General features: G+C 61.1%; 41 protein-coding genes. 16 read left to right on the top strand and 25 right to left on the bottom strand.

Features of this window, described 5'->3' with window-relative positions; translation table 11 throughout:
- Nucleotides 1–276: 276 nt before the first annotated feature.
- The 4 genes from Q7T64_RS13640 to Q7T64_RS13625 form a co-directional block, all read right to left on the bottom strand.
- Nucleotides 277–423 (bottom strand): entericidin A/B family lipoprotein, encoded by a 147-nt coding sequence (locus Q7T64_RS13640; RefSeq protein ID WP_304796720.1) that lies wholly within the window; start codon nt 421–423, stop codon nt 277–279.
- 83 nt (nt 424–506) lie between these two features.
- Nucleotides 507–1,112 carry a hypothetical protein gene (locus tag Q7T64_RS13635; RefSeq protein WP_304796717.1) on the bottom strand — a complete coding sequence of 202 codons (606 nt, stop codon included), beginning with the start codon at nt 1,110–1,112 and terminating at the stop codon, nt 507–509.
- Nucleotides 1,109–1,477, bottom strand: coding sequence for a phage holin family protein (locus Q7T64_RS13630; protein ID WP_304796714.1), 369 nt, complete (start codon nt 1,475–1,477; stop codon nt 1,109–1,111). Before Q7T64_RS13630 ends, Q7T64_RS13635 begins: the two co-directional genes overlap by 4 nt.
- Before the next feature lie 41 nt (nt 1,478–1,518).
- The gene (locus tag Q7T64_RS13625) at nt 1,519–1,983 is read right to left on the bottom strand and encodes a YqjD family protein (protein WP_304796711.1); all 465 of its coding nucleotides are present in this window, start codon (nt 1,981–1,983) and stop codon (nt 1,519–1,521) included.
- A 418-nt stretch (nt 1,984–2,401) separates the two neighbouring features.
- Between Q7T64_RS13625 and Q7T64_RS13620 the strand changes: the two genes are divergently transcribed.
- The 4 genes from Q7T64_RS13620 to Q7T64_RS13605 all read left to right on the top strand — a co-directional run bounded on the left by Q7T64_RS13620 (nt 2,402) and on the right by Q7T64_RS13605 (nt 6,733).
- Nucleotides 2,402–3,127, top strand: coding sequence for a cytochrome c4 (locus tag Q7T64_RS13620; RefSeq protein ID WP_304796708.1), 726 nt, complete (start codon nt 2,402–2,404; stop codon nt 3,125–3,127).
- Nucleotides 3,128–3,132: 5 nt separating this feature from the next.
- The gene (locus Q7T64_RS13615; RefSeq protein ID WP_304796723.1) at nt 3,133–4,428 is read left to right on the top strand and encodes a cytochrome c; all 1,296 of its coding nucleotides are present in this window, start codon (nt 3,133–3,135) and stop codon (nt 4,426–4,428) included.
- Between the two features lie 223 nt (nt 4,429–4,651).
- On the top strand, nt 4,652–6,064 hold the full coding sequence (locus tag Q7T64_RS13610; RefSeq protein WP_304796705.1) for a 3'-5' exonuclease family protein: 1,413 nt from the start codon (nt 4,652–4,654) through the stop codon (nt 6,062–6,064).
- A 159-nt stretch (nt 6,065–6,223) separates the two neighbouring features.
- On the top strand, nt 6,224–6,733 hold the full coding sequence (locus Q7T64_RS13605; protein ID WP_304796702.1) for a GNAT family N-acetyltransferase: 510 nt from the start codon (nt 6,224–6,226) through the stop codon (nt 6,731–6,733).
- Between the two features lie 87 nt (nt 6,734–6,820).
- Here the strand turns inward: Q7T64_RS13605 and Q7T64_RS13600 are convergent, their stop codons facing one another.
- Together Q7T64_RS13600 and Q7T64_RS13595 are read right to left on the bottom strand one after the other, a co-directional pair.
- Entirely contained in the window at nt 6,821–7,111 is a 291-nt protein-coding gene (locus Q7T64_RS13600) for a hypothetical protein (RefSeq protein ID WP_304796699.1), read from the bottom strand.
- Nucleotides 7,112–7,189: 78 nt separating this feature from the next.
- On the bottom strand, nt 7,190–7,765 hold the full coding sequence (locus Q7T64_RS13595) for a toxin-activating lysine-acyltransferase (RefSeq protein WP_304796696.1): 576 nt from the start codon (nt 7,763–7,765) through the stop codon (nt 7,190–7,192).
- 335 nt (nt 7,766–8,100) lie between these two features.
- Here Q7T64_RS13595 and Q7T64_RS13590 point away from each other — a divergent pair, with 335 nt between their 5' ends.
- A complete protein-coding gene (locus Q7T64_RS13590) occupies nt 8,101–9,204 on the top strand; it encodes an AI-2E family transporter (RefSeq protein WP_304796694.1) in 1,104 nt (367 codons plus the stop codon).
- Nucleotides 9,205–9,432: 228 nt separating this feature from the next.
- A complete protein-coding gene (locus tag Q7T64_RS13585) occupies nt 9,433–11,907 on the top strand; it encodes an ATP-binding protein (protein WP_304796692.1) in 2,475 nt (824 codons plus the stop codon).
- A 51-nt stretch (nt 11,908–11,958) separates the two neighbouring features.
- On the opposite strand, the gene Q7T64_RS13580 is transcribed toward Q7T64_RS13585, so the two are convergent.
- Nucleotides 11,959–12,645 (bottom strand): DUF4197 domain-containing protein, encoded by a 687-nt coding sequence (locus Q7T64_RS13580; RefSeq protein WP_304796689.1) that lies wholly within the window; start codon nt 12,643–12,645, stop codon nt 11,959–11,961.
- Nucleotides 12,646–12,913: 268 nt separating this feature from the next.
- Here Q7T64_RS13580 and Q7T64_RS13575 point away from each other — a divergent pair, with 268 nt between their 5' ends.
- Together Q7T64_RS13575 and Q7T64_RS13570 are read left to right on the top strand one after the other, a co-directional pair.
- Nucleotides 12,914–13,090: a hypothetical protein gene (locus tag Q7T64_RS13575; RefSeq protein ID WP_304796687.1), complete on the top strand. Its 177-nt coding sequence runs from the start codon at nt 12,914–12,916 to the stop codon at nt 13,088–13,090.
- Between the two features lie 157 nt (nt 13,091–13,247).
- A complete protein-coding gene (locus Q7T64_RS13570) occupies nt 13,248–13,964 on the top strand; it encodes a S4 domain-containing protein (protein WP_304796684.1) in 717 nt (238 codons plus the stop codon).
- Nucleotides 13,965–14,031: 67 nt separating this feature from the next.
- Here Q7T64_RS13570 and Q7T64_RS13565 read toward each other — a convergent pair whose 3' ends face one another.
- On the bottom strand, nt 14,032–14,370 hold the full coding sequence (locus tag Q7T64_RS13565) for a zinc ribbon domain-containing protein YjdM (RefSeq protein ID WP_304796681.1): 339 nt from the start codon (nt 14,368–14,370) through the stop codon (nt 14,032–14,034).
- A gap of 148 nt (nt 14,371–14,518) precedes the next feature.
- Between Q7T64_RS13565 and Q7T64_RS13560 the strand changes: the two genes are divergently transcribed.
- The gene (locus Q7T64_RS13560; protein ID WP_304796677.1) at nt 14,519–14,731 is read left to right on the top strand and encodes a CsbD family protein; all 213 of its coding nucleotides are present in this window, start codon (nt 14,519–14,521) and stop codon (nt 14,729–14,731) included.
- A gap of 100 nt (nt 14,732–14,831) precedes the next feature.
- Here the strand turns inward: Q7T64_RS13560 and Q7T64_RS13555 are convergent, their stop codons facing one another.
- The gene (locus tag Q7T64_RS13555; protein ID WP_304796674.1) at nt 14,832–15,032 is read right to left on the bottom strand and encodes a hypothetical protein; all 201 of its coding nucleotides are present in this window, start codon (nt 15,030–15,032) and stop codon (nt 14,832–14,834) included.
- On the opposite strand from Q7T64_RS13555, the gene Q7T64_RS13550 reads away from it, so the two are divergent.
- Nucleotides 15,031–15,438 (top strand): DMT family transporter, encoded by a 408-nt coding sequence (locus tag Q7T64_RS13550; protein WP_304796671.1) that lies wholly within the window; start codon nt 15,031–15,033, stop codon nt 15,436–15,438. The genes Q7T64_RS13555 and Q7T64_RS13550 overlap by 2 nt on opposite strands.
- A gap of 367 nt (nt 15,439–15,805) precedes the next feature.
- On the opposite strand, the gene Q7T64_RS13545 is transcribed toward Q7T64_RS13550, so the two are convergent.
- The 6 genes from Q7T64_RS13545 to Q7T64_RS13520 form a co-directional block, all read right to left on the bottom strand.
- The gene (locus tag Q7T64_RS13545) at nt 15,806–16,831 is read right to left on the bottom strand and encodes a hypothetical protein (protein WP_304796668.1); all 1,026 of its coding nucleotides are present in this window, start codon (nt 16,829–16,831) and stop codon (nt 15,806–15,808) included.
- A 103-nt stretch (nt 16,832–16,934) separates the two neighbouring features.
- Complete coding sequence (locus tag Q7T64_RS13540; protein WP_304796665.1) at nt 16,935–17,669, bottom strand: hypothetical protein; 735 nt, start codon at nt 17,667–17,669, stop codon at nt 16,935–16,937.
- Nucleotides 17,666–18,694, bottom strand: a complete 1,029-nt coding sequence (locus Q7T64_RS13535) for an ABC transporter substrate-binding protein (protein WP_304796662.1) — start codon at nt 18,692–18,694, stop codon at nt 17,666–17,668. Before Q7T64_RS13535 ends, Q7T64_RS13540 begins: the two co-directional genes overlap by 4 nt.
- Entirely contained in the window at nt 18,691–20,820 is a 2,130-nt protein-coding gene (locus Q7T64_RS13530; protein ID WP_304796660.1) for an MFS transporter, read from the bottom strand. Before Q7T64_RS13530 ends, Q7T64_RS13535 begins: the two co-directional genes overlap by 4 nt.
- Entirely contained in the window at nt 20,820–21,584 is a 765-nt protein-coding gene (locus Q7T64_RS13525) for a hypothetical protein (protein WP_304796656.1), read from the bottom strand. The genes Q7T64_RS13530 and Q7T64_RS13525 overlap by 1 nt, the downstream gene beginning before the upstream one ends.
- Nucleotides 21,585–21,608: 24 nt before the next feature.
- On the bottom strand, nt 21,609–24,698 hold the full coding sequence (locus Q7T64_RS13520) for a type II secretion system protein GspD (protein WP_304796652.1): 3,090 nt from the start codon (nt 24,696–24,698) through the stop codon (nt 21,609–21,611).
- Between the two features lie 464 nt (nt 24,699–25,162).
- Between Q7T64_RS13520 and Q7T64_RS13515 the strand changes: the two genes are divergently transcribed.
- The 3 genes from Q7T64_RS13515 to Q7T64_RS13505 all read left to right on the top strand — a co-directional run bounded on the left by Q7T64_RS13515 (nt 25,163) and on the right by Q7T64_RS13505 (nt 28,826).
- Entirely contained in the window at nt 25,163–27,019 is a 1,857-nt protein-coding gene (locus Q7T64_RS13515; protein WP_304796649.1) for a 7TM-DISM domain-containing protein, read from the top strand.
- Nucleotides 27,016–27,753, top strand: coding sequence for a response regulator transcription factor (locus Q7T64_RS13510; RefSeq protein WP_304796646.1), 738 nt, complete (start codon nt 27,016–27,018; stop codon nt 27,751–27,753). Before Q7T64_RS13515 ends, Q7T64_RS13510 begins: the two co-directional genes overlap by 4 nt.
- Before the next feature lie 131 nt (nt 27,754–27,884).
- Entirely contained in the window at nt 27,885–28,826 is a 942-nt protein-coding gene (locus tag Q7T64_RS13505) for a cation diffusion facilitator family transporter (protein ID WP_304796642.1), read from the top strand.
- Nucleotides 28,827–28,954: 128 nt separating this feature from the next.
- On the opposite strand, the gene katG is transcribed toward Q7T64_RS13505, so the two are convergent.
- The gene (gene katG, locus Q7T64_RS13500; RefSeq protein ID WP_304796638.1) at nt 28,955–31,153 is read right to left on the bottom strand and encodes a catalase/peroxidase HPI; all 2,199 of its coding nucleotides are present in this window, start codon (nt 31,151–31,153) and stop codon (nt 28,955–28,957) included.
- Between the two features lie 76 nt (nt 31,154–31,229).
- Nucleotides 31,230–32,726, bottom strand: a complete 1,497-nt coding sequence (locus Q7T64_RS13495; RefSeq protein WP_304796634.1) for a sensor domain-containing diguanylate cyclase — start codon at nt 32,724–32,726, stop codon at nt 31,230–31,232.
- Between the two features lie 622 nt (nt 32,727–33,348).
- On the opposite strand from Q7T64_RS13495, the gene Q7T64_RS13490 reads away from it, so the two are divergent.
- Nucleotides 33,349–34,650: a diguanylate cyclase domain-containing protein gene (locus Q7T64_RS13490; protein ID WP_304796630.1), complete on the top strand. Its 1,302-nt coding sequence runs from the start codon at nt 33,349–33,351 to the stop codon at nt 34,648–34,650.
- A 108-nt stretch (nt 34,651–34,758) separates the two neighbouring features.
- Here the strand turns inward: Q7T64_RS13490 and Q7T64_RS13485 are convergent, their stop codons facing one another.
- The 4 genes from Q7T64_RS13485 to Q7T64_RS13470 all read right to left on the bottom strand — a co-directional run bounded on the left by Q7T64_RS13485 (nt 34,759) and on the right by Q7T64_RS13470 (nt 37,573).
- On the bottom strand, nt 34,759–35,751 hold the full coding sequence (locus Q7T64_RS13485) for a tripartite tricarboxylate transporter substrate binding protein (RefSeq protein ID WP_304796627.1): 993 nt from the start codon (nt 35,749–35,751) through the stop codon (nt 34,759–34,761).
- Nucleotides 35,752–35,886: 135 nt separating this feature from the next.
- Nucleotides 35,887–36,732, bottom strand: coding sequence for a PA4780 family RIO1-like protein kinase (locus Q7T64_RS13480; protein WP_304796625.1), 846 nt, complete (start codon nt 36,730–36,732; stop codon nt 35,887–35,889).
- A gap of 77 nt (nt 36,733–36,809) precedes the next feature.
- The gene (locus Q7T64_RS13475; RefSeq protein ID WP_304796622.1) at nt 36,810–37,223 is read right to left on the bottom strand and encodes a hypothetical protein; all 414 of its coding nucleotides are present in this window, start codon (nt 37,221–37,223) and stop codon (nt 36,810–36,812) included.
- Between the two features lie 5 nt (nt 37,224–37,228).
- Nucleotides 37,229–37,573, bottom strand: a complete 345-nt coding sequence (locus tag Q7T64_RS13470) for a hypothetical protein (protein WP_304796619.1) — start codon at nt 37,571–37,573, stop codon at nt 37,229–37,231.
- Nucleotides 37,574–37,795: 222 nt separating this feature from the next.
- Between Q7T64_RS13470 and Q7T64_RS13465 the strand changes: the two genes are divergently transcribed.
- Entirely contained in the window at nt 37,796–39,013 is a 1,218-nt protein-coding gene (locus Q7T64_RS13465; RefSeq protein ID WP_304796616.1) for a cytochrome P450, read from the top strand.
- Between the two features lie 46 nt (nt 39,014–39,059).
- Nucleotides 39,060–39,977: an alpha/beta fold hydrolase gene (locus Q7T64_RS13460; RefSeq protein ID WP_304796612.1), complete on the top strand. Its 918-nt coding sequence runs from the start codon at nt 39,060–39,062 to the stop codon at nt 39,975–39,977.
- 80 nt (nt 39,978–40,057) lie between these two features.
- Here Q7T64_RS13460 and Q7T64_RS13455 read toward each other — a convergent pair whose 3' ends face one another.
- The 4 genes from Q7T64_RS13455 to Q7T64_RS18145 all read right to left on the bottom strand — a co-directional run bounded on the left by Q7T64_RS13455 (nt 40,058) and on the right by Q7T64_RS18145 (nt 43,814).
- A complete protein-coding gene (locus Q7T64_RS13455) occupies nt 40,058–41,710 on the bottom strand; it encodes a benzoate-CoA ligase family protein (RefSeq protein ID WP_304796608.1) in 1,653 nt (550 codons plus the stop codon).
- A gap of 293 nt (nt 41,711–42,003) precedes the next feature.
- Nucleotides 42,004–43,305 (bottom strand): type II toxin-antitoxin system HipA family toxin, encoded by a 1,302-nt coding sequence (locus Q7T64_RS13450; protein WP_304796605.1) that lies wholly within the window; start codon nt 43,303–43,305, stop codon nt 42,004–42,006.
- Entirely contained in the window at nt 43,302–43,562 is a 261-nt protein-coding gene (locus Q7T64_RS13445) for a transcriptional regulator (RefSeq protein ID WP_304796602.1), read from the bottom strand. The genes Q7T64_RS13450 and Q7T64_RS13445 overlap by 4 nt, the downstream gene beginning before the upstream one ends.
- A gap of 117 nt (nt 43,563–43,679) precedes the next feature.
- Nucleotides 43,680–43,814, bottom strand: a complete 135-nt coding sequence (locus tag Q7T64_RS18145; protein ID WP_370653327.1) for a DUF2798 domain-containing protein — start codon at nt 43,812–43,814, stop codon at nt 43,680–43,682.
- Nucleotides 43,815–43,828 lie beyond the last annotated feature (14 nt).

Genomic DNA, 43,828 nt, shown 5'->3' with positions numbered 1-43,828 from the left:
TCGGGAATTTCTGCAACAAAACCCTGGGCCGGCCTTGGCGTGGGACGATTCATCTGCTTGTCGGGCGATGCAGCACAAGCATCCGGCCAGGCACGTTCTGTGCGGCAAGCCGTGCTTATCGATCAGACCCGGCGCAGCAGGAAAAATTCGGGGACTTGCACTTGAATTTGCGATTGGCGCAAAGCGACTTCGGCCAGCACAAAGGATGTGCGCCAGCGGGCCGCGGCGAGCCGCTGCCCACTGGCGCACGGATATTGCCGTTACGCCTTCAGGGGCTTACATTTTCTTTTGCGTGCTGGTCGCGGCATCCTGCACTTTCTCGCCGCCGCGCTCCACATCCTGCCCCATGCCGCGGAAGGTATTGCAGCCGGCCAGACCAGCCGTCAATGCAAGCAAGCCAATCAACGTAATCAGTTTTTTCATGATGGATCCCCAATGTAATTGAAAAGAGAAAAACGTTCTTCTTCGATGCCTGCTGCTGCTACAACCACGTCCCCTGTCGATTGTCATCGCTCGGCATGGCGCGGCGGGTGCGGGATGCGCTGGGCCTGTTGCCGCCGCTTCCACCAGGCGCTGGCAGCGCCTGCGGCACGCGCCAGCATGCGCATGCGTGCCGGGTCGCGCAGCAGCATCGACACCACGCCGGTGATGCCGGCCAGTGCCGCGCCGCCAAGCGCCTGCTGCCTGCCGGATGTCGCTTCATCGCGTCCCTGTGCCTGCGTGCGCATGGCAGGTGCGGCGCCGGCATCAGTTTGCCTGCGCTGCGGCTTGCGCTGGATGGTTTTCCTGATCGCGCCAATCCCGGGCGCAGAGCCGGCAGCATCGGCTATGCGGCGCGGGCCGATCACGGCCACGGCGACCAGGCTCGCCGTCACCCCGGCCACGGCATAAGGATGGCTGACGATCCAGCGCATGGTCCTGCTGCGCGGGAACGGGGCCGGCATGCCACGCAGATGGGACATGCGCTGCGCGTCGTCGCCGGCATGGCCGCTTCCAGCTTCATGGCGCGGCTGGTCGTATTGCGCCAGCATGCGCCGGTAGTCCGCCCGGCTGGAATGGATTTGTTCCAGCAGCGCCTGCCGCTCTTCTTCCAGCGAAATGGCGCGCTTCATAGGTTCTCTTTCACCAGGTCCACATCCTGTTTGAGTTCGGTGCGCAAGGTACTGAATGCCGATTCGCCCTTGGCGTGCTTGCGCGCCAGCCAGACTCCGGCCCCGGCAGCAGCCAGGTAGATTGCCACCACCGCCCACGCCGCAACCGGCATGTAGTCGGTGTTCCAGAAGCTCAGGATGATGGCAATGCCAAGGAACACCGCGGCCAGCAGGCCAAACACACCGGCTGCCGCAAAGCCAATCAATTGCAGGACCAGTTCGCGCCCCTGCAGCTTGAGTTCGATGCGCAGCAAGGCCATATAGTCGCCAATGCGGTCAAGCGCGATGGCCGAGATCTGCTTTGACTTTTTAATGGTTTCGAACATGGGCTGGCTCCTGGCAGGTTGCTGCTTGGCGGCTTGCTGTCTCAGTGGCGGCCGCCACGTATCAGCGCACCCACCAACAGGCCGAAACCGGCGGCGATTGCGACCGATTGCAGCGGCTTGTCCCTGACATAGTCGCTGGTGACATCCATGCCCTGGTTGAGTTGTGTGCGCGCCTGCTCGGCCACGCCGCGCGCGGCGCTGCGCATCGAACTGAACTTGACCATCATCTTGTCGCGCGCCTCGCCCAGTTCGCGGTCCGAGAGCACGGCGGCGCGCGATACCAGGTCATCGAGGTCCCGCTTCAGGTTCGACAGTTCGTCACGCAGCGATCCGCTTGGCACCGCGCTGCGCTGGTAGCCGGTGTCGGCCGACCATGCACCCGACTGCGCACCGGCCTGGCCGCCCGCACCCAGGCCGCCGATATCATCATAGTTTCCGGTGCCAGCCGAACCTGCGCTGGCGGGCATGCTGCCCTTGCTGCCACTGGATGGGTAATTCGTTTCCATACGACTCTCCTTGGTCTGGGTGTTCGTTGTGTTGCGCGCTGCGTATCAGGCTTTGCACGCAATCCTTCGTGCGGACTCCGACTGCAAGGGATGTGCCAGCAAGACAAGTTGCAGATCGCCGGCGGCCTTGTGCGCTGACTGGCGGGTGCGATGTCGCCTTGCTGTATGCCGGCCACAGGAAATTGCCGGTGTACCGGGTAAAAATTGCATTCCGTGCTGCGCCGCCGGTACAGGAACCGGCCGCCACAGCCGGCGCGTATCCCGCGGGACATGAGATACTGCGGGCCGCGCTGCCCGATTGCCGCATGCAGCCGATCCGCCGGCCCTGTCCTTGCTCGCCGTGTCATGCCGCCTGTCGCTGGCGCGGCGGACCGCACGCCGCGTGCACGGTATTTCAGTCATCAACATAATCAAGGCCGTGAAAAACTCATTCGTCATGTTGCTCCTGTTCGCTGCTGCTGCATTTGCGCTTGCGCAGACGCCAGCTGGCACGGCAGTCCCGATGCTGACGCCGGACAACACGATCGGCAAGCGCGTCGCCGCCTGCGTTGCCTGCCATAAAGTGGAAGACCAGGTCACGCGTGACGGTTACTTTCCGCGCATTGCCGGCAAGCCGGCTGGCTACCTGGCCAACCAACTGATCAATTTCAGGGAAGGGCGGCGACAATATCCCTTGATGACTTACATGGTGTCGCATCTGTCCGATGCGTATCTGCTGGAAATGGCCGAACACTTCGCGGCGATTCGCGCGCCTTATCCGCCGCCGGTTGCGGCCGCTGAAAGCGCCGCGGTGATGGCGCGTGGACGGCAACTGGCATTGGAGGGCGACCGGCAGCGCGATGTGCCTGCCTGCATCGCTTGCCATGGCGCCCGGCTGACCGGTATTGCGCCCACGCTGCCAGGCATCGTCGGCCTGCCCCGCGACTACCTGAATGCACAATTCGGCGCCTGGAAAAACCGCAGCCGGCAAGCGGCCAGGCCAGACTGCATGGCCGGCATTGTCGAGCGCCTGAGCGCTGCCGATGTCGGTGCGGTGTCGGCCTGGCTGTCCTCGCAAGCGGTTCCTGCCGACTCCCGGCCGGAACCGGCCCTGGCCGCCAGCTTGCCGTTGCGATGCGGAAGCGTAGCCGGAGGTGGCCAGTGAGTCGCTTGCGTATTCCTGTTCGCCCTCTGCTGTGGTGGCTGCTGGCAACGCTGTTGCTCACGCCGCTTGTGGTTCTGGTCTGGCAACTCGTGACTGATCCCGGGGGCGACCAGCCGTCGCCGCCGGTAGCCGATGCCAGCGAGCAGCGCAAGCGTGGCCAGTACCTGGCCCGTGCCGGCAACTGCATGGCCTGCCACACGGTGCGTGGCGGCGCCGATTATGCTGGCGGGCGCGGCATTCCGACCCCCTTTGGCGAACTGTTTTCACCCAATATCACGCCCGACGCCGAAACCGGAATCGGACGCTGGAGCGCCGACGATTTCTGGCGTGCAATGCACAATGGACGCGGCCGCAACGGCGAGTTCCTGTATCCCGCTTTTCCCTATCCCAACTACACCCGCGTCACGCGCGCCGATTCCGACGCCATCCATGCGTGGCTGCGCACGGTGCCCGCGGTGCACAGCCCGCGCAAGGAGCACACGCTGCGCTTCCCGTACAACCAGCGCTGGTTGCTGGCCGGCTGGCGCGCGCTGTATTTCCGGCCCGGGGTTTACCAGCCTGATCCGGCGCGTGCGCCCGACTGGAACCGTGGCGCCTACCTGGTGCAGGGCCTGGGGCACTGCAACGCCTGTCATGCCACCCGCAACCAGTTTGGCGCGACCAAGCTCAGTGGCGAACTGACCGGGGGATTGATCCCGATGCTGAACTGGTATGCGCCATCCCTGGCAACCGGCGCCGAAGGGCTGGCGCAATGGAGCAGCCGGGACCTGGTTGCCCTGCTGGCCACCGGCGTGTCTGACCGCGGCGCCGTATTCGGCCCGATGGCGGAGGTGGTGCGCGAAAGCCTGCAACACCTGAGCCATGCCGATATCCGGGCCATGGCCGATTACATGAAGTCGCTGCCGCAAGTCACGTCCGTCATGCCGCCTGCCGCGGCGATTGCGCGGCCGGAACAACGTGACGCCACCCTGAAGCTGGGCGCGGCGCTTTACGAGAAGCAGTGCGTGCAATGCCATCGGGCGGACGGTCGCGGCCAGCCGCCGGCCTTCCCGCCGCTGGTCGCAACCGGCGCCGTGATGACGCCGTCGCCCGTGAATGCGATCAGGATGGTGCTCAACGGCGGCTATCCGCCGAGCACGAGCGGCAACCCGCGGCCGTATGGCATGCCGCCGTATGGCCCGTTCATGAGCGACGCCGAAGTGGCGGCGGTGGTGTCCTATGTGAGGACCTCATGGGGTAACAAGGGCGCCGTGGTGTCGGCGGCCGAAGTGGCGCGAGCCAGGGCAGTGCCGGTGGAGTGAGCTGCGGGTCGGGCCATGGGCGGCTGTGCTTGCCTTGCTGCTATTGCGCCAGCCGGGGTTTCCCAGCATACTGTTTTTATATACAGCACCGTGCTGCGCCGCGTGGTGATTGCAGGCCCCTTTGCCTGCTGTCGGTGCGCGCATTCCCCGAACCCGGCCTGCTACCGCTCCTGATTCCGCTGCCGCACCTGTCCCTGCCACTCTCGTCGCTACCGCCCCCTTCATGCCAGCCCATCTGTCGTCCTTCCCCCGCCTCGCCTTTGTCGACCTTGAAACCACCGGCGGTACGCTGGCGACCGATCGCATCACCGAGGTCGGCATTGTCGAAGTCGACGAAGATGGCGTGCGCGAATGGAGCAGCCTGGTCAACCCGCAAATGCCGATACCGCCGTTCATACAGGGCCTGACCGGGATTTCCAACGAGATGGTGCGCGACGCACCGACCTTCGAACAATTGGCCGACGAGATTCACGCCCGTCTGGAAAACCGGATGTTCATCGCGCATAACGCTCGTTTCGACCATGGCTTCCTGAAGCAGGCGTTCGGGTTGACCGGCCACAATTTCCGGCCGTCGGTACTGTGCACCGTACGCCTGTCGCGCAAGCTGTACCCGCAGCATGAGCGGCACAACCTGGATTCCCTGGTTGCGCGGCATCAGTTGCAGGTGGCGCAGCGCCACCGCGCGCTGGGCGATGCGCAATTGATCTGGCAATTCTGGCAGCGTATCCACGCAGAGCATGACGCCGAGCTGGTGGCCGGGGTGATCACCGGGCTGACCAAGCGGCCCTCGCTGCCGTCGCGACTCGATCCGGCGGTGCTGGAGCGACTGCCCGCCACGCATGGGGTGTACCTGTTCTATGGCGCCAACGACTATCCGCTGTATATCGGCAAAGCCAACAACCTGCGGCGGCGGGTGCTGGCGCATTTCAGCGGCGACCATGCCTCCGATCGTGAGCTGCAGCTGTGCCAGCAGACCGAGCGTGTGGAATGGATAGAGACCGCCGGTGAACTCGGTGCGCTGTTGCAGGAAGCACTGCTGGTCAAGCAGCGCATGCCCGCGCAAAACAGGCAATTGCGGCAAAGCGAAGAATTATGCGCGTGGCGTTTGCTGCACCGGGCCGGAAGCTTGAAGCCGATGCTGGCGCGTCCGGACGACCTGTTCTTTGCGCATGACAGCCAACTGTATGGCTTGTTCACCAGTAGCCGGGCGGCGTCGCAGGCCTTGCAATCCATTGCCGAGGCGAACAAGTTGTGTCCGGTGCTGCTCGGCCTGGAAAAAGCCCGTGCCGGCCGCCCTTGCTTTGCCAGCCAGGTTGGCAAGTGCAGCGGCGCTTGTGCCGGGCATGAAGAGCTCGCCGTGCACGACCTGCGCCTGGCGGCGGCCCTGGAGGGCATGCGCCTGCAAGCCTGGCCGTATGCCGGACCGATCGGTATCCGGGAGGGCGATGTCACGCACGTGCTCGACGGCTGGGCTTATGTTGGCACTGGCCGCGATGCCGATGAGCTGGCGCAACTGCTGGCGCGTGGACAGCCGCCGTTTGATCGCGATGTGTACCAGATACTGCAAAAGTGGCTGCCAAAACTGGGGCCGCGGATCGTGTTGCTGCAAGCTGGGGTGGAACTGGTAGCGGGGTAATGCGCGCTGCATTGACCACCAATCGAAATACCCATCTGCCAATCGAACGCGCGACACGCGGGACGGCATCGCTCCTCAACATTCCTTGTTCCACGGCATCGGCCAATTTATTTTTCTCCCCGCCACTGTCCATGCATAAGCTGATCATTGAGGAGAAAGATGAAAGTGCGCTATGCAACCACCGGCGACGTGCGAGCGATTGCCGACCTGGGCCGCCGCATCCATGCGGAGACCCGGTTCGCCGCTTACGACTACAGCTTGATACGGGTGACTGAAAGCCTGCGCAACATCATCGACTTCGGACAGAATGAAAAGGGTACCCATTGCGTACTCATCGCGGAAGACGATGCGGGCGAAGTCGCCGGCTTGCTCATTGGCATGATCAGCAAGCCCCTGTTTTCCGACCAGTCCGTCGCTGGCGTGCTGGTCTACTACGTATTCAAGGACAAGCGGATGAGGGGCGCGGGTTTCAAGCTGCTCTGGTCATTCCGGAAATGGGCGGAAAAATGCTCTGCATTCGAGATTTGCGTGAATATCCACAATGGCGCCCAGATCCAGCGAACCGATCGCTTCCTGACGCGGCTTGGGTTCCGGCACACCGGGGGAAATTACAGCCTGCAAGGCAAGAGCGAAAGACCCTACGGCGTGCCGGCGCCGTACGATGACTGAGGACGACATCCCTGGCCGGCGCCGGACCAGCGCAGCGCAGGAACGCAGCGCGCACCCCGGCAATGCGCCCACGCCCGGCCGCTGGGCTCAAACCTGCGCCGACACTACGTATCCGGGCCCCAGTTCGTTTCTCAGCCTCTCTACCAGTTGATATCCTTCCAGTTGGAACTCGGCTTCGGCATTCGCGTTACGGAAGCCCGAGTTGGCGGGATCATTCATGTCGAGCGTCCTGTCATAAGCGCATGCCCATTTTTCAAGTCGCAATTGAAGCGCCATTGATATGGGCAGCTCGCCCGGATCGATCGCTTCATATCCGTCAGGCGACAGATACCAAAGCGGGTGGCATAGATAGTCGGCCATTAACCTGATATTCGTCATTTCACACCTCGTCGATGATGTGTTGCAGAGTCAAATTTGTCGACCTGGCCGGGTTACGATCACAGCGCTGGTTCATTTTCACAGCGCCACCGGACGAGTGTCGCCCGGATGCGCCAGCGGATTGGCTTCAAACCAGATCTGCGCGTCGTCGGGTAACACGGCACTGCCACGAAAGCGCATGATCTTGACTCCGCGCTGATCTTCCCGGTGATAGAACATGCGCCCCATCCATTGCCGGAACAGCCGCCGGCGGACGATGCGCGCCAGCGTCTGGGTATGGCCGAAAGGCGCTACCCAGTCGACGATCCACAGGCGGTTCCCGCTATCCCAATCGGCAGCTGGCATCAGTGCCGAATGCCGCTGCAAATAGCGGGCTTCGGCCTGAAGGTCGAACTTGGCCCAGGACATATAGAACAGCGGCTTCCCGGCCTGGGATCCCAGCACGAACTGCCGTCGCTCTATGGCCGGCAACAGCAGGGAGGGCAGGGTATGCACCGGCAGGTTCCGGTGCACCGGCGAATGCATCCATAGCCAGATCGTGGCGCCAAGCACTTCGGCCTGGTTCCAGTTGCGCTCTGTCATGCCAGGCGCGACCAGGTCCAGCTTGGGACGCCTTTCCCTGTCGCATGCTTCCGTGGTCTTGTAGTTATGCATAAGCATGTCTCCTGAAAAATGCGCAGAACCGGTATTGCCTGCTATGCCGCCACATGCCGCCACCCGGATCCTCATGGTCAACGGCTATGCCCGGATGAACACGGCGTCGCAAGCCCGGTAGCCCGCGTCGCCGATAGTCGCGGAGGTGACGGATAATCAGCGTGGAATAATCCGCCCCCTGGTTTGCTAAATAAACGATTGTTGGGATGAATTTTTTTGCCGTTCCGCATGCGTACCAAGTGGTCGAAAAGCGGCAATGAGCGGACGAAGATCAGCAACTGCATATCGCGCTTGATTGAATTAGTGCAGGCTTGCCTGGGCAGTCCTGTGGAATAATGCGCCCATCATCAGCGGCATTGGCCCACGGCTTTTCAAGGAGTCTTCCCCTGAACTTTTATACCAAGGTCTTTGCTGTTGCCGTCGCTGTCCTGTGCGCGCTCGCGCTGTACGGCATCCTGTCGCCGTTCTGGGATGCGCTGGCCTGGGGCATCAGCCTGGCTTTCCTGCTCACGCCCACCCATCGCTGGCTCACGCGCGAGCTCAAGGGGCGCGCCAATGCTTCGGCCGGGATCATCACCTTCCTGATGCCGCTTTTGTTGGCCGGTCCGGTGCTCGGGCTCGGTGCGGTATTCGCCAAGCAGGCGGCGGATGTCGCCACCCGCCTGCAACAGCTTCCGCCAAACCTGAACATCAGCCTGCTGCAGCGCCTGGAGTCGCTGCCGCTGCTGGGCAGCCTGTCGCGCTTCCTGCGCGATCATATCGCCGCCACCACGGAGCAGATCGAAGGCTGGCTGGTCAAGGGCGCGCAGATGGTGTTGCAGTCCCTGGCGGGCAAGGGTGGCGATTTCGTGCTTGGCGCGGTCGGTACGGTGATCCACTTTTTCATGATGTTGTTCCTGCTGTTTTTCTTGCTGCGCGATGGACGCCAGATGCTTGACCGGGCGGTGCGGCTGGTACCGATGGAATCGAGGCGCAAGACCGAATTGCTCAAGCTCATTGGCGATACCACGCGTGCCGTGATTTTTGGCGTGGTACTGACTGCGTTGTCGCAGGGTGCGCTGGTGGCGATCGGTTTCGCGATTGCCGGCTTGCCCTCAGCGGTCCTGTATGGCGTGGTGACAGCGGTTTGCGCACTGTTGCCGGTGGGCGGGGCGGCGCTGGTGTGGATACCGGCAGTCATCTACCTGGCCCTTACCTCGGATTGGGGCTGGGCAATTTTCATGCTGGTCTGGGGCTCGGGCGTGTCGGTGATCGACAACGTATTGCGCCCGCTGCTGGTTTCTTCACAGGCGCCGGTGTCGACGCTGGCCGTGTTCGTCGGCGTCATTGGCGGCATCTCCGCGTTCGGCATGATCGGCCTGATCATCGGGCCGGTGGTGCTGACGGTGGTCGTGGCCTTGCTGCGCTTCCTGGATGAGGCCGTGTCCCGGCCGCGCTGAGCCTTGCTCCGTGTTTGAAAGGGGTGCGGCAATCCCATGCCTGCCGCGCTGCCAGCTTTCTGCGGCAGGGTGGTTCTCCCTGTTCGGCATTGCCAGTGGGCAGCTACCTAACGCTGAGGCGCTTGCTCATCGGGCCAGTGTTGGGTATTGTTGTCGGCTCGCCGCCGACAATGGTGGATTTCGCAAGGTGTTCACGCTTCATTCCTTAACGGTCTTCGCCATCACTCCATGCTTCCTCTTTCTGTCTATCAATCCGTATTCGATAGTGCTACCGGAAGTGAATGCCTGGTGTCGCCCACGGCGGACGCGATTATCCTTGCTGTCAATGATGCATTCCTGCGCAGCGCCGGCTGCAAGCGGGAGGATTTGCTTGGCGTGAGCCTGCTGGCGGTATTTCCCGGTGGCCTGGAGCCAGGGTTCCAGGCCGCCACGGTCGACCTGGCTGCCTCGCTGGCACGGGTGATCGCCACCGGCAAGCCGGATACGCTGACGCTGCAGTGCGATTCAAACCGGTTTGCCACGACAGCAGTTACCGAACGGCTTCAGGTTTGCTATTGCCAGGTAATCAATACGCCGATCTTCGATGCAAATGGCCAGATCAACTGCATTTCGCATCGCACGGCGGATGTGACGCAGGCCTTGCGCAATGAAGAGAAATTGCGCCTGAGTACCGAGCGCCAGGCATTCCAGCTGGCGCTTGCCGACCGCCTGCGCTTCCTGGCGTCGGCCGAAGATATCCTTGCAGCAGCCAGCGAAATGATCGCGCAGCACATGGGGATCACGCGGGTCTCGTATGGCGAGGTCGATGATGCAAAGGGCACATTCCTGATCCGCAACGACTGGAGCGGCGATGGCTTTCCGGACATTGCAGGAGTCGTCAGGCAGCTCGATGAGTTCGGCCCCGAGGTGGTTGCTGCGCTGCGCATGCGTGAGCCGATGGTGGTGAATGATATCCGGCAAGATCCGCGCACCGCGCAGCATGCAGATGCCTATGCCAGCCTGCACATCCGGGCCAATATGGCGATACCGCTGGTCAAATCGGGGCGGCTGGTGGCGATCCTGAGCCTGCAACATGCCGCGCCGCGTCAGTGGAGCGCCAACGACATCGGCGTGGCGTATTTTGTAGCCGAGCGGACCTGGGCTTCGCTCGAAAGCGCCCGTGCGCAGGCCGATCTGCGCGCAGAACGGGACCAGAGCCAGTATATTTTCGACAGCATGGTGGAGGGCTTTGCGCTGATCGATGCGGACTGGATCATGCGGCAGATGAACGTAGTGGGGCTGCACATGATGCGGCTGACGGCAGCGCAGGTGATTGGCCGCAAGCTGTGGGATATCTGGCCGGAAGCGCGCGGCACCGCAGTCGAGGACTTGTACCGGCGGGTCAGGCAGAACGGCCTGCCTGAAACGCTGGAATTCTATCGGGTGTATCCGGACATGAGCGGGTCCTGGATCGAGCTCCGGGCCAATCCGGCGATGAATGGTGGCCTGGCTGTATTCCAGCGCGACATTACGGCGCGCAAGCGCGCCGAGGAAAAACTGCGCGTCGCAGACCGCCGCAAGGATGAGTTCCTGGCCATGCTGGCGCATGAGCTGCGCAACCCGCTGGCGCCGATCAGTGCCGCCGCCGAATTGTTGCAGTCCATGAAGTTCGATGAATCAGCAGTGCGGGAAACCAGCGCAATCATCACGCGCCAGGTCGGCCACATGACGGCGCTGGTGGATGACCTGCTGGATGTTTCGCGCGTCACCCGAGGCCTGATCAAGCTCAAGCGCATTCCGGTGGAGCTGGGCGATATCGTGGCCGACGCCATCGAGCAGGCCACGCCACTGATCCAGGCCCGGCATCACCACCTGAGGCTGCAACTGGCGCCCGGCAACCCGATGGTGACGGGCGACGAAATGCGGCTGGTGCAGATCGTTGCCAACCTGCTCAATAACGCTGCCAAATACACACCAGAAGGCGGCAACATCCTGGTCAGGACCGAGGAGCGTGGCGCGCAGGTCATCCTGGAGGTCAGTGACGACGGTATCGGCATGGCGCCCACTTTTGCCTTGCAGGTGTTTGACTTGTTTGCGCAAGCGGAGCGCACATCGGATCGGTCTCTGGGTGGGCTGGGGCTGGGGCTGGCGCTGGTAAAAAGCCTGGTGGAACTGCACGGCGGGACGGTGACTTGCCACAGTGAGGGCATTGGCTGCGGCAGTCGCTTCATCGTGCGCCTGCCGCGCCTGGCCGAGCGGGTGCGCAGCCTGAGCAGGGTTGGCGCCGATGGAGTGGCGTACCCCGCCACACGAGCTTTGCGGGTGCTGGTGGTGGATGACAATGTCGATGCCGCAGCGATGCTGGAAATGCTGCTCGAAGCGCTTGGCCACGAGGTGCAGGTTGAACATGGCTCCCTGGCCGCGCTAAAGCGCGCGCAAGCCACCAGGTTCGACGTTTACCTGGTGGATATCGGCCTGCCTGAAATGGATGGCAATCAATTGGTGCGGCTACTGCGCGCCGATCCGGCAACAGCCAACGCGCTGATGATTGCAGTGACCGGTTACGGGCAGCAGAGCGACCGCGCGCGGGCGCTGGATGCCGGCTTTGACGAGCACCTGGTCAAGCCCCTCGATACGAAACGGTTGACTGCGATATTGGCGCAAGCAGAGCGGGCACGCACAGCGCACGAAAGCCAGGCCGCCCCAACAACGCCGGCAAGCTAAGCCAAACGCCACAGGCAAGCCTTTGCTGCCGATGCGCCTGGCGCAAGGGGGTCAGCGAACCGCGCTGAAAACCTTGCCGATGATTTTGCTGCCGCTGCCAAGCGGATCGCTGCGGATTGCCTTTTCTTCGTCACCGATGACTTTGAACAGCCCATCCAGTGCGCGCTGCGTCACATACTCTTCCACCGACAATTGTTGCGACAGGCCAAGCCTGGAGACCTGCCCCATGACGCTATTGTATTTTCCCGAGAGATCGGAACGGTCGGTGACGCCTTTGACGATCGGCAGGAATTTCATGGCAAGCTCGGCCGATGTCTTGTTGCGAAAGAAATTCGTGACCGAGGTGTCGCCGCCAGTCAGTATCTGCTTGGCATCGGTCACCGACATCGACTTCACGGCGTTCAGGAGCAGGGGCTTTGCCATCGGCACTGCAGCTTCAGCGGCATGGTTCATGGCGACCACGAGTTCATCGAGCTGTTGCCCTCGTCCGGTCATTTGCAACAGCGGGCGCGCTTGCTCCAGTATCGGCGGCAACTTGATCCTGACTTGCTCGTTATTCAGGAAACCGTTGGCAATGCCGAGTTTTCCGACGGCGGCGACCGAACCCTTTTCCAGCGCAGCCTTGAGTCCGCTGGCGGCATCGGCATTGGAAATGTCGGCCAGCGTGAACGCCATGGCGCCCGATGTGACCAGGCACATTGCAATGAGGACGGTTCTGGCAGGGGCGAAGATGGACATGGGTGGCTCCGGAAATTCGGTAGTTTGACAGGTGAAATGTCGATGCTGGTAATCGATCATGGGCAGTCTACGCGACGACAGGCGTTTGGCGCCAGCAACACCGCTGTCCTTCCAGGCATGGGGCCAGCAATATCCGATGCCGCACCCCCTTGCCCGCTCTGCACGTTCCTGGTCAGTGTCGGATGAACTATCCCGGGCGATAAATTGTCCTATTGCCATAGTTCGCACTTTGGCATGCGAGCACCAAACCACTCTCAAGGGGACGAAGATGAGCCAGCAAGCGGATGCCGAGGAAATGAAACGGCGCGAATTGGAGGATCGTGCAAAGCGGCCCCTGATCGTGCATGAAACCGTGCCGGGCGAGGCCCCGATCGTGACCGACGGCGATAATGCCAAGGCGAAAGAGAAGGCACAGAAAAGTACGTCGGACGAGGATTTGTGCTGATCGCCCGGGACTGCGCCTGATGCGCGCATTCATGGCGGCTGATGCTGATGCTGGTGCGGGTCTGCCGATGGCCGCCAAAGGCGCCGGATTTCGCCGATACCGTAGCGCCGGGACGGCGACAGGGTAGACTGTGCGGCCCTAGGTATCCAAGGCAGTCATGTCCGAAACAATCCGTCTGGCCAAACGCGTGGCTGAAGTATTTGAATGTTCGCGCACGCAGGCCGTGCAATATATCGAGAGTGGCAACGTTGAAGTCGATGGCGTTGTCGTTGATGAACCCGGCGCTCGGGTGGCGCCTGATGCGCGCATTTCGCTGCTGCCCAATGCGAAGCTGGCGCCGGTCGAGCCGATCACGATCCTGTTCCACAAGCCCGCAGGCATGCCAGCCGCCGATGCGGTGGAATTGTTCGTGCCGGACAATCAGTCGCCGGAAGACCATTCCGGCATTCGCTTCCTGCGCCGCCACAAGAACGGGCTGGAACTGCTCGATCCGCTGGAAGCCGCTGCCAGCGGCCTGATGGTGTTGAGTCAGGACTTCTACGTCAAGCGCAAACTGACCGATGACCTGATGCGCGTCGAGCAGGAGTACGTGGTCGAGGTTGCCAATGAAATCATCCCCGATGGCCTGGCCTTGCTCAACCGCAGCATCACTTTCAACGGCAAGCAGATACCAAAGATCAGGGCTAGCTGGCAGAGCGAAACGACATTGCGCTTTGCGATGAAGTCTGCATCGTCGGCGCGCGCCATCGCCCATCTTTGCGAGAAAGTCGGCCTGTCGATTGTCTCGATCAAGCGCCTGCGCATGGGGCGCCTGCCGATTGCCGGTGTTGCACCCGGGCAGTGGCGCTACCTGACCCGTTTCGAAGAGTTCTGACGGCAACGCATCGGATACCGGGGAAGGTCGCGCTTGCGCCTGCCCCTGCCGCCCTGGCCGGATACTGCTAGACCTTCTTCACGAACGCGGACTTCAGCGCCATCTGTCCGACGCCGTCGATCTTGCAGTCGATGTCATGGTCGCCTTCGACCAGGCGGATGTTCTTGACCTTGGTTCCCACCTTGACCACCAGCGACGAGCCCTTCACTTTCAAGTCCTTGGTCACCGACACGGTGTCGCCGTCCTGCAGCACGTTGCCGTTGGCGTCTTTCACGACCCGTTTTTCTTCCGTCGCCTGGGCCGCCACGGCAAACCATTCATGCGCGCATTCGGGGCAGATCAGCATGCCCTTGTCTTCGTAGGCGTAGGCCGAGTTGCACTTAGGGCAGTTGGGTAATGCCGTCATCGATTGTTCCTGGCTGGATGGAAAGTGGGGTTAGGCCCTGGTCCCTTATGCGGACCGGGCGCGCGGCCCTTGCTCGCGTTGAACCAAATTTTTCCGGGGCCTTCTAATTGATGCTTCATTGATAAACTTTCTGCATGGAGAATGAAAAATGAATTGGGATATTGTCGAAGGAAACTGGATGCAGTTCAAGGGCAAGGTGAAAGAGCAGTGGGGCAAGCTCACTGACGATCAGTTGGATAATATTGCAGGCAAGCGCGACCAGCTTACCGGGAAAATCCAGGAAGCCTATGGAATAGAGAAAGACGAGGCAGAAAAGCAGATCAAGGCATTTGAAGACCGCAACCAGGATTACCGCCACTGAGCGTGGCATCGACTCCATTGCAGGTCACCTGCCTGACTTGGTTGTCTGACGCATACGTTTGGGCCACGCATTGCCGGACCGCCGGCCATGCGTGGCTTTTTCATGGCGAGCGTCCTTCTGCCCCTTTTTCGTTCCTGCTATTGAGAAAAATTCGACTGATGAAACCGCTTTGCTCGTCGGGAGAATTATCAATCCGAGCGTGATAGCATCGACGCTTTCGGAACTGAATCAATACAAGAATAATGATATCAACCAGATTGTTATTGTGGGCGGCACTGGCCGGCGCATTCATCCCGGTCATGGCGATTCTTAATGGACGATTGGGAAGGGCGATCGGAGAAGGGGTGCATGCCCCGGTCGTGCTGTTCGGTGTCAGCGCCGTGTTCTCCCTGGCTTGCGCGCTCTTTTTCACCAGGTCGCTGCCCGACTTGCAAGCGTTCGGCAATATCAGGCCAATCGACTATCTCGGTGGCGTCATTGTTGGCTTTTATGTATTGAGCGCCACGCTGCTTGCTCCCAGGATCGGCGTTGCCAATTTCATCGTCTGTGCCGTTTCCGCCCAGATCATTGTTTCCGTCGTGATCGATAACTTTGGACTTTTGGGGGCCGCAGTCCGGCCGGTGAGCCTTACCAAACTGCTTGGCGTGGGCTTGCTGATCGTGGGCCTGGTGATTACCCAGGTGGCGGATGCGAAATCGCGCGGATGAACCTTGACCTGGCATGATCCAGGTCAAATTGCGACTCCCCTGCTTAAACCATCCGGGTTCGCACAGGTGCAAAATCTCATCTCATCAGTGGATTCCATGAGGAGAACGAGATGTCCGGCTGTTTGGCACCGAGCAGGAGCGCGATGACGCGATCGCGTCGGTCCGGCAGAACGGCAGTACCGATGTCATCAAGGAAATGATGGGCGTACCGCCGCCGGCGAACTCCCCGGGTGGAGAGAAGCGGGTTTGATCCCGGTGCGCTGTCAGAGCGCACTCCCGCAGGAGAGAATGCAAAAAAAGAAAGCCTGTTTCCAGGCTTTCTTTCTTGATGCCACTACCGTGTGCAGCCCGGTCCGGGCCGCATTGCTTACTTGTTGGCGTAGGCGTAGGCCGTTTCCAGCGTCTGGATCATCTGGGTGTTGATGTTCAGGAAATTGGCCAACTGGGTCGTGACCTTGTTGTACATGTCCTGCTTGGCGTTGTCCTTCATCTGCGACAGTTCGTCCAGGTAGCCGAAAGGCGCCGGCACGTCGAAGCTGCCCAGGCTGACTGTCTTGCTGCGGTCATAACGCCTGACCTTGGCCCAGACCGACATGTTGATCGAGCTGGTCTTCACGTCGTTGATGCGCACGCACAGGAATGCCCAGTTCGAAATGACCGGCAGGCAGAGCATGTCCTCGTTGTCGCCCTGCGACTCGCGGATGCGCTTGACGATGTTGAGGTTGGTCGGATTGTCGTCGCTCCATTTGATGTAGGAGTTGTACTGGAACCGGTCTTCGACGGACAGGCCATTTTGCGCGGTATCCATCAGGTCCGGGTAATACATCAAAGTGAAGCCGACACCGACATGCCGTTCCCGGTTCTTGAATCCCAGCTTTTCGGTTTTGCTTTTCCCGGCCAGCTTAATCCCGTTCTGCTTGAAGTATTGGTAGGCTTCATAGCGGATCTTCATTTGCGCGACGACCTGCACCAGTTGGCAGAAATTCGCTTTCTGCTGCTTGTACTGGTCGGCGTTGAACTTGGCGCCGAGCACCCTGCTGAATTTCATCACCTCGTCATTGGTGGTCTGCACGCGGTCGCTACCGCAACGCGAGGCTGCGATCTTGAATGTCTTGGCCAGCACGTCCTGTGCCGTGACGTCATTGATCGGCGCCGATGCCCAATTGACGGTGCCATCCGGATTCTGGGCTGTCGGCACAAAAGGTTGCGCCCACTGGTATGTGGTATAGACATCGTTCAGGGTCTTGGCGCCGCCGGCTTGCTGGTAATAAGTCTGCAGCATGGCGGCGGCATCGTCGGCCGGCGCCGCGTGTGCCAGCGATCCGATTGAGAGTGCGAAAGTACTCGTCACGGCAGCGACGAATGGCAATCCTCTTTTTGATTTTTCGTACATTTTTTTCCCCTGTATTTAAGTGAAGTGGGAGCTACGGCCGGCCACCGGTCGGGTGGGAGTTAATGCGGCGCAGCAGCAGCTGTTCCGCGAAAAGTGAAAGACGTCAGTGTGTTTTTGGCGCAGGGGCCCCTCGGTCGTGCAGCCAAAGCGGCTGGTATTGGACCGCTTCGCAGGGGGCGTAATGCAAGCTCGGCCGGCCATCGCGCTCGTCGTAACGTACGCCGCGCAGGCCGGCTGCCAGCGCCGACTCGTGGCCCGAAAAGTCGTCCAGTTCGACATTGCGGCCGGATGCCGCCGGCAACAGGCGCACACGCAAGTCGCGGGTCAGCACCAGCCTGGCCGAACCGCCGTAGACGAAAGCGAAAGCGGCAATGCTGAAGCCTTCGCCCAGCAATGCGCGCAGGCTGGGGGTGTTGTTGGGCGCCGCAGTCACCGCGAGCAAGGAGCGTTGGCAGGCCTGTGCCAGCGCCATCCGCTCGCGGATCAGGCTGTGGTGCAGTTGGCGGTCGCGCCACTCCGGCGCCACCGCCGCGCCATCGAGCACGGCAAATCGATCAAGGTCTTGTTGCGGCACCGCCAGCAACTGCGCCATTTGCGTGACGGTATCGGAACACAGGCTGAGCACGCCATACGCCACCATCTGCTGTCCGGGTGCGAAACAGCCGACGGTGTGGCCCAGCCGGCCCACATGATCAACAAATTGGTCGAGTCCATCTTGCCGCACCAGTTTGCTGTCCATGCTGCGAATCGCGCGCAGGTGCAGTTGGTGCGCAATGCCTGCCTCGTGGGGCAGCAGCGAGCGCCATTCCAGCGCGATTTCCGGCACCGGGATCTTCATCGTATGATCTCCGCGAAGTTGACGACCTTCAGTGGCGGATGCGCATCCAGCTGCGTGGCCACGCTCATGTTCACGATGTAGGAGAAACGCGCGAGCGTCTCGATCGGAATGTCCTGCGGGCGCTTCTTCTGCACCAGGATCTGCTCTGCCTTGTACGCCGTCAGGCGGCCGAGATTCTCATAGCCCGACACCAGGCCGAACAGGGCGCGTCCGTCGCGCAGCATCACTTCAGTGGCGGCGAAGGTCGACAGGCCCTGGGCCAGCGCGGTCTCGGTGATCACCTTGCGCTGGGCGCCGATGAAGCTGTCGGGTCCGAGGTAGAGGAATTGCGGCCGGGCGCGGGCGATTTGTGCGATCAGTTGCGGCAAGGCCGATTCCAGCGGTTTTTTCTGCGCATCCAGCGGCACTGCGAATTCTTTGAGGATAAAGCGGTCGCGCCTGGCGGCCTCGCGCAAGTCCTTCACGACCTGCACCGAACTGGGTTCGCCGGGATTGAACAGTACGCCAAGATCCTTGAGCGGGCGATAGGCCCGGATCGCGGCCAGCTGCTGGTCGAGCGGCACCACATGCGACGCGCCGGTGATGTTGCGGCCGGACGAGGTGCGCTGCGCCACCAGCTTTGCCCCCAGCGGATTGGCGACCATGGTGAACACCACCGGAATGTCGGTCACGTGCCGGGCCGGATCGATTGCGTCCAGTTTGCCGACAACGCCCAGCGTGACCGGGGTGCCCCAGCTGTAGATCAGGTCGGGCTTCATGGCTTTGGCCTCGGCAACGAAGCCGGGCACCTTGGTCGGATCCTGCGCGATGTCGCGAATGGTCAGCTCCAGCGGGATCTTGCGATGCTCGAAGTACGCCTTGAATCCCCTTTCGACCTCGGTCTCGCCACGATGCAGGATCATGAAGATGCGAAATGGACGCGATGACCCGCTCGGTGTCGCTGCCAGCGCGGGCAGGCTGCCCAGCGCCAGCCCGGACAGGCCGGCCATCATCAGATCGCGCCGCCGGGATGCGCGCGACATCATGCCGGGCCTCCTTCCAAAGCGTGGCCGCGGCTATCGGACTTGCGTTTGCCCAGCGCAAACACCAGCAGGAACAAAAGGGCGGTGACGACGGCGAAGCCGCCCAGCACCGCCATCGAGCGGGCTGCGCCATAGAACGCGACCAGGGTGCCAGCCAGGATAGGGCCGAGCGCGCCGCCCAGCCGCTCGATCAAGCGATACACGCCCAGCACCGAGGAAGCACTCGTGGTATCCATTTCTTGCTGTGTGACGCGGGTGACCAGGCCGAGTTGAGCCGAGATGCTCAGCGCCTGTCCGATGCCCAGGGCTGTGATGCCGGCCAGGACCGGCCAGGTAGCGGTGTCGAACAGGATCGCCAGCAAGCCCGCGCCCGAGATCAGTCCGCCGGCTGCCACGGCCCAGACGTGGGCGTCGAGGCGGTCGGCCAGGCGCGCGAACAGCGGGCCCAGTGACAAGGTCAGCACGCCATAGATCATTGCGTAGCGGCCGATCTCCGCCGGCGTGGCCTGCATGCCGGTCAGGATCACAGGCACCAGGTAGATCAGGAAACCCGACAGCAGCAGCTTGGCTGGCACGCCGGCCAGCACGGACACTGCGATGAAGCGATGATTGCGCAGCAAAAGGCCCAGCGATGAAGCGCCGGCCGGCTGCGGCGCGCCAGCGCGCCTGGCGCTGCGGTCGTCCAGCGTGCGCACGGCCAGCAGGCTGGCCAGCACGGCAGTCACGGCGCCCAGGATGAACACCATCTGGTAGCCGATGCGATCGGCAAGGATGCCGCCCACCGCCGGTGCGCAGATTTCCGCCACCATGATGGCCGACACGAAGGCCGCCATGCCCTGGCTGCGATTGGTCGTCGTGGTGTTGTCGACCACATAGCCCTGGCAGGCCATGTACAGGATGGCGTAACCGACACCCGACACCATGCGTCCCAAAAGCAGCAGCAGGAAATGGCCGCCGATGCCGGCCGTGATCAGTCCAATCATCAGCACCGCCGCCCCCAGCACATAACTGCTGCGGCGGCCAAGCTGGTCGGACCAACGGCCCGCGAACGGCAGGCTCAGCGCCACGCACAACAGGTTGGCCGTAATGGGCAGGCTGGCGACCAGGTCCGGGGACAGGCCCAGTCCCGGATCCGGCAGGCTGCCGACATAGATCGGCAGGAAGGAGCGCGACAGCATCTCGGCGAACATGAACAGGAAAGTCAGGATGCGGATCGTTACCACCCGTTGCTGCACCAAACTGCCTGCGATGCCGCCTTCGGCGAACACATAGCGAGCACGAAGCTGCTGCAGCAAGCTGCGGTGGGTGTCATGTCGGTTGTCGCCGGACTGGCCGGCGCCATTGCGCGCAGGTGCGGCATGCACCAGTTCATGGAATCCCTGGTTGACCCTGTCGCCGATGCCGTTCAGACGCTCGGCCAGCGATCCGATCGACTCCTTCACGCTGACCACAGCCTTGTTGCTGAAGTCGCCCCTGGCCATGCGCGCCATCATTTCCGCCACCTGCCGCATTGGCTCCAGGTAGTTCAGGGAAACGATGAACAACAGGATCTCGAAAGCGATCAGCATGCTGGTCAGCAAGACGATGCCGATGTCATAGCGCAAGCCGCTGATGCGTGCGGTCACGAAGGCCTGGTCGACGCCGACGTGGATCACGCCCAGCGTCCTGGCCTGGTGTTCGAACGGGCTTCGGGTATCGTAGAAGACGCGATTGTCGCCGCCGCCGGGACCTGCGGCGACATGCAGCGTGACGGGCTTGCCGGCTTCTTCCTTTGGCGTCTTGCCGATTGCAGCCTGCAAGCGGGCAGCCGACACGCCGGACGCAAACAGGACATTGCCCGCGGTGTCGGTGAGGGCGATGAAACCGAGGTCGGTGTTGTCGCGCAGGACGTCGTCGAAGAACGCCTCTACGCCATTCAGGCGGTCGAACGGAATGCCGTATTCCAGCGCACGCTTGACTTTTTCGCCGAGTGAAATCGACACCGCCTTTGCCTTGAGATCGAGTTCGGGACGGATTTTCTCTTCGATCGTCGACCAGGCAAACCAGGAGACCAGGGCTTGCGACAGCAGCAGGACCAGCAGCGTGAAGCCAAACAGCCGGCGGATCGGGACAATGACCAGTTCGCGCATCAGCGTGTCTCCGTCGAAGCGGCGTTTCCGGACAGTGCAGCGTGTCCGTCCGACAGCTCGCGCAGCGCCGCTTGCGACGTCACCACGACATCCTTGGCCAGCGTCGTGGATTCCGAACTCTCGCCAGCGGGGGCGCCGGACGCCAGCGAGCGTTCGATGCGCTTGAGCCGGCCGGTGGTATTGCGGATCAGCAGGCTGATGCCGGCGATCGCCGCCAGCGCCGTCAGCAGCATGCCGATGCCGGCGGTTTTCCGCAGGTAGGCGCCGACTTCAGCCACGATCCGGTCATGGTCGCGCAGCGAGTAGCGCAGCACGACGCCGCCCACCGGCGCGCCGATCACGCTGGTCAAGCCAGCGCCGATGATTTGTTCGTCGTTCTCCCGCAGCGACCAGCTTTTGGCGCCCTTGCCGGCGATATGGGGGCGCCAGCTGGCCGGTACATTGTCCCCTTCCATCGGAAAGCCGGCATGGAACACAATCCCGCCTTGCTCGTCATGCACCACGATGGCCACGATCGCGGGATTGCGCTGGATCTCGTACTCGACCACGCCCTGCGCATTGGCGATGCCGCGCAATGGCAGGCCCAGCGCCAGCCCCATCTCGAGCGTGGCGTGGATTTCATTGATCGTAAAGCGCGCGCGCGATGTTTCCAGTTCGCCCAGGGTGCGATCGAATTTGCCGAGATTGAGGAATGCGGTCAGGCCGATCGCCATGGTGGCGATCAGCACTACCGGTATCGTCAATTTGGTGGTCAGTCCAGCCATCGGAACGCGGATTTCAATGGGTTTTCAGGGAGCATTCGATGGCAAGTTGATGCCATTGAGGTATTTCGCCATTTCCGGCAGGCGCAAAGCGACGTCGAGCTCGCGAATGGATCGTTCCAGGGTGTCGGCAAACGCCGGGTAGAACAGTTCGCTGAAGTAGAAGTAGCGGCCGATTGTTCCTTCCATCGTGCGCTCCCAGTCCGGGCTGACCTGCTGCATCGAGACCATGCGGCCCGGCAGGAAGTTGTCGAACACGGTGCCGCGCTCGTTGCCGTTATTCAGGATGGTGTTCTTCAGCGCCACCGCAGTCTTGAGTCGCTCCAGGTCCGACTCGTCGTGGATGACGATGGTGTAGTGTTTCTGATCACCATCGACTGGCTGGTTCATGTCCCACAGCAGTTGCTTCCAGGTTTGTCGGTCCGCGCAATCCACGACTTTCACCTCGGCCAGCGGCTCGGTCGCCCACTGCCCGGTACGGGTGGAGGCGCGAGCGAAGCTGAAACGCAGCGTCAGCGCCTTGTTCGGATTTTTCTTGAAGAAGCTTTCGGCCGTCTTGCCATCGCCCAGGCGGCGCATGATTCCGCCCACCGATTCGCGCGAGAACTGGGCGCCCTCGGTGCCTTCGAAGAACATCAGCTTGTCGATATTGACGTTCTCGCCAGCCTTCAGGCGCGACAGCATGCGCGCCATCATGCCCGATACGAAAATGAACTCGCCCGGAACTTTGGTGCCCTGGAACCTGGCAAAGGTTTCAGATTTTTCCAATGCCGGATTACGCGCCATCACCTGGTTGGCGATCGAGCGGTAAGTCAGCAAGCGCCGGTTGAAGCGAATGAACTGGCTGTCGATGAGGTCTTCTGCGCGGATCCGGTAGGCCTCGCGGAACAGGGTCATGTCCGCCATGTCGAAGCGGTCGTCATCCTTGGGCAACTGCGGCTTGGTGGCGCGGAATTCCTCGGTCACGATGGATGGCGTGAGCACGATGATCACTTCACGGCGCGCATCCTTGTTGCTCTCGTACCCGAACAGGCGACCGAGGTAGGGAATGTCGCCCAGGCCCGGCACCTTGTCTTCCTGCTTGGTCTGGTCGCGCGACACCAGGCCGCCGATGATCAGGGGCGTGTTGTTGGGAATGCGCGCATAGGTCTGCACCCGGCGGGTGGAAATCGACGGCGCCGATGCCAGCGTCACGTTGGTGGTCGGATCGATCACCCGCAAGTCCTGTCCCGGTACGGTGGCCGACACGGTGGCGTCGATCAGCATGCTGATTTCCCGGCCCTCCTGGTTGATGCGCGGACGCACGTTCAACAGGATGCCGGTTGGCAGGTACTGGAACGAGAAGGCGACCCGACCGCTGGCGGCGCCGGAACTGGCATCCTTGCTGGTGGCAATTGGTATGTCGGTGCCGACCCGTATCGTCGCTTGCCGGTTGTCCAGCGTCAGCACGCTTGGGCGTGACAGGATTTCTGCCTTGTTGCGGTCGACCAGCGCATTGATGCGGGCAATGAACTGCGATGCATCCGAAGCGGCCGAGTTTTTCAGGATGTCCAGCGCCGTCTGGCCGGCATTCGGCGTCAGTTGTACCAGCGTGCCCAGTTGTACTGCGGCCGTGGCGTTGCGCAGGTTCCACTGGATACCCAGTTCCTCGATGGCTTGCTTGCTGACTTCCAGCACCAGGCCTTCGACGAACACTTGCCGCGCCGGTTTGTCGATCAGATCCTCCAGCACGCGCTTGACTTTGTGGAACTGCTCCGGACTGTCCGGATGGGTCAGCACCAGCAACTGCGTGGTGCTGGACGACACTGTCGGCGCCAGCGGTGTGGCGGCACTGGGAATCATGCTCACCCCCAGCGAATTGGCCGCTGCGGAAGCGCTGCCGCCGAACGAGGAATCACCTTCTTTCGGTGCGGAGCCGACCAGGCCGACATTGCGCGGGTCGGGCGTAGGCATCTTGAAGATCAGGGGAAGGCGATCGTAGTCGATCGAGCTCGGCACTTTGGCCATTGCAGGCTTGGCAGGGGTCGGCGAACCCATGCCGCCCAGGCCGCCGCCCATGCTGCCGCCCAGGCTGCCACCCAGATTGCTGCCCAGATTGCTGCCTAAGCCGCCATTGAACGCACCCCCAAGACCGCCAGTTGCGCCGCCCATCGGCGGCAGCGGAATCAGGCTGCCGGTACCGCCCATTGGCGCCATCGAACCTGCGCTGCTTGACGAGCCCATGGGGGGCATCGACGATCCGCCCGGCAAATCCGAGTCGTCCGAGGATGCGGAGGTACGCGGCAAGCCACGCGGTGCGAGATTGCCTGGCGCAGCGGGAAAGCCGGGCAGGGGCATCATGCCGGAAGCTGCGGGCAAGCCGCCCGCCAGCGGCAAACCGGCGCCGGCCCCTGCTGCGATGCCCGGCACCCACTCGCCGTCGGGTCCTGCCAAGGTGACAGTCTGGGACGGGTTGATCGTGGTGCCAAAGCCGGGCTCGGAAAAACGGCTGCCCTTCAACAGCGGCACATCGCGCCCGCGAAACGAGTCGTCATCTGCCAGGGGCAGTTCTTCCATCACTGCGGAATAGCCCATCGCGCGCAGCGCGAACAGGGCACTGTCGGCGTCGATATAGGAAAGGTTGATCAGGTTGGCCTGCAAGCCGCTCAGTGACAGCTTGCTGCGCACCCGGAAAGTCTCTTCCATCACGCGGCGCACCAGCGGCTCGAATTCGGCTGTGCCGATGTCGGCGTTGGGGCCCAGCACACCGTTGGCCATGCTGCCGCCACTGACGACCAACTGCGGTCCGCGACGCGGGATCGTCAGGTAGCCCATACGGATGTAGTCGGTCTTGCCTGCGGTCTTGCGCGAGACCATGAATGGCGACACCGCGCGATCGGGCAGCGGAAACATTTTCTGGTCGTCCTGTACCCGGCGATAGCCCATTCGCATTTCAAGCTCGAGGGCGATGTCGCTGATCAGGTCGCCGATCTGGTCGTCCGGCATGCGCGGCAAGGGAATCAGCCGCGACTCGGCCCGCATTGCCGCGGCATTGACGATATTGCCCGGGCTACCGGCGTTGGCAGGCAAGCCGACGGGGGCAGCCGAAGCAGGTGCGGCAAAGGCTGGGAAAGGCATGGCCGCAGGATTGAGCCTGGTTCCCGTTTGCGGGTTCTTCGGGAGGGGCTGCTGTGCAAAAGCCGGGGCAATGGATTGGCTTGCAACGCTCAGGGCGAGGTAGGTAACGAGGACTTGCAGACGCCTTTTGGGAGCCGGTTTCATGCTTTTCACAGACAGTGGCTTTCTAGAGAGACAAGGACTTTTTGAGTAGAAATTCGGATCAATGGAAATGCAAATTTCTTGCGCGATTGAATTTCACAAATAGTTGGTCCGGCGCACCTCGGACGCTGGAAATGGCATTCCATTGGCATGGCGGTATGGTTGGCCGCAAGCTCGGGGCCGAACCAGACATATCGCGCAGATAAATCTGTCGCTTTCGTTGCAAGGAAAAAATGATTTTGATGTTGCCGAAAAATGTTGATGTGGCGCAATCTTATTGGAGTTATATTTCGGAACCTTGCACAAGCTTGCAGATAATAAAAATGGCCGTTTCAGGCAGTACAACGAGGCTTCGGAGCCTGTCCCAAGCCGCGATTGAAAAGCTTTCGCAATGCTTTTTCGCCATTGTTTTTTCGCTGTTTTGTTCCAACACACTGGCCGCCGACCTGATCCGGGAGAGTTCCTGGCTGGAGGATCCGCGCGGTGACATGACACTGGAGCAAGTGCGGCAGGGCACGTTTTCGCCGGCCGGAAAAGTTCTGAGCCTGGGGTATACGCGATCCGCGATCTGGGTCCGTTTCACGTTTGACGATTCCGGCCCGCAGCAAGACCTGGTGCTCAGCGTGCTGCCCGCTACGCTTGACGACGTCAGGCTGTATTACCCCGATGGCCGCAGCGTCAAGCTGTCGCGCCGGTTGAACTGGATCGACCATCAGCCGGACCGGACGCCGCTTTACCTGCGGGTGCAGTCGAACGGTTCAATGCTGATATCGCTGTCGCTGATGGCGTACAGCGATCTGAAAGAAGACGAAATTGATCGATCCCTGGTGCTGGGCATCTTCCTTGGCTGTTTTGTTTTTTCGCTCGGCGTCATGCTGTTAATGATGCTGACCAACCGTGAGCGTCTGCACCTTTATTCGATATTGCATATTGTCGTGCTGGGGCTAACCTACCTGAACGCGTTCGGATTCCTGCAGGATTACCAACGCTATACACAAGTGTTCGGTACCCCGGCGGTGGGGAATTTCCTGATTGTCGCGAATGGCTTCCTGACCATCCTGATATTGGGCTCCCTGCTCGATGCAATGGGAATGCCCGCCTGGGGGCGCAGGACCTTCAGGGTAATCCTTGGCCTATACGCACCGCTGTTGCCGCTTTTATTCCTCGTCGACCGGCAGGCCATCCTTTTCCTCGGTGTTCTCGCAATGGCCTTGGTGAGCGTCATTTCCATCCCCATCACGGTAATCGTGTTCAGGCGCCGCCGCAGCGGCCGCTGGCTGGTCGCATCGCTGCTGATCCTGAGCATGCTGAACTCCCTGCGCGTGAGCCTGTATCTGCTGGGGCTGCTGCAACCATCGGAATGGATCGTCAACATGCTGGCATTCCGCTCGGCCACCATGATGGCCACGCTCATCGCATTGATGTGGCTGATCAACATCAGGCAGCAGGAGGCGCTCGGGCACTCGATGCTGGGCGAGATGGAGTCCCGGCAGCGGGCGGCACATGAAAAGTCGATCCGAGAAGTCATGGAGCGGCTGATGATGATGCTGCTGCACGAGTTCAAGAATCCGCTTTCTGTGATCCAGCTTGCGGCAACTTCGCTTGGCAGACGCCTGCAAAACGACCGCGAACAGTCAGCGCGCATTGTCAACATCCAGCGCGCCGTTGATGACCTGAACGCGATTGTCGAGCGCTGCGTGCAGGCCGACCAGATGGCGCTGGGCCTGATGCCCATGAAAAAAAGCCGCTTCGCGCTGGCCGCAACGCTGGACGACCTGGTCCGGTCCCTCGACGCAAACCGGATACGGATTACGGTACCCGCCGGCATCGAACTGCTAGCCGATCCCCATTATTTCAGGATGATCCTGTTGAACCTGCTTGGAAATGCACTGAAATATTCGCCTCCCGACAGCACCGTCGAACTGACGGTCGACGGCGCGCCGGAGGGCGACGCCGGCAGCATCAACCTGACCGTGTCCAACCAGGTCGGCCGTGCGGGCCGGCCCGATCCGGCCCAACTTTTTTCGCGCTACTACCGTGCTGACGGCGCGCGCGGCCAGGCCGGCGCCGGACTCGGCTTGTGGCTGTCGCAGTCGGTCGCCACACAGATGGGCTCCCGAATCCATTTCACTGGCGAGCAGTCAAGGGTCGCATTCAATTTTCGTATGGAGCGCGCATGAGCAGGGGCAGCAAGGCTTCGGTAATACTGGTCGAGGACAATGAGGCGCTGCGCAATGAGCTGGCCCTCTTCCTGACTGATGAAGGCTATGCCGTGCGCGGCGTGGACTGCGGTAGCGAGCTCAACCTGGCGTTGGCCAGCGGCTGTGCCGATATCCTGATCCTCGACCTCAACCTGCCGGAGGAAGAGGGGATCAGCATTACCCGGCGCATCCGCAGCGCGCTGCCGCATATCGGCATCGTGATCCTGACCGCGCGGGTGAGGAGCGTCGACCGGCTTGACGGGTATGCGGCTGGCGCCGACGTATTCCTGACCAAGCCGACGCGGCCGGACGAATTGATTGCGGTGCTGAACAACCTCTTGGTACGCATCAAGGCGCCTGGCGCGGCGCCGAACTGGCAGCTTGACGTCAGCGCGATGGCACTGCAATCGCCAGCCGGCGAGCAGATCGTACTGACCAGGGCCGAGGTCGTCCTGCTGCGCGAAATGGCGCTCACCGGTCAGTGCGTCGAGCATGACCGGCTGATCGCCCTGCTCGGCGATGACGCCCAGCCGGAAAAAGTCAACAAGGCGCGCATCGAAGTACTGATCAGTCGCCTGCGCAGCAAGCTCGACGTTCATGCCAGTCAGGGATTGACCATCAGGGCCTTGCGTGGACAAGGCTACCAGCTGAGCTTGCCCTTGCTGTTGAAGAACCTGCCGGTGGTGCGGGAGAGTGATGCGGAGAGTATATGATTCAGGACGTCTTCCAATGGCAGCGGCCTGTTGGCCTGACGGGTATACACTGAACCAGACAGGCGAGTTCCATGGATGGACGGAAATTTCGCTTGATCGCCTCAAACCCTGGTATCGCAACAAAGACGACGATGAGTGAACATCACAGCCACGCGCACGACCATGCGCACGGCAGCAATGAAAACCTGAGGACGGCTTTCCTGCTCAACCTGGGCTTCACGATCATCGAGATTATCGGCGGATTCTGGACCAACAGCATCGCCATCCTGAGCGATGCGGTGCATGATCTCGGGGATTCCATTTCGCTGGGGCTTGCATGGCACTTCAACCGGCTTTCAAGCCGCGGCCGCACGGCAACGGATACCTATGGCTACCGGCGCTATGCGCTGCTGGGCGGACTGATCACCGGCATCATCCTGGTCGCCGGCCTGGCGTTTGTCGTGTGGCATGCAGTAGCCAGGCTGCTTGACCCGCAACCGGTGAATGCGCCAGGGATGATCGCCCTGGCGGTGGTCGGCGTGATATTCAATGGCGCGGCAGTCCTGAAGGTCCGCCGCGGATCGTCGCTGACCGAAAAAGTCGTCACCTGGCATCTTATTGAAGACACCCTGGGCTGGCTGGCGGTGCTGATAGGCGCAAGCGTCATGGCGCTGTGGGATCTGCCGCTGATCGATCCGCTGCTTTCGATTGGCATCGCTGTTTTCATTTTATGGAACGTGTTCCGCAACCTGCGCAAGGTCTTTGATGTGTTCATACAGCGGGTGCCTGACACGTTCGACATCGAGGCATTCGAGCGTGAAGTCCTGCTGCATCCGAAAGTGATGTCGGTGCACCATACGCATAGCTGGACGGTGGACGGCGAGATGCATGTGCTGACCACCCATCTGGTGATGCAGCGTGATGCCACGCGCGAGGAAGTGGTCGAAGCCAAGACGCTTGTACGGAACCTGCTCGATCGCCGCACCTTCGGACATGTCACTGTTGACGTTGAGCTCGAAGGCGAGTCCTGCGTGGGCGGGGAGGACGCGGGTTACGGTGCCACCGGGCCAGCGGAGCCGTTGAAGCAAGCTTGACGCTGCGAACGCAATGCTTTCGTACGGATTGGTAACTGCAAATGGGGCCAGCCCCGACGCGGGCCCGGATCAGCCGGTACCGCGTCGGGGCAATGTCTTGCAAACCCGTCAAGACTGATGCCACGGGATCATGCAAGGTCGTAGCGATCAAGGTTCATCACTTTGTTCCAGGCCGCCACAAAGTCGCGCACGAATGCCGGCTGCGCATCGCTGCACGCATAGACTTCCGCCAGCGCCCGCAGCTGGGAGTTCGAACCAAAGACGAGGTCCACCACGGTACCGGTCCACTTGATCTCGCCGCTTGTCCGATCGCGCCCCTCCAGCACGCCTGCAGAAGTGGCGGACTTTTGCCACTTCGCGCCCATGTCGAGCAGGTTGACGAAGAAGTCATTGCAGAGTGTCCCGGGCCGATCGGTGAATACGCCATGTGCGGATTGCCCGAAGTTTGCATCCAGGGCGCGCATGCCGCCCACCAGGACCGTCATTTCGGGAGCCGTCAGGCCCATCAATTGCGCCCTGTCCACCAGCAGCGCAGCCGCCGATTCTTCCAGCCCCTGGCCGATGTAGTTGCGAAAGCCGTCCGCGCGCGGTTCCAGTACGGCAAACGCGTCGACATCGGTCTGCTCTTGCGACGCATCGGTTCGCCCGGGCGAGAAGGGCACCGTCACCGCATGGCCGGCCTTCTGCGCCGCTGCTTCGACTGCTGCGCAACCGGCCAGCACGATCAGGTCCGCCAGCGATACGTTCTTTCCGCCTGCTTGCGCGTTGTTGAAAGTCTGCCGGACCGCTTCCAGCGTCTGCAGAACCTTGGCCAGTTCAGCCGGTTGATTGACTGCCCAATCCTTTTGCGGCGCCAGGCGAAGTCGTGCGCCGTTCGCACCACCCCGCTTGTCGCTGCCGCGGAAGGTTGCGGCGCTGGCCCAGGCCGTCGTCACCAGTTGGGAAATGGAAAGACCGGATGCGAGCACCGTGGCCTTCAGCGCGGCAATGTCCTGTTCGTCTATCAATGCGTGATCCAGCGCTGGAACCGGGTCCTGCCACAGCAGCTCTTCCTTGGGTACCAGCGGGCCCAGATAGCGCGCCAGTGGCCCCATGTCGCGGTGCGTCAGCTTGTACCAGGCGCGGGCGAATGCGTCTGCGAATTCCTGCGGATTTTCGCGCAAGCGGCGGGCAATCTTTTCATAGGCAGGATCCATCCTCAAGGCCAGGTCCGCCGTGGTCATCATGGGGGCATGCCGTATTGACGGATCATGGGCATCGGGCACCGTGCCCGCTGCCGATGCATCGCCGGGCGTCCACTGGTGGGCGCCGGCCGGACTCTTGGTCAGCACCCACTCATATTTGAACAGGATGTCCAGGTAGTCGTTGTCCCACTGGATCGGGTTGGTGGTCCACGCGCCCTCGACACCGCTGGTGATGGTGTGCACGCCCTTGCCGCTGCCGAAGGTGTTTTTCCAGCCGAGGCCTTGCTCTTCAATGCCTGCGCCCTCGGGTTCCGGACCGACATATTTGCCCGGATCGGCAGCGCCGTGGCATTTGCCAAAGGTATGTCCGCCGGCGATCAGCGCAACCGTTTCTTCGTCATTCATCGCCATGCGAGCGAAGGTCTCGCGGATATCGCGCGCCGACCCCACCGGATCGGGATTGCCATTGGGGCCTTCCGGGTTCACGTAGATCAGGCCCATCTGCACCGCCGCCAGCGGGTTCGCGAGTTCACGCTCGCCGCTGTAGCGCTGGTCATCCAGCCACTTCCCTTCAGGGCCCCAGTAAATGTCCTCGCCGGGCTCCCAGATGTCCTCGCGCCCACCGGCAAAGCCGAAGGTCTTGAATCCCATCGATTCCAGGGAGACATTGCCGGCAAGGACGATCAGGTCGGCCCAGGAAATCTTCCTGCCGTACTTTTGCTTGATCGGCCACAGCAGGCGGCGCGCCTTGTCCAGGTTGCCGTTGTCAGGCCAACTGTTGAGCGGCGCAAATCGCTGCGCACCGCCGCCCGCGCCGCCACGGCCGTCCGAGATGCGGTAGGTGCCTGCGCTGTGCCAGGCCATGCGGATGAAGAACGGACCGTAATGGCCATAGTCCGCCGGCCACCAGTGCTGCGAATCCGTCATCAATGCGCGCAGGTCCGTGATTACGGCATCGAGGTCCAGGCTCTTGAATTCCTCGGCGTAATTGAACGATTCGCCCATCGGATTGGACAGCGCAGAGTGCTGGTGCAGGACCTTCAGGTTCAGTTGTTCTGGCCACCAGCTTGCATTGCTTGGGCCAGCGCTGAACGGACGCTTTTCGGCATGGCCCGGGAACGGGCACTTTGATTCGGTTGACATGGATTTCTCGCTTGCTTGTCTGCTATCGATTGCGGTGGGGCCGGGGCCGGCCAATGCCAAGTCAAGCGACGCGGCGCTAGCCGGTTGCGGACTCGTACTCGTACTCGTGCGACATCCGGAAGGCGCTGCCTCCCGCTGCCTTGGCCAGATACATGGCCCGGTCGGCGCGCTTGAGGATGTCATCCTCCGGTTCCGGCTGATGACCAAACAGGGTAATGCCGATGCTGACATTGCAGTGGTGGGTGAAGTCGTCAAAGACATAGTCCTGGCTGACGACCTGAAGTATCTTACGGCAGATGACTTGTGCCTGCTTGTCGGCCTCTGCCCGTTGGGCATCGAGTTCACAGAGCATGACGACGAACTCATCGCCGCCCAGCCGGGCGACGGTGTCCTCTTCACGTACACAACTGACAAGGCGCTGGGCCACCTGTTTAAGCAGCAAATCGCCATAGTTGTGGCCATGCGTGTCGTTCAGCGACTTGAAGTTGTCCAGATCCATGAACAGCAAGGCGCTATGACGCTGGTGACGGAAGCTGGCAGCCTGTAATTGCAGCAAGCGGTCAAGCAGCAGGCGGCGATTGGGCAGGTTGGTCAGCGGGTCGTAGAATGCCAGTTTCTTGATCTCTTCCTCGGCCGCCCGGCGCGCCTTCTCTTGCTCCATGACCAATCCGAGCAATATGCGCTGATGCCTCTGGTAGTAGCGCAGGCCGGCCGCGGAAATCAAGGCCAGCAACGCCCATAGCGCCATCGTCGCCAAGGCCTCGCGCCGCCAATTTTCAAAAATGGCGGACGGCTTGCGCGCCACGGCAACCACCAGGGGCCGGTGCATTTTCAAGGCCTTCGGATCGATGGTGCGCTGGGCCATCATGGTGTCGTCACCGGTGGTGGTCAGGCGGCCCTCCAGCAAGGTGCCACGCCGGCCGCTCTCCATGTGGCGGCGAAACAGGCTGCCCGGCTTGTTCAAGTCTGCCCCAAGCAGCTCCGGACGCTGCGGCAAATGGATGATGAGCCGGCCATCACCGTGGGCAAGTGCGGTCCACATGTCGGGCGCGTAGCGTACCGAGTCCAGCAGGATGTTGAAAAAATCCGGGTCGATCGTCGCGGTCACGACGTTTGTCAATTGGCCTTGTGCATTGACTTTCACCCGCAACAGGTTGATTGAAAAAACGCCCAGGATGGTCTTGAATGGCGGCGTAATGTGGAGCACTTCAGGGTCCGTTTGTTGCAGCACTCTGCGCACATATTCCCGGGCTGACAGATTGAGTCCCACAAGCTCTGTCCGGTTGCTGGCGATCACAGTTCCCGAGGGATCCATGACCGTCATGGTGCGCACACCCGGCATGACATCACTGAGGGATTGCAGGCGGCGGTTCAACATGTCCTGCTGTCCGTACTTCTGGGCCTGGATGAATTCAAGGTCCCGGCTCACCGACGTGAGCGCCGAGGACGCTGCCTCTAGCTGACGCGCCAGGTTTTCTGCAATCACGCGCGCCTGGATCGTCAGGCGATCACGCTCGTTCTGGTAAATGGCCTGGCGTTCAGCCAGCAAGGTCCAGACGATGTAGCTGCCCACGGCAAGCAATACAAAAATCAGGCTCCCCCACTGGATGCGTAAGTTTTTGAATATGGTTTGAGCTGGCACAGGGGTTTGGACAGGCGCGGGGAGTTCGGGTGGAAATGCCAGGTTTCAGATTCCGGAACTGCATTGGTACATCACAGGCACATGCAGTCTTTCGTCCTCACCGCCTCGTCGGCGTGATTCGGGCGTAAGCCTGCGGCGGGAGGATTGTAGCCCGAAAATCGTCAGACTCGAGATGTCGCAGGAGATTGCCAAACTGTTATGCGCCTGGCTTTCCGGTCGCGCCAAAAGTGGTGACCCGGCTGACCGTGTTTGACATGAACCGGCAAGGTGTATCTTTTCAGGAGCGACATAACTGCCTGCGCGGGCCAAATCCGGGAGACTTTGTCTTGCAGGACATGATCTTTTCAGTCAGACTCAATTAATTGCCTTACAGCAATTAATTGAGTCAAGCATGAGGCAGAATTTGGACCAGGGGTATGGATTGCGCCAGAAAATCGATCTCGTCGCCGCGCAATTCCCCGTGACGTTTATTCCCTACACCAGTGGCGTTCCTTGCTGATGCACCGGTGCGTTCGATGTTCGCGTCCGCTACGGCTGATGGTATTCTTACCGGATGCAAATAGAGCCCAGCGACGTGCATCCTGATTTTGTCGATCTCCTGCTCGACGCGGTACTTTTAGTCGATGCGCAAGGACGACTGGTCCACATCACGGCTGCAAGCGAACGCATCTTCGGCTATGCCCCGGTTGAGATGATCGGCCGTTCCATGATCGAATTCCTGTATCCGGAGGACCGGGAAAAAACGCTGGCGGAATCGAAGCTGGTGATGGCAGGTCATCCAAGGATCGGTTTCGAAAACCGCTATGTACACAAAGATGGGCGCCTGGTGCACATCATGTGGTCCGCACGCTGGTCCGAGGCCGACCAGATGCGCATCGGCGTGGCGCGTGACGTCACGCAACGCAAGCTTGCAGAAGCGAGGCAGTCAGCGACTTACGCGATTTCCGAGGCGGCGCAGAACGCCGCTGACGTGTCAGCGCTCTCCAGGGACATTTACAGAATCGTGGCCGAGCTGATTCCACTCACCGGATTTGCTGTCGCCGTGGTGGATTCGGAGACGGGACGGCTCGATTTTCCGTACCAGACGGGTGACTGGGATGTGCTGCAGGATCCTTCCGCGAGTCGTTGCTGCACCGAAGTCCTGGGCCTGGGCAAGCCGATCCAGCTGGCGGCCGAGTCAAGGACGAGCGAAACGACATGCCGCATGGCCTTGCCCCTGGTCACGAGCAACAAGAGCGTTGGCGTGCTCATGCTGAGCAATCGTGAAGCCTATTCCAGTGTGGACGCCGAGTTCCTGCACTTCATTTCCGCGCAGATCGCGACGGCGATCGAGCGCAAGCAACTGCATGCAGAGCTGATCAGGGCGGCGCGATATGACGAGCTCACCGGCCTGCCTAACCGCAGGCTGCTGTATGACCGGATCAGGTCTGCATTGGCCAGGGCTCGCCGGAACCAGAGTACGCTGGCATTGTTGTACGTGGATATCGACGATTTCAAGCTCGTCAATGACTCCTTCGGGCATGCGGCGGGCGACGTGTTCCTGCAGGAGGTGGCGGCACGATTGCAGGGCTGTCTGCGTGAAGCCGACACGGTGTCCAGGGTAGGGGGCGATGAGTTCGTCGTCCTGCTAGAGGACGTGCGTGACGCCGATGGCGCCAACGCGATAGTCGAAAAGATCAAGTCGGCCCTCAGCCGGAAAATGGTCGCCAACGGGCCGGCTGTCGCATTGGACGCTAGCGTTGGTATCGCGATCTATCCGGGGGATGGCACAGACGCCGAGCAGCTTCTGCTGCACGCCGACAGGAAAATGTACCTGCACAAGCGCAAGCGTTCCCGGGTGCCCGGCGCAGAGTGAATTGGCGTCCTGAAAACGTTCACGGCATACGCGCACGGCATACCGTCATGACCTGCAAATCCAGCCGCCCCGCTGCGGCCGGGGCGAGGGCTGGATTTTGCGGATTGCCTAGCGTGCCTTGAGGTTCTCTTCCTTGACGATTTTCTCGTAGCGTGCGGATTCGGACCGCATGAACGAGGCCAGCTCGGCCGACGTGCCGCCGACAACATCCATGCCCATGTCGGCGATGCGCTTGCGCGTCGCGCTGTCCTTCAGGATCGCCTGCACTTCATTGGACAGCTTCTCGATGATCGGCGCCGGTGTTGATTTTGGCGCGAGCAGTGCATAAACGGATGCGGATTCAAAGCCGGTCAGGCCTTGTTCCTGCAGCGTGGGTACCGACGGCAATACCGGCGAGCGCTTGCTGCTGGCAATGCCGATTGCGCGTACCTTACCGGACAGGATCAATTGAGCCACTGACGATTGCTGCCCGAGCAGCATGGTGATCTGGTTTCCCATTAACGCAGTCAGTGCCTCGGTGGTTCCCTTGTACGGCGAATGGATCATCTGGATCCCGGTTGCGCGCTTGAGCATCTCGGACGCCAGGTGCGGCTGCGTGCCAACGCCGGGCGACCCGTAGCTGATCTTGGTCGGGTTGGCCTTGGCATAGGCAACCAGTTCCTTCAGGTTGTGTGCTGGCAGGTCGTTGCTGACGAGCAGCACATTGTCGATGCTGCTCAGCATCGAGATCGGCGCGAAGTCATTGGCCGTGTCGTAACGCAAGTCCGAGAAAATATGCTTGTTGATGACCAGCGGTCCGGTTGGCGCGACCACCAGCGTGTAGCCGTCCCCCGGTGCGCGGGCTGCCAGCTCCATGCCTATGCCGCCGCCTGCACCCGCCTTCGAATCGGCAAACGCCGCTTGTCCCCAGCGCGCAGTGAGACCAGTGCCAACGATGCGCGCCAGCGTATCGGTCGGGCCGCCGACAGAATAGGGATTGATGATGCGAATGGTCCTGGACGGATAAGCCGCTTCGGCAGGTGCATTGGATTGCGCAAGTGCGGCGGTCGATGCCGTGATGCCGAACAACAGCGTGACGAGCAGGCGGGATACTACTTTCATTGGGACTGTCTCCTGGTTTGATGCGTGCAATCTCATGTTGCGTGGTCGCACGACGGATGATGGATGCCAATAAGTTCGCAGAAATATTTCCATCGGTCAACTGTCGCTGCCGCTCCCAAGCCATTGCGCGAGCACTCAGTCCTGATGCAAACGCTGCAGCCGCTCTTGTTCTTCCTGCCGTGCGATGTCTATTTCGCGCAGCACCGCACCGACGTCGGCCGGCCGCGTTTCCGGCGCAACCTGGCCGGTCAGCACCGTTTCGGGGCGCAATAATCCGGCACTGTACAGCGCCCAGATTTCCCGGCCGTACTGGTTGTGCAAAAGCTCGGGCGCAAAACGGCCCAGGCAGGCATTCAGGTTGGCGACATCGCGCTCCAGCATGGCGCCGGCTTCGGTATTGCCGGCCGCGTCGATCGCCTGAGGCAGGTCGATGATGACCGGGCCGCTGGCGTCGACCAGGATATTGAATTCCGACAGGTCGCCGTGGATGATGCCAGCGCACAGCATCAGCACGACTTCGTGCAGCAACTGCGCATGGAAGGCGCGCGCCTGTTCGGGGCTGAGCTCGACGTCGTTCAGGCGTGGCGCGGCGTTGCCGGCGCCATCGGTGACGAGCTCCATCAGCAGCACGCCTTCGAAGCAGATATACGGCACCGGCACCCGCACGCCGGCAGCGGCCAACCGGTAGAGCGCATCGACTTCGGCGTTCTGCCAGACTTCCTCCTGCATCTTGCGGCCGTAACGGGTTCCTTTTTCCATCGCCCGCGCCAGGCGGCTGTTTTTTACCTTGCGTCCTTCCTGGTAGGACGCCGCCTGCCGGAAGCTGCGCTGGCTGGCTTCCTTGTAGACCTTGGCGCAGCGCACATCGTCGCCGCAGCGCACGACATAGACCGTGGCTTCCTTGCCGCTCATGAGCTGGCGCATGACAGTGTCCACCAAGCCCTCATCGATCAGGGGCTGGAGACGTTTCGGGACTTTCATCTGGTTGGTGGCGGCGGGGGCAATGTGGGGGTGGGCGGATAGTACCATCGCACGCATCCGGCCAGCCTCCATTGGCATCAGGAAAACCAGCGCAAGAAGGCAGCGGCCGTGAGCGCTGTTGCAGCGAGCGTAGCCAGAGCGCGCCAGCTCGCTTGCTGCGCTTGCTCGCTCCAGCGCTCGCCACGATAAAGAAAGGCTGCGGCCAACAGCAAGCCCGTCGCCGTACAGGCGATCTTGACCAGCAGCGCGGCGATGGCGAGACCGTGGATATCCGGGAAGCGACCGTAATACAGCCAGCTGAGGCCGCCGAAGGCGCCGCCGCTGGCAGCTTGCGCGGCCCATCCCACCAGCATTGTCCATGACAGTCCGCGGCGCATACGCATGGACGCCGGCTTCATCCACACTGCGCCAACAGCGCTGCCGACCACGGCAACGGCGCCGAAATTGTGCACTACCTGAATTGCCGCATAACCCAGGTTTTGCAGATCCATGATGGCTAGCTGACGGTTACCTTGACGCAGGCCTCGACGCCGATCGGGGTGTGGGCCTTATTGACGACCTTGATGCAGATGTCGTGTGGCCCAGGCGCCATGGGCGCCAGTTCGTAGCTGCCTTTGAGCTGCCGCAGGACGGCCACTTCGCGGCCGTCCACGTAGAGGTGGGTATGGTCGCCCTTGGGGCCTGGAACGACTTCATACGTCACCTTGGCCTGGTCCATGGCGTCGATCCTGGCGCCGCTTCCGGGGGCGGTGATTTTCACCGATGCACCTTGTGCAGCGCCGGCCTGTGCGTAGGCAAACAGCAGGGCGCCAAGGATGGGATATACAGACGAAATGCGCATTGCGACCTCCTTTGAACGAGGACAAACCGAGCACGCTTTATTCGACGCACGAAGTGCGCAGGAGTTCGCAGCGACGCAAGGGCGGGTCCGCAGGACACAACACGAACAAGCATTCGCAGCAACGTCGAATGCTGCCGATTAGCTTCTAATAGAAGCTTCTTGACTTAGCAAATTGCGTTGGCTACCCTTTATGATTGCCACAAGCCTTGCAGGAGACATTCAATGCAGTCAGCAATCGCCGCCCAATCCGGACTTCCCATGTCGGATGTCGACCCATTTTCCCTTGAGTACATCATGGATCCGTTCGCCGCCCATGAGCAGCTCCGGAACCTGGGGTCGGTGGTCTGGCTCAATAAATACAATGTCTGGTTCCTGACCCGGTACGAAGAGGTTCATGCGGTCCTCAGCAACCCCAAAACCTTCTGTTCAAGCAAGGGCCTGGGGCTGACCAACTACTATTTCGAAAAGCCCTGGCGAGCGCCCAGCCTGTTGCTGGAGGCGGACCCGCCCGAGCATACCAAGCGTCGCCAGGTGATGGGGCGGGTACTGTCGCCGGCCAACATCCGGAAACTGCGCGAGGGTTTCGAGCAAGAGGCGCGGGCCCTGATCGATCGCCTGATGGAAAAGGAGATCGTGAACGGTGCGAAGGACCTGTCCGAGGCCTATATCCTGAAGGTGTTTCCAGATGCGATTGGCGTGTCGCCGGAGGGGCGGGAAAACATGCTGAAGTACGGCCTCATGGTGTTCAACGCTTTTGGCATCCACAATAAAATTTTCGAGGATTCGGTGAAAGACGCCGAACCCGTCATCAGCTGGATCATGTCGTGCTGCGAACGCGACCGGCTGTCGAAGAACGGGATGGGCGAACTGGTCTACCAGGCGGCCGATGCCGGCGAGCTGCCGCAGGACGAAGCGCTGATGCTGGTCCGGTCTTTCCTTTCAGCGGGTGTGGACACCACGATCACCGCCATCACCAATATCCTGTATGCCTTCACACAATTCCCTGGCGAGTGGCAGAAGCTGCGCGCCAATCCGGCATTGGCCAGGCAAGCGGTGGAAGAAGGCCTGCGTTATGAAACGCCGTGGCACCATTTCTGCCGGACCTCAACGGAAGAGACGACGATTGCCGGCGCCCCGATCGCCGCAAAGCAGAAGATCATGCTATCGATCGGCTCCGCCAACCGCGATCCAAGGAAATGGGATAATCCCGACGTCTTCGATATCAATCGTATTGCCCATGGACAGCTCGCGTTTGGCACCAATATCCACGGCTGCGTCGGTCAAATGCTTTCCCGGCTTGAAAAGGAAGTCCTGTTCACCGAACTGGCCAAGCGTATCGAGTCCATCGAGCTGGCCGGCGAGCCAACGCGCGTCGTCCACAATACAATGCGGATTCGCTCGAATCTTCCGCTGAAACTGAAATTCGCAGCAAAAGCATAATTTCCGAATGCGTCGTGCAAGGGCGCATCAATTCAATTCAAAAATCATGAACACATCAACACCGAGAACACCGCTTGTCCCCTCCGAAAGCTTTACCGCCCGCATGTCGGATGGCGCGGAAATCGCCGTGCGGCGGCACGGCAACAGTAGCAAACCGCGCCTGATCATCAGCCACGGCAACGGCTTTGCCATCGACGGTTACCGCGTATTCTGGGAACCCTTGCTGGACAAGTACGACGTGGTCTTGTTCGACATGCGCAATCACGGCCAGAACGCCCCGACTGGCGCCGACGGCCACAATTACAAGCAGATGGCGGCCGATCTTGGCACCGTGCGCGATGCGGTCGCCAAACAGTGGGGCGAAAAAACCACGGTGGGCGTATTCCATTCGATGACAGCGCGCGCCGCCATGAAGCAGGCGGTAGAAAACGGCTGGATTTGGGATGCACTGGTCCTGTTCGACCCGCCCAGCGTGCCACCGCGCGGGCATCCGGTGTATGAACTGATGCGCGGTTTCGAGCTGAGGCTGGTGGAATTTTCAGCCAACCGGCCAGACACCTTTGCCTCGGTCGATGCGCTCGCCGACGCCTATCGGGAGGCGCGTGCATCGAGCAGTTGGGTGCCGCAGGCGGCGGACGACATGGCGCAATCGGTGCTGCGCCAGCTGCCCGACGGCACGATGAAACTGGTTTGCCAGCCGGAGCTGGAAGCAGCGATTTACCTGGCCGCACTGACGCTCGACCTGTGGCCTGCCGCCTCTGCCTTTGGCGGTCCGGTCAAGCTGATCGGCGCCGACCCGGAAGCAAAGAAAAGCCCTACTGCGCGCGCCAACCAGGCGCTGGCGCAAGAGCAGGGCTATCTGTATGAAGCGGTCAGCGGCACCGGCCATCTGCTGCAGATCGAAAAGCCCGAGGAGAGCCGCGCCGCCATGCTGTCGTTCCTGACAGACCTGGGTATCTTCTAAGCCTGCACGAAATCAACCAGGTAGCGCTCCTGCAATGCGTGACGCACTGCAGGAGCGGCTTCTCCATTGCCGCCTTCAATTCATTTCAGCAGCGACTCCTTCAAGGCGTCCCGCAACGATTTGCGGCTGATCTTCATCAAGGGTGTGCGCGGCAAAGCGTCCATGAATTCGATCTTGTCCGGCACTTTATAGCCGCCGATACTTGACCGGATCATCTCCATCAATTCCGCGGCAATCGCGTCGTGTTCGGACGTCTGTTTCCTCAGCACCACGAAGGCGCGCGGAACCATCATGCCGTCTGATGCCTCCACGCCGATGACCGCCGCTTCCAGCACCGCCGGGTGACCGGTGATCACGGCTTCGACTTCGGTCGGCGACACCCACAGTCCCTTGACCTTGAACACGTCGTCACTGCGGCTGGCAAACCAGAAATAGCCGTCTTCGTCAAAATACAACTGATCGCCCGTGCGCACCCAGGGGCCGTGAAAGGTGCTCTGGGTCTGGTCGAGCTTGCGCCAGTAGTAGAAGCATCGCGTAACGCTGTTGACCCAGACATCACCGACCGTGTTGGGCTCGGTAATGTCCTTGCCCTGATCGTCCGTGAGCTTGATCTGCACGCCGAACACCGGCTTGCCGAGGCTGCCACGGCGAAAATCTTTTTGCCGGTTGGCGATCCATTCGTAAGTGATTTCGGAACTGCCGATCGAATCCATCAACTCGATCCCGAATGCCGCATAAAAGCGCTCGAACAATTCCGGCGCCATTTTTTCAGATGCCGCGACAACAAACTTGAGCGAGCTGAAATTCGGCTTTTTCTCCCTGGCCTCGACTTCTGCCAGCAACAGCTTGATGAGAGTGGGCACCGTAATCAGCTTGTCAGGCTGGGTCCGCTCGATGAGCTCGATCAGTGAACTGCCGGTAACCGGTTCGCGCGTAATGACGGAAGTCGCACCCCAGTACAAGGGGATCAGTACACCAGGCCAGAGACCATGCGTGAATGATTTTTTGGAGGTCGCATGCACGACATCATTCTGCTCGTAGATCCAGAATGCGCCGTGGCGTTGCGGAACGATTTCGAGGTCATGGGTTAAGTGCGTGACACCCTTGGGTGTTCCGGTGGTGCCACCTGAATAGAACATGTAGCAAAGGTCATGGCGGTGACGCAAGACGGGCTTGAAGTGCGTTGCCGCGTTTTTCCTCAAGTCGGCGATCTCTGTCACGACGACGGCGGCCGGGACTTTTCCCTGGATTGCCGCAGCCGAGCCACGCACCAGGATGCATTCCAGCGTCGCAGGAATTTGATCCGCGATCGATGCCAGCTTGGGCAATTGTTCCTCGTCGATGAACAGCGTCGACGCGGCGGTGTCCTCCAGGAAATATTTCAGGTGATGATCCTTGTGGGCATCGGACACGACCACGGGAACAATGCCGCTGCGCACGGCGCCAAGCCAGGCAGCGATGTATTCGATGCTGTCGGAGCCGAACATCAGCATGCGCGACTCGCGCCGGCATCCGGCTGCTGCCAGCCCGGATGCAAAGCGACAGGTTTCCTCAAGCAGTGCCCGATATGAAAGTTGGTCCTGGTCGCAGATCAGGGCGGTTTTTTCAGCAAGCGGACCGTTTGCATGGCGATCCAGGTAATTGCTGGTCGGGTCCAGGTAGTCGGGACACGTGGGGTCCTGCCAGGCTTTCCAGTCTTCGGTGTAGTAAATCGGCAAATTGTCGTTTGACATGGTTTCCAGTGTGATTCGCATTTTATTGTTGGCTTGGTCCGTTGCATCAGTGCTGGTCCGGTTTGCGATCGATTTGCATGCATCAAATCCCCCGGCTGCGCAGCCCGGGGAATGTGTCCGATCGCCATCGGGAAGCGCGTCTCCTCGCGTCCCCGTCCGGCTGGCACATCTTCCAAGAGCATTTCAAATTCTGAAACTGCATTGGACCGACGTACCCCATTATCGAATGGGCATGCATGGATTATAGAACTGCTCGATGCCATCGAAGAAATCCGTGCAATTGACCCTGTGCGTCATATCGGCTTTGGACCGGCCAGCAATCGCTTGGCCATCTGCTTCACGTTGCTGCCGGTATGCTGGATGATCCGTTGGGCAAGCGTCTTCTGGCGGGAATCCACGTAGGGAAGAATCTCGTTGGCTGCCGCAGCAATTGCGGCCGTGACTTGGCTGGCCATGTCGGTCGCGATCCTGGTGAGGAATCTTGGCGCCACGCCGATCGATTTCGCTAACAGCAGCAAATGCGCGCCGGTCATTTTTCCGGGCTCTGACTCATTGCCGATGGAGAAGGCAAAATCAGGACCCAGGCCGGCGTAGACCCGGGTGTTCATCAGGTCGTAGAACGGCGCCAGCCGCAATCCTTCGCTGGTTGCCAGCAGGGCGAGGTTCTTGGCGTGCGAGTCGTTATTGCCGACGTAGAGATTGAAGAACAGCCAGCGCAGCAGCGTGCGCCGGTCCACGGCCGGCTGTGCCGACATGGCGAGCAGGTCGTAGCAATCCTTGAAGCTTGGTCCGCCGTCATGTTCGTATTTCACGTCTGACGGCGTGCCCAGCATCTGGCAAAAGTCGGCCTGCCACAAGCGCGTCAATCTTCCATCGGCGGCGGGCACGCGATCATAACGTTGCACCAGGCATGCTTGTGTGACCGGCTGATAGGAAACCGTTGCCGTGGGGAGATTGCACAGGGCCCCCGCGCGCATCACGATTGCTTCATTTACTGCCGAGGCGAACACCTTGATATCCGGTCGAACCATGTCGGGCTTCAGGATATGCGTAGAGGGGGAGGTTCCCATCGGACGGTGCGGCATGCCGTCCGGGGTGACGAGCAGAAGCATCTTGAACTGCGCACCGGATATGGATATCCGTGGCGCGGGCATGCCGGCCGCTGCGGCTTCAATTGCCTCACGCTCCCTGGCGCTCGCAGCGTCCGCATGGACAAGGGCGTTCACCTGCTCCCAAGTGAGATCCTGATAGACCGCCTTGGCCGGCTGCTGGTTTTCTGGGACCAGCACGACTGACCCAGCGGTATCTCCGCCTACTTTCGCGAGAAGGCCGAAGATCGATGACACCTGGTACCGCATGCCGATCAGCTTGCGTTGCTCGCCTTCCGGGAGCAGATTCTCGAAGAAGGCATGCAGGGCGGGCGTGGCGATACGACCCGGTAAGAGCGGGATTTCCGGATGCAGGGCCACGGCGCCTGGCGCGAGGATCCATTCGTGGGCGTACTCGAAGGACAATGGATCTGTCGGATAAAGGGTGCCAATGCGGCCTTCTCCCACGTAGACCCAGAGGCTGGCCGGTAGCGCTTGCTGGTTCATGGGCTGCCTTTTTTCCGGATCACCACTTCAAGGCCGAGCTGGGCGAGCACGTTGAATACTTTCTGCAACTGGATCGTCTGCTTGCCTTTTTCCAGGTCAACCATGAATCGGTTGCCCAGGCCCGTGACGCCGCTGACGTCGAGCTGCGTGAGACCTTGTCCCTTGCGGACTGCTTCGACCAGATTGCCAAGCTCTGCAACGTTGCGGATAGGGGCGGGGAGATGTCCCTTTCTTTGCAAGTCACTTTGTTTGTTCATGCGTGCCTCATTAATTACCCGATCGGTAATATTGTAGGGCCTTGGGTGTTGCGGTCAAGTTAAAATTACTGATCGGTAAAAAATAAGGGGGGATGTGGAAAGTAGCCTGCGAACAGATCAGTCATCGCTCACCATGCGATGAACAAGCCGGCGTACCAGCGGCGCAGTAAATAGCACGGCCGGAAAGCCAACCATCCAGGCGGCGAGCCATGCACCGAGCCAGATATTCAGGAAGTTCGGGGTAAAGCCGATGGCGTGCAGAGTCG

The organism is Lacisediminimonas sp., assembly GCF_030645335.1.
In the GTDB taxonomy this organism is placed as follows: domain Bacteria; phylum Pseudomonadota; class Gammaproteobacteria; order Burkholderiales; family Burkholderiaceae_D; genus Lacisediminimonas.
This window is presented reverse-complemented; position numbering and strand designations above follow the sequence as displayed.

Bases quoted from the DNA above. Each gene is read 5' to 3' on its own strand.
- Q7T64_RS13640 (WP_304796720.1), bottom strand. From the start codon at position 423: ATGAAAAAACTGATTACGTTGATTGGCTTGCTTGCATTGACGGCTGGT.
- Q7T64_RS13635 (WP_304796717.1), bottom strand. From the start codon at position 1,112: ATGAAGCGCGCCATTTCGCTGGAAGAAGAGCGGCAGGCGCTGCTGGAA.
- Q7T64_RS13630 (WP_304796714.1), bottom strand. From the start codon at position 1,477: ATGTTCGAAACCATTAAAAAGTCAAAGCAGATCTCGGCCATCGCGCTT.
- Q7T64_RS13625 (WP_304796711.1), bottom strand. From the start codon at position 1,983: ATGGAAACGAATTACCCATCCAGTGGCAGCAAGGGCAGCATGCCCGCC.
- Q7T64_RS13610 (WP_304796705.1), top strand. From the start codon at position 4,652: ATGCCAGCCCATCTGTCGTCCTTCCCCCGCCTCGCCTTTGTCGACCTT.
- Q7T64_RS13605 (WP_304796702.1), top strand. From the start codon at position 6,224: ATGAAAGTGCGCTATGCAACCACCGGCGACGTGCGAGCGATTGCCGAC.
- Q7T64_RS13600 (WP_304796699.1), bottom strand. From the start codon at position 7,111: ATGACGAATATCAGGTTAATGGCCGACTATCTATGCCACCCGCTTTGG.
- Q7T64_RS13595 (WP_304796696.1), bottom strand. From the start codon at position 7,765: ATGCATAACTACAAGACCACGGAAGCATGCGACAGGGAAAGGCGTCCC.
- Q7T64_RS13590 (WP_304796694.1), top strand. From the start codon at position 8,101: ATGCGCCCATCATCAGCGGCATTGGCCCACGGCTTTTCAAGGAGTCTT.
- Q7T64_RS13585 (WP_304796692.1), top strand. From the start codon at position 9,433: ATGCTTCCTCTTTCTGTCTATCAATCCGTATTCGATAGTGCTACCGGA.
- Q7T64_RS13580 (WP_304796689.1), bottom strand. From the start codon at position 12,645: ATGTCCATCTTCGCCCCTGCCAGAACCGTCCTCATTGCAATGTGCCTG.
- Q7T64_RS13575 (WP_304796687.1), top strand. From the start codon at position 12,914: ATGAGCCAGCAAGCGGATGCCGAGGAAATGAAACGGCGCGAATTGGAG.
- Q7T64_RS13570 (WP_304796684.1), top strand. From the start codon at position 13,248: ATGTCCGAAACAATCCGTCTGGCCAAACGCGTGGCTGAAGTATTTGAA.
- Q7T64_RS13565 (WP_304796681.1), bottom strand. From the start codon at position 14,370: ATGACGGCATTACCCAACTGCCCTAAGTGCAACTCGGCCTACGCCTAC.
- Q7T64_RS13560 (WP_304796677.1), top strand. From the start codon at position 14,519: ATGAATTGGGATATTGTCGAAGGAAACTGGATGCAGTTCAAGGGCAAG.
- Q7T64_RS13550 (WP_304796671.1), top strand. From the start codon at position 15,031: ATGGCGATTCTTAATGGACGATTGGGAAGGGCGATCGGAGAAGGGGTG.
- Q7T64_RS13555 (WP_304796674.1), bottom strand. From the start codon at position 15,032: ATGACCGGGATGAATGCGCCGGCCAGTGCCGCCCACAATAACAATCTG.
- Q7T64_RS13545 (WP_304796668.1), bottom strand. From the start codon at position 16,831: ATGTACGAAAAATCAAAAAGAGGATTGCCATTCGTCGCTGCCGTGACG.
- Q7T64_RS13540 (WP_304796665.1), bottom strand. From the start codon at position 17,669: ATGAAGATCCCGGTGCCGGAAATCGCGCTGGAATGGCGCTCGCTGCTG.
- Q7T64_RS13535 (WP_304796662.1), bottom strand. From the start codon at position 18,694: ATGATGTCGCGCGCATCCCGGCGGCGCGATCTGATGATGGCCGGCCTG.
- Q7T64_RS13530 (WP_304796660.1), bottom strand. From the start codon at position 20,820: ATGCGCGAACTGGTCATTGTCCCGATCCGCCGGCTGTTTGGCTTCACG.
- Q7T64_RS13525 (WP_304796656.1), bottom strand. From the start codon at position 21,584: ATGGCTGGACTGACCACCAAATTGACGATACCGGTAGTGCTGATCGCC.
- Q7T64_RS13520 (WP_304796652.1), bottom strand. From the start codon at position 24,698: ATGCCTTTCCCAGCCTTTGCCGCACCTGCTTCGGCTGCCCCCGTCGGC.
- Q7T64_RS13515 (WP_304796649.1), top strand. From the start codon at position 25,163: ATGGCCGTTTCAGGCAGTACAACGAGGCTTCGGAGCCTGTCCCAAGCC.
- Q7T64_RS13510 (WP_304796646.1), top strand. From the start codon at position 27,016: ATGAGCAGGGGCAGCAAGGCTTCGGTAATACTGGTCGAGGACAATGAG.
- Q7T64_RS13505 (WP_304796642.1), top strand. From the start codon at position 27,885: ATGAGTGAACATCACAGCCACGCGCACGACCATGCGCACGGCAGCAAT.
- katG (WP_304796638.1), bottom strand. From the start codon at position 31,153: ATGTCAACCGAATCAAAGTGCCCGTTCCCGGGCCATGCCGAAAAGCGT.
- Q7T64_RS13490 (WP_304796630.1), top strand. From the start codon at position 33,349: ATGCAAATAGAGCCCAGCGACGTGCATCCTGATTTTGTCGATCTCCTG.
- Q7T64_RS13485 (WP_304796627.1), bottom strand. From the start codon at position 35,751: ATGAAAGTAGTATCCCGCCTGCTCGTCACGCTGTTGTTCGGCATCACG.
- Q7T64_RS13480 (WP_304796625.1), bottom strand. From the start codon at position 36,732: ATGAAAGTCCCGAAACGTCTCCAGCCCCTGATCGATGAGGGCTTGGTG.
- Q7T64_RS13475 (WP_304796622.1), bottom strand. From the start codon at position 37,223: ATGGATCTGCAAAACCTGGGTTATGCGGCAATTCAGGTAGTGCACAAT.
- Q7T64_RS13470 (WP_304796619.1), bottom strand. From the start codon at position 37,573: ATGCGCATTTCGTCTGTATATCCCATCCTTGGCGCCCTGCTGTTTGCC.
- Q7T64_RS13465 (WP_304796616.1), top strand. From the start codon at position 37,796: ATGCAGTCAGCAATCGCCGCCCAATCCGGACTTCCCATGTCGGATGTC.
- Q7T64_RS13460 (WP_304796612.1), top strand. From the start codon at position 39,060: ATGAACACATCAACACCGAGAACACCGCTTGTCCCCTCCGAAAGCTTT.
- Q7T64_RS13455 (WP_304796608.1), bottom strand. From the start codon at position 41,710: ATGTCAAACGACAATTTGCCGATTTACTACACCGAAGACTGGAAAGCC.
- Q7T64_RS13450 (WP_304796605.1), bottom strand. From the start codon at position 43,305: ATGAACCAGCAAGCGCTACCGGCCAGCCTCTGGGTCTACGTGGGAGAA.
- Q7T64_RS13445 (WP_304796602.1), bottom strand. From the start codon at position 43,562: ATGAACAAACAAAGTGACTTGCAAAGAAAGGGACATCTCCCCGCCCCT.